General features: G+C 66.9%; 51 protein-coding genes and 1 pseudogene (2 of these 52 cut by a window edge). 36 read left to right on the top strand and 16 right to left on the bottom strand.

Annotated features, from left to right (window positions below; genetic code table 11):
• Positions 1-1,876, top strand: the 3' portion of a protein-coding gene (locus tag C7H84_RS32625; RefSeq protein ID WP_121862670.1) for a hypothetical protein. 203 nt of this gene lie to the left of the window's left edge; the window shows 1,876 of its 2,079 coding nt (coding positions 204-2,079); the start codon falls outside the window, past its left edge; it ends in the stop codon at positions 1,874-1,876.
• A gap of 150 nt (positions 1,877-2,026) precedes the next feature.
• Here C7H84_RS32625 and C7H84_RS32620 read toward each other — a convergent pair whose 3' ends face one another.
• Positions 2,027-2,806: an alpha/beta fold hydrolase gene (locus C7H84_RS32620; protein WP_121862669.1), complete on the bottom strand. Its 780-nt coding sequence runs from the start codon at positions 2,804-2,806 to the stop codon at positions 2,027-2,029.
• Positions 2,803-3,852: a DUF3182 family protein gene (locus tag C7H84_RS32615; RefSeq protein ID WP_240462159.1), complete on the bottom strand. Its 1,050-nt coding sequence runs from the start codon at positions 3,850-3,852 to the stop codon at positions 2,803-2,805. The genes C7H84_RS32620 and C7H84_RS32615 overlap by 4 nt, the downstream gene beginning before the upstream one ends.
• Here C7H84_RS32615 and C7H84_RS37330 point away from each other — a divergent pair.
• A complete protein-coding gene (locus C7H84_RS37330; protein WP_240462160.1) occupies positions 3,781-4,077 on the top strand; it encodes a hypothetical protein in 297 nt (98 codons plus the stop codon). The two genes, C7H84_RS32615 and C7H84_RS37330, sit on opposite strands and share 72 nt — an antisense overlap.
• Positions 4,078-4,121: 44 nt before the next feature.
• On the opposite strand, the gene C7H84_RS32610 is transcribed toward C7H84_RS37330, so the two are convergent.
• Both C7H84_RS32610 and C7H84_RS32605 read right to left on the bottom strand, forming a co-directional pair.
• Positions 4,122-5,195, bottom strand: a complete 1,074-nt coding sequence (locus tag C7H84_RS32610) for a TIGR03118 family protein (RefSeq protein WP_121862667.1) — start codon at positions 5,193-5,195, stop codon at positions 4,122-4,124.
• 164 nt (positions 5,196-5,359) lie between these two features.
• Positions 5,360-5,770, bottom strand: a complete 411-nt coding sequence (locus C7H84_RS32605; RefSeq protein WP_121862666.1) for a plastocyanin/azurin family copper-binding protein — start codon at positions 5,768-5,770, stop codon at positions 5,360-5,362.
• Between the two features lie 312 nt (positions 5,771-6,082).
• Here C7H84_RS32605 and C7H84_RS32600 point away from each other — a divergent pair, with 312 nt between their 5' ends.
• The 8 genes from C7H84_RS32600 to C7H84_RS32570 all read left to right on the top strand — a co-directional run bounded on the left by C7H84_RS32600 (position 6,083) and on the right by C7H84_RS32570 (position 16,193).
• A complete protein-coding gene (locus C7H84_RS32600; RefSeq protein ID WP_121862665.1) occupies positions 6,083-6,355 on the top strand; it encodes a metal/formaldehyde-sensitive transcriptional repressor in 273 nt (90 codons plus the stop codon).
• Positions 6,356-6,366: 11 nt separating this feature from the next.
• Positions 6,367-7,668, top strand: a complete 1,302-nt coding sequence (gene dmeF / locus C7H84_RS32595; protein WP_121862664.1) for a CDF family Co(II)/Ni(II) efflux transporter DmeF — start codon at positions 6,367-6,369, stop codon at positions 7,666-7,668.
• 2 nt (positions 7,669-7,670) lie between these two features.
• A complete protein-coding gene (locus C7H84_RS32590) occupies positions 7,671-7,856 on the top strand; it encodes a DUF1289 domain-containing protein (RefSeq protein WP_121862663.1) in 186 nt (61 codons plus the stop codon).
• A gap of 7 nt (positions 7,857-7,863) precedes the next feature.
• Positions 7,864-9,069, top strand: a complete 1,206-nt coding sequence (locus C7H84_RS32585; protein ID WP_121862662.1) for an MFS transporter — start codon at positions 7,864-7,866, stop codon at positions 9,067-9,069.
• Between the two features lie 285 nt (positions 9,070-9,354).
• Positions 9,355-10,662, top strand: a complete 1,308-nt coding sequence (locus tag C7H84_RS32580; RefSeq protein WP_121862661.1) for a dicarboxylate/amino acid:cation symporter — start codon at positions 9,355-9,357, stop codon at positions 10,660-10,662.
• A gap of 19 nt (positions 10,663-10,681) precedes the next feature.
• Positions 10,682-10,879, top strand: a complete 198-nt coding sequence (locus tag C7H84_RS36685; protein ID WP_162999434.1) for a hypothetical protein — start codon at positions 10,682-10,684, stop codon at positions 10,877-10,879.
• 226 nt (positions 10,880-11,105) lie between these two features.
• Positions 11,106-13,040, top strand: a complete 1,935-nt coding sequence (locus C7H84_RS32575) for an SMP-30/gluconolactonase/LRE family protein (protein ID WP_121862660.1) — start codon at positions 11,106-11,108, stop codon at positions 13,038-13,040.
• 267 nt (positions 13,041-13,307) lie between these two features.
• The gene (locus C7H84_RS32570) at positions 13,308-16,193 is read left to right on the top strand and encodes a bifunctional YncE family protein/alkaline phosphatase family protein (protein WP_121862659.1); all 2,886 of its coding nucleotides are present in this window, start codon (positions 13,308-13,310) and stop codon (positions 16,191-16,193) included.
• Positions 16,194-16,304: 111 nt separating this feature from the next.
• Here the strand turns inward: C7H84_RS32570 and C7H84_RS37325 are convergent.
• The 8 genes and pseudogenes from C7H84_RS37325 to C7H84_RS32530 form a co-directional block, all read right to left on the bottom strand.
• Positions 16,305-16,421: pseudogene (locus C7H84_RS37325) on the bottom strand (GNAT family N-acetyltransferase); the annotation flags it as partial.
• Between the two features lie 21 nt (positions 16,422-16,442).
• Positions 16,443-17,465 (bottom strand): MerR family transcriptional regulator, encoded by a 1,023-nt coding sequence (locus tag C7H84_RS32560; protein WP_121862658.1) that lies wholly within the window; start codon positions 17,463-17,465, stop codon positions 16,443-16,445.
• A gap of 72 nt (positions 17,466-17,537) precedes the next feature.
• Positions 17,538-18,497 (bottom strand): amidohydrolase family protein, encoded by a 960-nt coding sequence (locus C7H84_RS32555; protein ID WP_121862657.1) that lies wholly within the window; start codon positions 18,495-18,497, stop codon positions 17,538-17,540.
• Entirely contained in the window at positions 18,475-19,422 is a 948-nt protein-coding gene (locus tag C7H84_RS32550) for a YncE family protein (protein WP_121862656.1), read from the bottom strand. The genes C7H84_RS32555 and C7H84_RS32550 overlap by 23 nt, the downstream gene beginning before the upstream one ends.
• Positions 19,423-19,473: 51 nt before the next feature.
• Positions 19,474-20,766, bottom strand: a complete 1,293-nt coding sequence (locus C7H84_RS32545) for an MFS transporter (RefSeq protein WP_121862655.1) — start codon at positions 20,764-20,766, stop codon at positions 19,474-19,476.
• Between the two features lie 99 nt (positions 20,767-20,865).
• Positions 20,866-21,783: a dihydrodipicolinate synthase family protein gene (locus C7H84_RS32540; RefSeq protein WP_121862654.1), complete on the bottom strand. Its 918-nt coding sequence runs from the start codon at positions 21,781-21,783 to the stop codon at positions 20,866-20,868.
• 8 nt (positions 21,784-21,791) lie between these two features.
• Positions 21,792-22,964, bottom strand: coding sequence for an L-rhamnonate dehydratase (locus C7H84_RS32535; protein ID WP_121862653.1), 1,173 nt, complete (start codon positions 22,962-22,964; stop codon positions 21,792-21,794).
• 49 nt (positions 22,965-23,013) lie between these two features.
• Entirely contained in the window at positions 23,014-24,060 is a 1,047-nt protein-coding gene (locus C7H84_RS32530) for a 4-hydroxythreonine-4-phosphate dehydrogenase PdxA (protein ID WP_121862652.1), read from the bottom strand.
• Between the two features lie 155 nt (positions 24,061-24,215).
• Here C7H84_RS32530 and C7H84_RS32525 point away from each other — a divergent pair, with 155 nt between their 5' ends.
• Positions 24,216-25,163 carry a LysR family transcriptional regulator gene (locus C7H84_RS32525; protein ID WP_121862651.1) on the top strand — a complete coding sequence of 316 codons (948 nt, stop codon included), beginning with the start codon at positions 24,216-24,218 and terminating at the stop codon, positions 25,161-25,163.
• A 238-nt stretch (positions 25,164-25,401) separates the two neighbouring features.
• Here C7H84_RS32525 and C7H84_RS32515 read toward each other — a convergent pair whose 3' ends face one another.
• On the bottom strand, positions 25,402-26,703 hold the full coding sequence (locus C7H84_RS32515; protein WP_121862650.1) for an MFS transporter: 1,302 nt from the start codon (positions 26,701-26,703) through the stop codon (positions 25,402-25,404).
• A gap of 320 nt (positions 26,704-27,023) precedes the next feature.
• On the opposite strand from C7H84_RS32515, the gene C7H84_RS32510 reads away from it, so the two are divergent.
• Entirely contained in the window at positions 27,024-27,704 is a 681-nt protein-coding gene (locus C7H84_RS32510; RefSeq protein WP_121862649.1) for a hypothetical protein, read from the top strand.
• Between the two features lie 67 nt (positions 27,705-27,771).
• Here the strand turns inward: C7H84_RS32510 and C7H84_RS32505 are convergent, their stop codons facing one another.
• Both C7H84_RS32505 and C7H84_RS32500 read right to left on the bottom strand, forming a co-directional pair.
• Positions 27,772-28,920 carry an ATP-binding protein gene (locus C7H84_RS32505; RefSeq protein ID WP_121862648.1) on the bottom strand — a complete coding sequence of 383 codons (1,149 nt, stop codon included), beginning with the start codon at positions 28,918-28,920 and terminating at the stop codon, positions 27,772-27,774.
• Positions 28,917-29,645 carry a response regulator gene (locus tag C7H84_RS32500; protein WP_121862647.1) on the bottom strand — a complete coding sequence of 243 codons (729 nt, stop codon included), beginning with the start codon at positions 29,643-29,645 and terminating at the stop codon, positions 28,917-28,919. The genes C7H84_RS32505 and C7H84_RS32500 overlap by 4 nt, the downstream gene beginning before the upstream one ends.
• Positions 29,646-30,035: 390 nt before the next feature.
• Here C7H84_RS32500 and C7H84_RS32495 point away from each other — a divergent pair, with 390 nt between their 5' ends.
• From C7H84_RS32495 to C7H84_RS32405, 19 genes are all read left to right on the top strand, one after another.
• Positions 30,036-31,520 (top strand): FAD-dependent oxidoreductase, encoded by a 1,485-nt coding sequence (locus tag C7H84_RS32495; RefSeq protein ID WP_121862750.1) that lies wholly within the window; start codon positions 30,036-30,038, stop codon positions 31,518-31,520.
• Positions 31,521-31,530: 10 nt separating this feature from the next.
• Positions 31,531-32,190: a c-type cytochrome gene (locus tag C7H84_RS32490; RefSeq protein ID WP_121862646.1), complete on the top strand. Its 660-nt coding sequence runs from the start codon at positions 31,531-31,533 to the stop codon at positions 32,188-32,190.
• A gap of 35 nt (positions 32,191-32,225) precedes the next feature.
• Positions 32,226-32,900 carry a hypothetical protein gene (locus tag C7H84_RS32485; protein ID WP_121862645.1) on the top strand — a complete coding sequence of 225 codons (675 nt, stop codon included), beginning with the start codon at positions 32,226-32,228 and terminating at the stop codon, positions 32,898-32,900.
• A gap of 73 nt (positions 32,901-32,973) precedes the next feature.
• A complete protein-coding gene (locus C7H84_RS32480; RefSeq protein WP_121862644.1) occupies positions 32,974-33,597 on the top strand; it encodes a TetR family transcriptional regulator in 624 nt (207 codons plus the stop codon).
• Positions 33,598-33,841: 244 nt separating this feature from the next.
• Complete coding sequence (locus C7H84_RS32475; RefSeq protein WP_121862643.1) at positions 33,842-34,675, top strand: phytanoyl-CoA dioxygenase family protein; 834 nt, start codon at positions 33,842-33,844, stop codon at positions 34,673-34,675.
• Positions 34,676-34,692: 17 nt separating this feature from the next.
• Positions 34,693-35,106, top strand: a complete 414-nt coding sequence (locus tag C7H84_RS32470; RefSeq protein ID WP_121862642.1) for a RidA family protein — start codon at positions 34,693-34,695, stop codon at positions 35,104-35,106.
• Positions 35,107-35,320: 214 nt separating this feature from the next.
• Positions 35,321-36,688: a DUF1329 domain-containing protein gene (locus C7H84_RS32465; protein WP_121862641.1), complete on the top strand. Its 1,368-nt coding sequence runs from the start codon at positions 35,321-35,323 to the stop codon at positions 36,686-36,688.
• A 77-nt stretch (positions 36,689-36,765) separates the two neighbouring features.
• Positions 36,766-38,610, top strand: coding sequence for a DUF1302 domain-containing protein (locus C7H84_RS32460; protein WP_121862640.1), 1,845 nt, complete (start codon positions 36,766-36,768; stop codon positions 38,608-38,610).
• A gap of 62 nt (positions 38,611-38,672) precedes the next feature.
• Positions 38,673-41,033, top strand: coding sequence for an efflux RND transporter permease subunit (locus C7H84_RS32455; protein WP_121862639.1), 2,361 nt, complete (start codon positions 38,673-38,675; stop codon positions 41,031-41,033).
• 31 nt (positions 41,034-41,064) lie between these two features.
• Positions 41,065-41,361 (top strand): hypothetical protein, encoded by a 297-nt coding sequence (locus tag C7H84_RS32450; protein ID WP_121862638.1) that lies wholly within the window; start codon positions 41,065-41,067, stop codon positions 41,359-41,361.
• Between the two features lie 30 nt (positions 41,362-41,391).
• On the top strand, positions 41,392-42,360 hold the full coding sequence (locus C7H84_RS32445) for a YCF48-related protein (RefSeq protein ID WP_121862637.1): 969 nt from the start codon (positions 41,392-41,394) through the stop codon (positions 42,358-42,360).
• A 45-nt stretch (positions 42,361-42,405) separates the two neighbouring features.
• A complete protein-coding gene (locus C7H84_RS32440) occupies positions 42,406-43,884 on the top strand; it encodes an FAD-dependent oxidoreductase (protein ID WP_121862636.1) in 1,479 nt (492 codons plus the stop codon).
• Positions 43,885-44,574 (top strand): c-type cytochrome, encoded by a 690-nt coding sequence (locus C7H84_RS32435; RefSeq protein WP_121862635.1) that lies wholly within the window; start codon positions 43,885-43,887, stop codon positions 44,572-44,574.
• Positions 44,575-44,764: 190 nt separating this feature from the next.
• The gene (locus C7H84_RS32430; protein ID WP_121862634.1) at positions 44,765-45,895 is read left to right on the top strand and encodes a DUF5938 domain-containing protein; all 1,131 of its coding nucleotides are present in this window, start codon (positions 44,765-44,767) and stop codon (positions 45,893-45,895) included.
• 42 nt (positions 45,896-45,937) lie between these two features.
• On the top strand, positions 45,938-47,491 hold the full coding sequence (locus C7H84_RS32425) for an AMP-binding protein (protein WP_121862633.1): 1,554 nt from the start codon (positions 45,938-45,940) through the stop codon (positions 47,489-47,491).
• 25 nt (positions 47,492-47,516) lie between these two features.
• A complete protein-coding gene (locus C7H84_RS32420) occupies positions 47,517-48,758 on the top strand; it encodes a thiolase family protein (protein ID WP_121862632.1) in 1,242 nt (413 codons plus the stop codon).
• A gap of 11 nt (positions 48,759-48,769) precedes the next feature.
• On the top strand, positions 48,770-50,254 hold the full coding sequence (locus C7H84_RS32415) for an FAD-dependent oxidoreductase (protein WP_121862631.1): 1,485 nt from the start codon (positions 48,770-48,772) through the stop codon (positions 50,252-50,254).
• A gap of 166 nt (positions 50,255-50,420) precedes the next feature.
• Positions 50,421-51,095, top strand: a complete 675-nt coding sequence (locus tag C7H84_RS32410) for a TetR/AcrR family transcriptional regulator (RefSeq protein WP_240462157.1) — start codon at positions 50,421-50,423, stop codon at positions 51,093-51,095.
• Between the two features lie 172 nt (positions 51,096-51,267).
• A complete protein-coding gene (locus C7H84_RS32405) occupies positions 51,268-52,557 on the top strand; it encodes an acyl-CoA dehydrogenase family protein (protein WP_121862629.1) in 1,290 nt (429 codons plus the stop codon).
• A 166-nt stretch (positions 52,558-52,723) separates the two neighbouring features.
• Here C7H84_RS32405 and C7H84_RS32400 read toward each other — a convergent pair whose 3' ends face one another.
• Complete coding sequence (locus C7H84_RS32400) at positions 52,724-52,879, bottom strand: DUF3309 family protein (protein WP_121862628.1); 156 nt, start codon at positions 52,877-52,879, stop codon at positions 52,724-52,726.
• A gap of 207 nt (positions 52,880-53,086) precedes the next feature.
• Here C7H84_RS32400 and C7H84_RS32395 point away from each other — a divergent pair, with 207 nt between their 5' ends.
• The 5 genes from C7H84_RS32395 to C7H84_RS32375 form a co-directional block, all read left to right on the top strand.
• The gene (locus C7H84_RS32395) at positions 53,087-53,761 is read left to right on the top strand and encodes a histidine phosphatase family protein (RefSeq protein ID WP_121862627.1); all 675 of its coding nucleotides are present in this window, start codon (positions 53,087-53,089) and stop codon (positions 53,759-53,761) included.
• A 20-nt stretch (positions 53,762-53,781) separates the two neighbouring features.
• Positions 53,782-54,813 carry a phosphotransferase gene (locus C7H84_RS32390; RefSeq protein WP_121862626.1) on the top strand — a complete coding sequence of 344 codons (1,032 nt, stop codon included), beginning with the start codon at positions 53,782-53,784 and terminating at the stop codon, positions 54,811-54,813.
• A gap of 73 nt (positions 54,814-54,886) precedes the next feature.
• Complete coding sequence (locus C7H84_RS32385; RefSeq protein WP_121862625.1) at positions 54,887-55,651, top strand: SDR family oxidoreductase; 765 nt, start codon at positions 54,887-54,889, stop codon at positions 55,649-55,651.
• A 7-nt stretch (positions 55,652-55,658) separates the two neighbouring features.
• A complete protein-coding gene (locus tag C7H84_RS32380; protein WP_121862624.1) occupies positions 55,659-56,417 on the top strand; it encodes a glucose 1-dehydrogenase in 759 nt (252 codons plus the stop codon).
• Between the two features lie 39 nt (positions 56,418-56,456).
• Positions 56,457-57,671 carry the 5' portion of an acyl-CoA dehydrogenase family protein gene (locus C7H84_RS32375; protein ID WP_121862623.1) on the top strand. Its footprint extends 30 nt past the window's final position, so the window shows 1,215 of its 1,245 coding nt (coding positions 1-1,215); its start codon is at positions 56,457-56,459; its stop codon lies off the right edge, out of view.

The following is a 57,671-nucleotide window of genomic DNA, read 5'->3' as shown; positions in this document are numbered from 1 at the left end:
AACGGGCGCGTTTCATTGCACGGTAACCGGCCTGACCGCGCCTTTCGCGTTATCCGCATACGGCAACGTCGCCGATTCGCAGGTCACGCTGATCGCACTCAGCGCGACCGCCGGCACGCAGACGATCAACATCACGCCGATCACGAACGCGATTGCCGCCACGATCGTCGGCGACAATCCCACCAAGCTGCTGGCCGACACCGGCTTGCTGCAAAGCAAGGTCACGGCCCAGGCCGTCGCCGGCACGATGCAAGCCTATTCGTCGGTGCTGGCCGACCTGCTGGCCGCAACCGGCAATACGGGCGTCGACCTGATTTCCGGCCCGTTGACCGCGGGTGCACCGGGTCTCGACCGTTTGCTCGATCAAGTGAAGATCAACGTCCTGCCGGACGGCGGCGTCCAGATCAGCTCGGTGGCGGGCGCGTCCAGCGATACGCCGGTGCAGCTTCAGCTCGCGCCCGGCGTCGCGCCGCAGGCGGGCGACAAGGCCAGCCTGCCGGCCGCGGCGACCATCAATGGCGCGGTGGTATCGAACCTGCCTAGCGCCAGCGACCTGGCGGCCTTGCAGAGCGCGCTCAACCGGTGTTTCGCGGGTTCGACCGGGGCTGCGCGCACGGGCGGCAGCGTATCGGCGTGCGGCCAGATCTTCGTCGACGACGTTGCGTCCGGCGCGCTGAATGCAGGCGTACCTGCCGCGTACCTCAACAACGGGATGTCGGTCGACCAGGAGTTCGGGGCGCCGGTCGGCGGCACGCCGGGCATCGTGGCCGACGATGCGATGAACAACGCCAGCTTCAGCTTGCCTGAGGTCATTCGTGTCGTCGCCAGCGACACGATGTGGGTCAAGCTCGCGTGGACGCGCAGCGACGGCATTCGCGACGGCATGCAGCAGCATGTGCAGCTTGCGGTGCGGGCGGGGAGCCTCGCAAACGGCGATACCGGCTGGCGCGTGGTGGGCAATCAGCGAGCGGTACTGACGAAGGTCAATGCGAACGCGCAGAAGTGGGACTGGCTGAATCCGGCCAATCCGTCGACGGGGACCAACGCGTTCGTCGATTCGCTGAACCTGCAGGTGGGCACCGTCGACGCGGCCGGCACCGCGGTGGACTTCGCGATCGTCAACGGCCCCGGCTTGCGCAACGGCGTGTTCCTCCAGCCGTCGAGCGGTACCTGCGACACGCTGAATGTCCGTGCGCAGATCGCAAGCCAGACGCCGGCGCAACTCGCCGCCCTGCCGAAGAATGCACAGTGCCGCAACAACTACCGACTGGCCGGCGTCGCGCAGGACCCGGCCAATCAGGGCCTCTTCACGTGGCCCGGCGACGCGCCGCGCAACAATACCGCTTGGGCGAAGCCGCAGCTGAGCGCCGCCGAGCTGGCCGACATCAAGCCGTTCAGTGCCTATACGATCGACGTCTACCAGAACGGCAACACGTCGACGCCGGCCCGGCACTATACGGTGCGGCTGCGTACGCCATCGCCGTCGCCCGACGCACTGCGCCAGTACGCGTGGCACGATCTGGCGCAATCCACGCGCGATGAGCTGACGCCGGGCACGGCCGGCACGTTCGCGGGCGGCGCGACCTTCGCGTTGGGCTGGACGTCGAAACCGGGGCTGCCGTTCGTCAAGCGCGGCAACGTGCAGATTCGCGCCACCGCGGCCGGGCAGACAGTGGCGACGTTCGTCAACGGTTCGGCATCGGCGTCGCCGGTTCGGCCGGGCGCCTCGGTGACGCTCAACGTGCCGGGCGATCAGGGCGTCGCATTCCCGTCGGTGGCCGGCTGGACGGGCAGCGCGGACTTCTCGTTCGTGAACCTGAGCTGGTCCGATCCGGTCGACACGCTCTTCACCGAGTCCTTCGAGTACGACCGCTAACACGCAGCCGGGCGAATTGCGCCGGGCGTTCGCATGGCCGACGGGACGATTCACCGTCCCGTCGGCTCGTTCGCATGTCGATATGCCGAGGCTCGTGAGCGGTGTGCTGGCCGGGCCGGCAAGCACGCTCGGCGAGCCGGCGGAAGCGCGCTACACACTCGGCGGGCCAGACTCGGCCGCACCGCGGACGCCCGCGCGCAGCCCCCCGACCATCTCCGCCAGCCACTTCTCGACGAGTGCCGAATACGCTTGCTGGCTGGCTACGTCCGACAGCCCGTGATCGGCGCCTTCGATGATCCGGTACGTCATCGAGCGTGCAGACAGGCACGCCTGCAGATAGCTGGCGATTGCCGTGTGCGGCACGATCTGGTCGTGCTCCGATTCGACGATCAGGACGTCGCCGCCAAATCGGGCCGCCGCGCGCAGCGCGCGGTTCTCGGACGCCGGCACGATGCGTTTGCGATACGCGACGAGATCGTGTTCGGCGTGCAGCGCCCGCTTCGGCGTATCCCAGCCGTCGTCGAGATAGAGCGCCGGTACGCGCAGGCCGAGCCAGCGCACGGGGCGCAGCTCCGTCAGGATGGTCGCGAGGTAACCGCCGTAGCTGCTGCCGACCACGGCGACGGCATCGCGATCGACCAACGGATGGTCAACGAGCGTGTCGTAAGCAGCGATCAGATCGCGAAGATGGGTTTCGCGCGTCACGCGCTGCTGCTCCTCCTGCGTCCGTCCATGCCCGGTCAGATCGAACGTCAGACAGACGCAGCCGAGCGCCGCCGCCTGCCGCGCCCGCTCGAGATACTGCTCCTGGTTGCCCCCCCAGCCGTGCACGAACAGGACGCCGGCGACGGTGGTCTTGGGCGCGAGCACGGTACCGTCCAGGTAGCCGTTCCCGACCTTGATCTGCACACGATAATGCTGCGCTGTCATGTCTCGCTGCTCCTTCGCAAGGGATGGCGATCGACCGTGTAGTACTTGGTGATGGCGCCCGCCTGGGGATCGACGCCGCGATAGACGACGTGCGCGCCAGCCGGTATCGCCGGGTCGTCGCCGTAGATCTCGTGTGTCGACGCAGCCACCGCGTCGACCTGCGGGTCTGCCCTGAACATGCGCAACGCACCGATTTCCGCACCGGTTGCGCCGCCGATCCGCCACGACTGCTCCAGCACGCCGCAGTGGCGCACGCCTTGTGCATCCGTGCCGAACGCGACGTCGTAGTTGCGCCGTGATGCGAAGAAGCCCGCGTAATCGCGGTGCACCGCGGCGTCGAACGCGCATGCCTTCGCGATCGCGTCACGGACGTCGGGCGTCACGTCGAGCTGCGCCAGCACGTCGAAGCCGCCGCGCACGACGACGAGATCGGTGCCGCCATATACGTGATGACCGTGGTTGTTGACGGTCAGGTGCTGCACGCCCCAGTAGCTCGCCACCAGATCGTCCAGCATGACCTGCCCGACGCTCAGCGTCTCGATCGCATCGAGATTGCGCTCGACGACGATGCCGCCCGTGCGCAATGCGTCGTCGTCGAGCGCGGCAAGCTCTCGTTCCGCTTCGGCCATATCGGCCACGAGCGCCTGGCCCGTTCCGCCGATGCCATCGGGCCGCTTGATCCGCACGCCGCCGTCCTGCAACAGCAGCTGCGCGGCGGTGCACGCATCCTCCCGCGAAAACGCCGAGTAGCCTGGCAGGGTCAGCGGCGCAGCGCTTTCGGCGAATGCGGCCGACCAGCCTGGCGGCTTGGCGTGGGCGCCCTCGACGAGACGATGCGCGATCACCTTGGTCGCGACAAACGGAAACGGGACGACGCCGCCGAACAGATCGCGTAACGATCTGACCCCGAGCTGGTGCGCTTGGGACAGTGTGAGCGTATCGTCCGGGATCATGTATCGGTGTGCAGGGTAACGTTGCGTCGGACGAAACTCCCCCGCAAGCCGCGTGCCCTTCAGTTCGGCGATTTGCGCGCCGAGTTGCCGCAGCGTGTCGGTGACGTGGCCGACATGGTCCGTACGATCGTCGCGGAAATGAATGAGGACGACCGGGAGTGCCGGCCTGATCTGTGCAAGATGGCGCAGTCGCTTCAAATTGCCCCCTTTCGCGCCGAGGGCGCACTCGTCACGGGCGCATGCGGCGTGCGATATCGCTCGCCGAAGCGGTCCGTGGCGGTGACGGAGCAAGATTCGTTCGCGCACGGTGCCGGATAACGCATGCTGCCGCGGGTGCAGGTGCGGTCATCCGGCAATCGCGATCACTGCTCCACGTCGATGCGGCCGTAGAGGCCGTCCTTTTCGTCGTTCGGGCCGGCCGCAAAGAACAGCGTATTCGTGGGCTGGTTGTTCAGCCCATTCCCGAATGCGATGCCCCACAGTCCCGGCTCGACGATTGCGTTGCCGTCGCCTTGCTCGAGGGTCCCGAGCATCACCCCGGTAGTCGCATCGAACGCGTGGATCATGCCGTCGCCAAAGTTGCCGACCAGCACCGCGTTGTTGAAGCGCCCGAAATTCGCGGGCGCCTGTGCCATGCCCCACGGCGCATTCAGCGGCCCGCCGGTGACGAAGCGCTGCAGGAATTGTCCCGACGGACTGAACACATCGATCACGCCCAGGCCCGCGCCCTTGACGTCATCATGTGCTGCCGCATCCTGCTTCGCGTAGGCGACGAACAGTTTCGAGCCGATCGCCTGGATGCCGAATGGCGCAAATCCCGCAGGTAACGCGGGATCCTGAAACGCGCCGGCGAGCGTGACTTTGGCGAAGGTCCGGTCGAACACGTCGATCCGGTTGTTGTGGAAGTCCGTCGCGTACAGGAAATTCGCCCCGTTGTTGCTCGCCATCGCGAGCCCCTTGTAAACGGCGGCGCCGCCGCTGTCGAACACCGTGATTGCCGACGTCGGGTTGACCGCCGGCGACCATGCGGTGATGGTCCCGCCCTCGCCAACGAAAATGAACGCGGCAGGCCCCGATTTGGTGCCCTGGGCCACCATGAAGTCATTCGTGCCATTGAACACGATCCCGGTCGGGTCGGGGTCGCCGCTCGTGCCGGGCGGGATCGTCACGACGAGCGATTGCGGCACGCCGTTGCCATCGTAGAGCGTCGCGTGCTGTGTGCCGTTATCGGCGACCCATACGAAGCCCTTGGGATTGAAGGCAATGCCCCATGGATTCTTCAGATTGGCATCGACGTGAGCAGCCGCAACAGCGCCGTCGGAAACCAACGCACTGACCACGTACTGTCTGTCGTGAGATGAACCGCCACACGCCACGACGCTCGCCAGTACGACAGCCGACAACGCCGCACCGAACGCCGTATGGACCTGTTTCATGATGGAACTCCGAATGTGGAAGAGCCGTTAGTAAACGGATCGGAAACCGCGCTTATTCCGCCCGTCTCGGCGTGCAGCATCAATTTTCGGAGCATGGTCACCGAAGCGAGCGAACTCGCTCCGATCGATGTCGATTCGCGGTTCGGCCAGGCCCGCCTTGTGATTCACGGTGCCACGACAAGCGCCGCGTGCATGCCGGCTTCATAGTGACCCGGCTTGTTGCAAATCAGCACGTAGTGGCCGGGCGAGAGCTTGAATGACGCGCGCTTGCTCTGGCCTGGCGCGATGTCTTCGACTTCTCCGACTTTTCTCAGCTTGTGCTCCATGACCAGTCCTTTGCCGACAGGGAGCGCATCGTCAGAGAGATCCGTCTTGATCACGACGAGTTCGTGCTCCATGTTGTCGTCCGCGGCATTCTTGACTTCAAATGTGACGCGACCCGACTTCACGTCGTGCGTCTTGAGCTGGATCGCGTTCGGTAGCAATGTCGCGTCGATTGTTTGCTGCGCCCAACCGGGATGTGATGCAATCCCCAGCGCGATCGCGGCGACGACGATTCTGTGAATGGCCTGCATGGTTGCCTCCATGTGCATCGAAGCATCGCGTCTGCCGTGCGCCATTCATCGAGCATACAAACGCCCCTGCCTGTGTGACGGCATGAACGTTAGCTGCGGCGCGCGAGACGTACTGTAAACGTACGCATCGGGACACTTATTCCAGGAGCCATGCGGTTGCCAACCGTCACTTCAGTGTCCTGGGCAGGGAGCGTCGCGAAGATTCGAACTGCCGGTGCCATTGCTCGCGTTTCGTTGGCGTGTATATACCCCTCCCCCTATATGGAAACGGAATTCGGTGTATAGTCCCCCCCGCTATATGAAGGGACCACCATGAGCCACACCATCAAGGAAAAGCAGAAGCTGCTGAACCGTGTCCGCCGCATCAAGGGACAGGTCGAAGCGATCGAACGCGCGCTGGAAGACGAGCGCGGTTGCAATGAAATTCTCCGTCTCATCGCGAGCGGCCGCGGCGCGATGAACGGCCTGCTCGCGGTCGTGCTGGAAGATCACATCCGCAGCCATCTGGTCGATGCCGAACCTCACGAAGACGAAGGCAGTGCGACCGAGCAGCTGATCGAAGTCGTTCACAGCTACTTCAAGTAATCGGGCGCGCAATGAACGGATTCACGAACGACGCCTTCGGCGCAGGGCACGACCACATCTTTCTCGGCGCCGCGCACGAGCAGAACGAACGCCGGACCTGGATGGTCATCGCGCTGTGCGCGGCGATGATGGTGGTCGAGATCGTCGGCGGGTCGATTTTCGGCTCTCTCGCGCTGATCGCCGACGGCCTTCACATGTCGACCCATGCCGGCGCGATGCTGATCGCCGCGATGGCGTACACCTATGCGCGCAAGTATGCGAACGACCCGCGCTTCGTGTTCGGCACGGGCAAGCTCGGCGATCTGGCGGGGTTCACGAGCGCGATCGTGCTCGCGATGATCGCGTTGCTGATCGGCTACGAGGCGATTGCGCGCTTGCTCGCGCCGGTGCCGATCCATTTCGGCGAGGCGATTCCGATCGCGGTTGCCGGGCTGCTCGTCAACGTCGCGAGCGTCTGGCTGCTGAGCGGCGATCATCATGGTCACAGCCACGGGCATGGTCACAGCCACGGCCATCATCACGGGCATGCGCATCACGATCACCACGATCACGACCATGAAGAGGAAGCGCACCGGATCTTCGATCAGCGGGGCGCGTTCTTCGTGTCGGTGTTCGAGGATGGCGTGCCGCCGGTTTTTCGCGTAACGCCTGCGACGAACGAAACTGAGCCCGTCGACGCGAGCGCCGTATCGGTGACGACGATCCGTCCGGACGGCACGCGGCAGACGTTTGCGATGCAGGATCGCGGCGGCTACCTCGAATCGACCGAAGCCATTCCCGAACCGCATGCATTCAACGCGATCGTCCGTGTGGACGGCCGCGAGCACGAACTGGCGTTCGAGGAACACGAGCACGACCACGGCGCGTCCGCGGCGGCGGCGCGCGATCACAACATCCGCTCCGCGTACATCCACGTGATCGCCGATGCGGCCGTCTCCGTGCTGACGATCGTCGGGCTGCTGCTCGCGCGTGCGTTCGGCTGGGTGTGGATGGATCCGCTGGCCGGCATCATCGGCGCGCTGGTGATCGCGAACTGGTCGTACGGCCTGATGCGCGACACGGGGGGTATCCTGCTCGACATGAATTCGGATCGTCGTCTGACGGAGAACGTGCGCGGCGCGATCGAAGGCAATGGCGACCGCGTCGGCGACCTGCATGTGTGGCGGCTCGGGCCGGGACACATGAGCGCGGTCGTGTCGGTGGTGACGAACGATCCCACGCGCGATGCGCGCTTCTATCACGGCGTGCTGCGGCGGTTCAGGAATCTGTCGCACGTGACGGTCGAAGTCGTGCCCGTGACGCGGGGACAATAAGCATGGCAGTGAAATCGCCGTGCACCGAAGTGTGCGCATTCGACGGAAAGACCGGCTACTGCGTAGCGTGCCTGCGCACACGCGAAGAAGCGCGCGGCTGGAAGAAGATGACGGATCACAAGCGTCATCAGATCGTGAACGACCGCGCGCGGCGGCACGCGAAGCTGGCGCGCGACACGACGGACTGACCCAGTCATGAGTACGCCATCGCCGATTGCCGGAAAGCCCGCGATTCCACGGACCGTATGGGCGTTGGGCCTCGTGAGCCTGTTCATGGATCTGTCGTCCGAGCTGATCCATGCGCTGTTGCCGATCTATCTGGTGACGACGATGGGGATGAGCGTCGTCGCGCTGGGCGTGCTCGAAGGGGCGGCCGAGGCCACTGCGATGATCGTCAAGGTGTTCTCCGGCGCGATCAGCGACTGGCTCGGGCGCCGCAAGGGGTTGCTGCTGCTCGGCTACGGGCTCGCGGCGTTGACGAAGCCGTTGTTTCCGCTGGCGTCCACGCCGGCCATCGTCGTGACGGCTCGCCTGCTCGATCGCGTCGGCAAGGGCATTCGCGGCGCGCCGCGCGACGCGCTGGTGGCCGACGTCGCGCCGCCTGAAATCCGCGGTGCGTGCTTCGGCCTGCGCCAGTCGATGGATACCGTCGGCGCGTTTCTCGGCCCGCTGCTCGCGATCGGGCTGATGCTGTGGTTCGGCGACCGCATCCGGACGGTGCTGTGGTTCGCCGTGGTGCCGGCGTTCATCGCGATCGCGTTGATCGTCTTCGGCGTGCGGGAGCCCGATCACGCAACACCGCGCCGCGGCTTTCGCTCGCCGCTGCACTGGCGCGCGCTGCGTGAGTTTCCGCGCAGCTACTGGTACGTCGTCGCGGCCGGCGCGACCTTTACGCTCGCGCGCTTCAGCGAGGCGTTCCTGGTGCTGCGCGCGCAGCAGACCGGGCTCGATGCCGCGTGGATCCCGGCCGTGATGGTCGCGATGAGCGTCGCGTATTCGCTGTCCGCGTGGCCGGTCGGCATCCTGTCGGACCGGCTCGATCGCCGCGTGCTGCTCGCGGCCGGCATGGTGCTGCTGATCGCGGCCGACCTGCTGCTCGGCATCGGCACGTCGACGCTGTCGATGTTCGTGGGCGTGGCCGTGTGGGGGCTGCACATGGGCTTTACGCAGGGCATCCTCGCCGCGATGGTGTCGGAGACCTCGCCGGCCGCGCTGCGCGGCACCGCATTCGGCGTATTCAATCTGGTGAGCGGGGTCTGCATGCTGCTCGCGAGCAGCATCGCCGGCGCGCTGTGGGTGCACTACGGCGCGTCGACCACGTTCGTGACCGGGGCCGCGCTGGTCGTGGTACCGCTGTGCCTGTGCCGGTTCATGCCGCGACCCGGTGCGTCGCAGGTGTGACGGGCCGGGTCGCGGCCGATGTCGCGGACATCGCGCGCGGGTGGGCTGACGGCGGGGCGCGACGGTTCCCCCGCCACCTTACCGCGCGCCCCCACCGACCGCTTTCAGATTTGAAAGATGGCCAGGCGTTTGCGATAGAATGCCCCGCCTGTTCGCCGTGGCCATACCCACGGCCGGGCTCCGGCACCTGACAAGTGCGCACCGCGCTCGCGGATTTCCGTCCCCATTTTGAATGTCGGCAATTGATCTGCCGTTGGAAACACCGTTCTGTAATCTGGATTGCTAATGAAGAAGAAGCACAACATCACCAAGTACATCGTCATCGCGATGGTGCTTGGCATTGCCGTGGGCTACGCCTGTCATAGCGCGTTTCCCGACCCGAAAATGGCCAAGGAAGTCGCCGGCTACGTGTCGCTGCTGTCCGACGTGTTCCTGCGCCTGATCAAGATGATCATCGCACCGCTGGTGTTCGCGACGCTGACGGTCGGCATCGCGCAGATGGGCGACAGCGGCGCGGTGGGCCGCATCGGCGTGAAGGCGTTCGGCTGGTTCTTCATCGCGTCGGCAACGTCGCTGGTGCTCGGCCTCATCACCGCGACGATCCTGCAACCGGGCAGCCATCTGAGCCTGCCGCTGCCGGCCGCCGATGCCGCACTGGGCCTGAAGACGGGCGCGTTCACGCTGAAGGACTTCGTCGTCCACCTGGTGCCGAAATCGATCGCCGAGGCGATGGCGAACAACGAGATCCTGCAGATCGTCGTGTTCTCGATCTTCTTCGGCACCGCGCTGTCCGCGCTTGGTGATGCCGGCAAGCGCCTGACCGCCGTGATCGACGATCTCGCGCAGGTCATGCTCAAGGTGACGGGCGCGGTGATGGGGTTCGCACCGGTCGCGGTGTTTGCCGCGCTGGCGTCGACGATCACGACCGAAGGCCTCGGCATCCTGCTCACGTTCGCGAAGTTCATGGCGAGCTTCTATCTGGCGCTGGCGCTGTTGTGGGGCGTGCTGACGCTCGCGGGCGTCGCGTTCCTCGGCAAGCGCGCGTTCACGCTGATTCGCCTGATTCGCGAGCCGTTCCTGCTGTCGTTCGCGACGGCGAGCTCCGAAGCCGCGTATCCGAAGCTGCTCGACGCGCTCGACCGTTTCGGCGTGAATCGCAAGATCTCGAGCTTCGTGCTGCCGATCGGGTATTCGTTCAACCTCGACGGCTCGATGATGTACTGCACGTTCGCGGTGCTGTTCATCTCGCAGGTGTACGGGATCGACCTGCCGCTCGGCACACAGATCACGATGCTGCTGATGCTGATGGTCACGTCGAAGGGGATGGCCGGCGTGCCGCGCGCGTCGCTGGTCGTGATCGCGGCCACGCTCAATCAGTTCCATCTGCCGGAAGCCGGACTGCTGCTGATCATGGGCGTCGACATGTTCCTCGACATGGGTCGCTCGGCGACCAACGCGGTCGGCAACTCGATCGCGGCGGCGGTGGTCGCGAAGTGGGAAGGCCAGCTCGGCGACACGCGCGACGATGCGGATTCGGATGGCGGCGACGAGATCAAGCAGGTGGAAGTGCGGGAGAGTACGACGTCCGCGTGATGTCTCCGCTGCAAATCAATTGAAGTTCGCCGGCCTGGATTCGACAGCGATTCAGGCCGGCGCGAGACCGGTCAACGGTCCCGCTGTTATCCGCATCCGGCGATTTTCCCGCTTCGCCGAAAACCCCTCCGCCATTTCAATACGCCGCATTCGAACCCGCGGCGATATTCCCGCCGGCGAAAACCGCATTCCCCCGATATCGAACGTGTTCGCGTAAGTGGTCATTCACTCACGCGCAATCGCACGCGCGGTCCATGCGAGCGGCCCGCAATTTTTTTCCATTTATATGAAGTTATGCTCGGCCGTGCCGATTATCGAAAGCGCGCCCGATGTAATTCCGACTGCACCGGGTGATTCAGGGGACGAATTTACACATTGCCGATTTTCAAACCTTCCGGCCGCCCCTCATGTGAATGAAAAAACCATTCAGGAGAGCCTCAGCCATGGTCGCCAGAAAACCGCTTCAGGCCGTGCTGCTCGCTGCCGCGATTGCCGCGGTCGCGCCGGCCGGATATGCGGGTAATACGACCGACTGGATCGCGAACACCTACGGCACGCTCGCCGCGCACGTCGGCAACGTCGCGCGTTCGATGTGGGTCGCGCCCGAAGGCGTGATCTACACCGCGTCGATGTGGGACGAGGATGAGGGCGGCGTCGCGATCTACCAGAACGGCAAGAGCGCCGGCTCGATCGGCACGCATTCCGAATTCCAGGGCAGCGCGATCACGGGCAACGCGACGTCGCTGTTCGTCGCGCTGCAGCCGGGCAGCGGCTACGGCAGCGGCGCGGTCGGGCGCTACAACCGCGCGACCCACTACCGCGACAAGCTCATTCAGGTCACCGCGGCGACGAATCAGCCGCGCATCGACGTCGTCACCGGGCTCGCGACGGCCGGCTCGCTGCTCTATGCGAGCGACTTCTACGGCAATCGCGTGCGGGTGTTCACGACGGATGGCGTGTGGCAGCGCGACATCGGTGTGTCCGCGCCGGGCGCGTTGGCGGTCGATGCGGCGGGCAACGTATGGGTCGCGCAGAAGAGCGCGGGTTCGATCGTCGAATTCAGCCCGACCGGTGCGCTGTTGAACACGATCCGGCTGGCTGCCGGGTCGCAGCCGTCGGCGCTCTATTTCGATGCGGCGGCGGGGCAGTTGCTGGTGGGCGACGAAGGCCCCGACATGAACATCAAGCGCTATACGGTGTCGGGCCGGCCCGCGCTCGCCGGCACGTTCGGCGTGCGCGGCGGCTATCTCGACACGACGACGGGCACCAAGGGGCAGGTCGGCGCGCAGCGCTTCACGCGCATTGCCGCGATCGGCAAGGACACGGGCGGCAACCTGTACGTGCTGAACAACCCGTGGGGCGGCAGCTGGGATCTCGGCCGCAACGGCGCGACCGACATTCATGCGTACAGCAGCACCGGCAGCCTGCGATGGACGCTGCAGTCGCTCAACTTCGAAGGCATCGCCGCACCGGATCCGGTGACCGACGGCGCGCTGTTCTACAGCGCGACGCACGTGTACGGCGGCACCGCGGGCGGCACGTTCGTCGCGAACACCGTCGACCCGTTCACGTATCCGTCGGACCCGCGCATCAACATGAGCGACACGCAGCGCGACGAGCACTTCGGGCTGCTGACGTCCGTTGGCGCGAACCGGATTCTCGTCGCGGTCGGGCAGAATCCGCCGGTCTACTACTTCTTCCACTTCAACGCGGCCAATGGCTACGTCGCGATTCCGGATGGATCGATCCCGGGGCCCGCGTTCAACACGACGCGGCGCGTGTCGGCCGGCTTCAGCGTCGACAGCCACGGCGGCGTGTGGGCCGGCCTCGACAAGACCGGCGCCATTCATCACTATCCGCTGACCGGTTTCGATGCGAGCGGCAAGCCGTCGTGGGGGCCGGGCGTGCCGACGCCGATCCCGGCGAGCATCCAGCCGCTCACGCGGATCGTCTATCTCGCCGACAGCGACACGATGGTGCTCGCGCAGGGTGTGGTGGGCAGTACCGACTGGACGTCGATCGGCACGCGCGTCGAGGTGTATCACGGCTGGCTCGCGGGCAACACGACGAAGCCGAATCCGGTGATCACGCTGCCGCACAGCGGCGCGAAATCGATCGACGCGGCCGGCAATCATCTGTTCGTCGGCTACTGGTTCAGCAGCAGCGGGCCGCTGTGGCCGAACATCGACGCGTTCAACCTCGACACCGGCAATCTCGACACGACGCTCGTGAACGCGAGCCCCGCGACGGTGGATACCAGCAGTGCGATCGATGCGATGTACAGCGTGCGCGCTTACCGCCGCACGAACGGCGAATACGTGGTGACGAAGAACAACGTGAAGGGGAACAGCATCACCGTTTATCGGTGGACGCCGTGACGGCGGACGCGTCGATCGCCACGATGACAGCACGATGGCTGTCATCGAAACGCCTTCGCTGTAACGATGTGTAATTAGCCATTCCGCAATGGAGCCGGTCACGCGCTTGACATTGGGCGGCGATGTAATGCCGGCACGTCGGCGATAGTCGACGCAGCATTTCGATCGATTGGCGCGCCCTCGCCGCCGCGCGATACGGGCAGACCACGCCACGACCATACCGGACACGTCAGACGATACTCGCCCCCACTAGTACAGAGGATTCCTATGAAAAATGCCAAGGTCAAGCGCGCGCTCCGGCTGGGCGCCATCATGTCGGCTGTGCTGCTTGCATCGCAGGCGCACGCGGACAGTTTCGGCACCGCCGATGCCGCCCGCGTGCCGAGCGGCCAGTTCGTCACGCCGCTCGCGGTGCGCGGCGCAGTCCAGCAGTTCCTGAATCCCGGGCTGCCGGCCTATCCGCATTTCGTCGCGGGGGAAGCCGTGCGCTCGCAATTGAGCCCGGACGGCAAGACGCTGGCGATCATCACCGCCGGCCAGAACTCGCTGTACAAGCCGGACGGTTCGGTCGACACGGCGGCCTCGACGCAATTCATCTTCCTGTACGACGTGGCGGGCGCGAACAAGACCCGCCCGGTGCTCCGGCAGGTACTCCAGCAGACCAACGCGTTCGTCGGCCTGGCGTTCTCGCATGACGGCGGCAAGCTCTATGCGACGGGCGGCAGCGACGATGCGGTCTACGTCTACGCGCAGCAAGGCGGCGCGTGGGCGCTGTCGACCACGATCGCGCTCGGCCACGCCGGCAAGGGTGTCGGCATCCGCGTGCAGCCGAACGCGGCCGGGCTCGCGTTGTCGGCGGACGGCAAGACGCTCGTCGTCGCGAACAACTACAACGATTCGATCAGCGTGATCGATACCGCGACCAACAACGTGCGCTACGAGCACGACCTGCGTCCGTTCTTCGCCGGCAACGAAGGCCGCAGCGGCGACGCCGGCGGCACGTTCCCGTTCGCGGTCGCGATGAAGGGCAACGGCATCGCGTACGTGTCGTCGGATCGCGATCGCGAAATCGTCGCGATCGATGTTTCGTCGCCGTCTCGCGGCCGTCTGGTCAAGCGCATCAAGCTGGACGGCAACGCGCTCGGCATGACGCTCGACGCATCGCAATCGAGGCTGTTCGTCGCGCAGGACAACGCCGACCAGGTCGCGGTGATCGACACGAATATCAACGCGGTCGTGACGCGGATCGATGCACGCGCGCCGGCCGGCGTGCTGGCGCGTGGCCAGGCGCACACGGGCGCGGCGACGTACGCGGTCACGCTGTCGCGCGATGGCCGCACGCTGTATGCGACCAATGCCGGCGCGAACGAAATCGCCGTCATCCCGCTCGTGGGCGAGCGCGCGTATCGCGTCACCGGCTTGATTCCGACCGCCTTCGAGCCGCACGACGTGACGTTCAGTGCCGACGGCACGTGGATGTACGTGGTGAACGGCAAGAGCACGACCGGCCCAAACCCGGATCACCTGTTCGGCGCGACTCCGCCACAGGGCGCTGCCTCGCGCGCATCGAACGAATACCAGTTCCAGCTCGAGCGCGCGTCACTCGTGAGCGCGCCGGTGCCGGCGGCCAACGAGCTGCCGGCGCTGACGCAGCAGGCCGCGCGCAACAACTTCTATCGCCCGGAAGACAGCGACAGGGATAACGAGGTGATGGGCTTCCTGCGCCGTCACATCAAGCACGTGATCTACGTCGTCAAGGAAAACCGCACGTTCGACCAGGTGCTCGGCGACATCGGCAACGGCGCGAACGGCGATCCGCGGATCGCCCAGTTCGGACGAAACATCACGCCGAACTTCCACCGCCTGGCGAGCCAGTTCGTGACGCTCGACAACTTCATGAACCCGGGCGACGGCAGCATGGACGGCTGGTCGTGGGCGCTGCAGGGGCGCGTCACCAACACGGAGACGATCACCCAGCAGATCAACTACGCGGCGGTCAATCGCGGCCTGTCGTACGAGAGCGAGGGCACGAACCGCAGCGTGCCGGTCAACTGGGAAACGGTGCAGCAGCGCGATGCGGCGGCCGGCCCGGCCGGGACGACCAACTACAGCAACGCGGCCGCCAGCCTGCCGGGCGGCGCGGCGAACCTGCTGCCCGGCACCGGCAACCACGCGTCGTCCGATGCGCCGTTCGGCCGCCAGCGCGGCTACATCTTCGACGCGGTGCTGGCCGGCGGCGGCACGGTCCGCAACTACGGTTTCCTCGTGAACAACATCGGCAGCATCGGCACGGCCGCGAATCCGGTCGTCGATCCGCGCGCGGCCGGCGTCGTTCAGGTCGCCGCGCTCGACCCGCGGCTCGCGTCGATGACCGACGTGTACTTCCGCGGTTTCGACCAGAACTACCCGGACCAGTGGCGCCTCAACGAGTGGAAACGCGAGTTCGACCAGTACGTCGCGAGCGGCAACCTGCCGACGCTGTCGCTGGTGCGCCTGTCGCACGATCACATGGGCGCGTTCGGCACGGCGTTCGCCGGCGTGAACACCCCGGAGACGCAGCAGGCGGACAACGATCTGGCGGTCGGCCGGCTGGTCGAAGCCGTCGCGAAGAGCCCGTATGCGAACGACACGCTGATCGTCGTGACCGAGGACGACGTGCAGGACGGCCCCGATCACGTGGATTCGCATCGCGGGCCCGCTTACATCGTCGGGCCGTACGTGAAGCAGGGCGCGGTGATCCGGACGCGCTACAGCCAGGTCAATGCGCTGCGCACCATCGAGGACGTGCTCGGCACGCAGCACATGAACCTGAATACCGCGTACCAGCGGCCGATGACCGACGTGTTCGACGTGCACGGCCCGGCGTCGTGGACCTACACGGCCGTCGCGTCGACGGCGCTGAAGGGCACCGGGCTGCGGCTGGCCGAAGGGGCGGGCGAGAACCTGCTGCACTACGCGGCCGGGCCGGACGTCACGCCGAAGCATGACGCGGCGTACTGGGCGAAGGTGACGGCGAAGTTCGACTTCGACGATGCCGACGAGGTGCCGGCCGATCAGTTCAACCGCGTGTTGTGGAAGGGCATGATGGGCACGCAGCCGTACCCGAAGCTCAGGGGCGTGACGCAGAAGGTCGCGAGCCGCGACGACGATTGATTGTCGGGCCGGACGGTCTGCAAGCGGGCCCTCCCGGCGGGAGGGCTCATGTGGTTTGCAGCCCCTGTGACAATGGCTGGTGTCACCGACCGCCGGCGGGGCCGCGCAACGTCACGCGCGCCATATCAGCGTCGCACTGCTTTCCGTTTCCGCCACGAGCCGGAACCCGAGCCGCTCGTAGAGCCGCCGCGCCGGGTTGCCACGCAGTACGCCGAGCGAGACCGGCACGTGCGCGCGCCCACCGCCGGCCTATGCGCTTTCCCGCCGACAGGCGATCCGCTCGCGAACCGCGGGCGGCGCGAGACACGTTTCCACGGCCTCGTAGCCGGGTGCACCGCGATAAGGTGCGACACGGGAAGGCGGGCTGTGATTCGCCGGACACAGGATGATCGCTTCATCGGGCCCGACCGCCGACAGATCGAGGATCGCCGTCGAACGCGTCATCAGGAACAGCGGCCGTGCGCCTGCCTCGGCGCGTTCTCGCAGCCACGCGATCAACGCCTGTTGCGTGGCCTCGTCGAGATCCTGTTCGATCAGGTCGACCACCAGTGTGCTCGGGCCATGCGTTTCGAGAGAGGCAAGCAGCGCGATCAGTGCGGGCGATCGGGTCGCGCCTGCGTCGGTGAGCGACGCCAACGCGAGTTCGACACGCACATTCAACGCCGGGTCGGCAGCCAGTGTGTCCAATGCCGCAGAAGCACCATTCTTCAGTCGATCAAGTCCCACGAACACCGCGCCGGGCAGCGCCTCGGCCAGCCGCATCGCGAGCCGCGTCTTGCCACTGCCGAGCGAGCCGATGATGTAGTTCAGCGGGCGGATGTCGCGGAACTCGAACCACTCGCCACCCCACGGCCACGGCAGATTGAACGCGACACCCGCGCCATCATCGTCGAGGAGCCGCAGCAGTTCGCCGTCCGCCGGCATCCGGCCGCGCGCAAGGCCAGCGCGGATCGCGCGCACCCGGTCGAGTTTGGCGACGTGATCCTGAATCCCTCGGTCGAGCGCAGCTTCGTGCGCGGCCAGCACCTCATCGAGACTGCGTGCGTCGCCGTCGAGCACGCGGGCGACTCGTGCCAGGCTCAGGCCGAGCGCCCGGAGCGCAACGATGTCGGCGGCGCGGGCGAGGTCGTCAGCGGCGTAGATGCGGTAACCCGCCGGCGTTCGCTCCGGCGCGACGAGACCGTGCTGCTCGTAGAGCCGCAACGTCTTGACCGATACGCCGAGTTGCTCCGCCGCGGCGGAGGCAGTCAAGCCGTGCGTGGACGTGCTCATTCGTCACCCCTGTCTGCTGTCGATTCGTGACGCCCAGCATAAAGGCGACCCCAAGGGCCGGGTCAAGCCCGTTCACGCAATCCGATACACACGCATTGCGTTGTCATGCCAGATCGCGCGGCGGGCGACTTCATCGAGGTCCGCCATCGCACCGGCAAACGTCCGCAGCAGCGCCGGATACGACACCCGCAGCCCGGCCACCGGAAAATTGCTCGCGAACAGGCAGCGATCCCAGCCGAATATCGCGATCGTGTCGCGGATGATGCGCGCGTTGTCCGAGTCGTTCCACACCGCGTCGCGCAAGCCGAGTTCCGAGATCTTCACGCTCACGCGCGGCAATGCGGCCAGCGCTTCCATCCCGCCGCGCCAGCGCGCAAGCCCCGCTTCCGAGCGATCCCAAGGCAACCCCGCGTGTTCGAGCACGACGTCGACGCCAGGCGCCTCGGCGAGCATCCCGGCCGCATCGCCGAGATGCCAGAACGGCACGCGCAGATCCCAGCTGAGCCCACGCGCGGCCAGGCGCTCCAGCGCGGCCGGCCAGCGCGGATCGCGCAGCGTGCCGCGCACGCCTTCGATAACCGCATCCGGCGCCGCCGCAGTGCGCGGCTTGAACCGCACGCCGCGCACGCGCGGCCATGCGGCCTGTTCCGCGAGCCGCTCGTCCGCATCGTCAGCCAGCAGGTCGACCCACGCGACGATCGCCGATGGCAGCCCGTGCACGGCTGCGACCTCATGCAGCCAGCGCGTTTCCGCGAGCGCTTCGTCGCGCGCGCGTTCGGCCTCGACGTGCACGCTCGCGACGATCGGCGCACCCTGCGCCGCATGCCGCAGATTGTCCACGCCGAAATCGCGGCACAGCGCCGCGTAGTCGCCGAACATGAAGTGCGCGGGATCGTACCGGTCCTGCAGCCACGGATAGTGTGCACCCGCACCGAGCTGCCACAAGTGATGATGCGCATCGACGAGCGCCGCCGGCATCCCGTCGACCGGCGTTGCGCCGTCGTGCCGCTCAGCGCGCGCCTGCGAGCACATACGACGCATCCGGTTCGCGCAGCGTCGGCAATGCGCTGACGAATCGCCACGCATCGAGATCGAGTTCGCGCACGTAGTCGTCCTGGAACGACACGTACGCGACGCGCCGCGACGGATGGAACGACAGCGCGGTCGGGTTCGCGGGCAGCGCGACGCGTTCGATCTCCTCGAGCTGCCGCGCATCGAACACCGAGATCGACCGTTCGCCGGAATTGGTCAGCAGCAGCAGATCGCGGCCGTCCGGCGCGGTGGTGCGGTAGATGCGGTTCGGATCGCTGCGCGTCTTCACGCGGCGGCCGCAGGTCATCGTGTCGGTGTCGATCTCGACGAGCGTATCGTCGCCGCGATTCGCGACGAACAGCGTGCGCTCGTCGCTCGACAGCGCATTGCCTTCGGGGCGCGGGCCGGGCATCACCGCGCGCGGCGCGACGGTCGCATCGCGCGGATGAAACTGCGTGACCGTGTTCGACAGCAGGTGCACGCCGTATGCGCGGCTCGCATCGCGCGTGAGCGTCACGAGATGGGTCTTCACGCCGCCGGACGGCACGGCCATGTTCGGCACGGCCTGGCGCGTCGGGTCGTCGAACACGAGCAGCATGTCGTGCGCCTCGCTCATCGCATACAGCCGGCCGTCGCGATCGGCCGCCATCCCGTGCGGCCGGTAGTACGGCCACAGGTCGAGCATTCGCGTGTGCGTCCGCTCGACGAGATCGATCTCGGCGATCCGGTGATCGCCTTCATGGCCGCGCGACCACGCGGTCTCGATCCCGAAGATGCCGACGTACGCGAAGCGCTCGTTCACGTCGACGGTGAACTCGTGCGGAAAGCTCGGCAGCACGATGTGCTTGAGTGCGGCTTTCGTCTCGAGGTCGTAGAAGCTGAAGGTGTGGGCGCATTTCTGCACCAGCAACAGGATGTCGTTCATGGGGTGTCTCCGTTGTTTCGTTCGCGTGCCCGGGTGTCGGCGCGCGGTAAATCAGTCTTCGCAGCGCTTGGGCAGCGTCAGCGCAAGCAGGCCGGCCACCGCGAGCGTGATGGCGAGGCTGTACACGCCGGCCGCCGCGCTCACGTGCTGGGTCAGCACGCCGACCGCATACGGGCCGCAGAAGCCGCCGAGGTTGCCGAGCGCGTTGATCAGGCCGCGCGCGCTGCCGGCCGTCTCGACGCTGCACAGCTTCGGCGGAATCGCCCAGAACACGCCGGCCGCCGCCTGCAGGAAGAAGCCGCAACCGATCAGGAACGCGAACGACACCATCATCGACGCATGCGTGAGCACCGACAGCGCGAGGCACGCGGCGAACCCGACGAGCGGCAGCAGCACGAACAGGCGGCGCTTGCCGGTTCGATCCGACAAATACGACGTGCCGAACATCCCGATCATCATCGCGACATATGGCAGCATCGCGAGCAGGCCGACCTTGCCCATCCCGCCGTGCGTGAGGTTCTTCAGCAGCGTCGGCAACCACATCGTATAGCCGTAGATACCAACCTGATAGCAGAAGTTGATCGCGATCAGCAGCCAGATGGTCGGATTGCGCAGCATCGCGCCGAATGAAGCGGCGGCCGGCGTGCCGGCGGCCTGCTTGCGCGCCTGTTCGTCGCGCAGCGCATCAAGGATGTACGCCTTCTCGCGCGGCGACACCCAGCGGGCGGTTTCGGGGCCGTCGTCGGCGAACATCAGCCACGCGACGAGGCACAGCAGCGACAGCGCGCCGGCGCTGAAGAACAGGTGACGCCAGTCGTACGCGGCGAGGATGAAGCCGGACAGCGGCGCGGTGATCATGCCGGCGAGCGGCACGAACATGATGACCATCGCGTTCGCGCGGCCGCGTTCGCGGTCGGGGAACCAGTGGCTGACCATCGTCAGCACGACGGGCAGCATCCCGCCCTCGGCCACGCCGAGCATGAAGCGCAGCGTCAGGAGTTGCCACGTATGGGTGACGAGTCCGGTCAGCACCGACAGCACGGCCCAGCTCACGAGCGACCATGCGATGAACTTCTTGCCGCTGCCGAGCGCCGCGCGCCGGCCGCCCGGAATCTGCAGGAACAGGTAGCCGAAGAAGAAGATGCCGCCGGCGAGGCCGGCCATCGTCGCGTCCATGCCGAGCTCGGCGTTCATTCCGCCCGGCATCGCGAACGCGATGTTCACGCGGTCCATGTACGAAATGATGCACGCGAGCAGCAGCGGCGGAATCACGCGCAGCCAGCGGCGGCGCGGAATGGCTTCGCCGGCTTCGTATGCCGGGTTGGCGGGGTTCAGCAGGTTCATGGTGTCTCCGAGTCCATGTGACGGGCGGCGGCGGCCTTCTGTCGGACCGCCGTCACGCCGATGCGCAACGCACGCGCGTTGCGGATGCAAAACGATGTTCTAGCGTCCCCAGCGCAGCACGAGCGGATCGAGCCGCCGCGCCGCGTCGAGCAGGCCCGCACGCACCTGCGGGTGCAGTTCGGGCCACGGCGCGCGCGGCCGGTCGCACGCGATCACGCCGCCTTCCTTCATCAGCGCCTTCGCGGTCAGGAAGCCCGACTGGCGATTCTCGTAGTTGATCAGCGGCAGCCAGCGCGCGTACTGCTCGCACGCTTCGTCGCGACGGCCGGCGAAATACGCGTCGGTGATCCGGCGGATGCCGTCCGGATAGCCGCCGCCCGTCATCGCGCCGGTCGCGCCGGCATCGAGGTCGGCGAGCAGCGTGATGCCTTCCTCGCCGTCCCACGGCCCTTCGATCGCGTCGCCGCCGAGCGCGATCAGCTCGCGCAGCTTCGATGCGGCGCCGGGCGTCTCGATCTTGAAGTACGACACGGCGTCGATCTCGCGCGCGAGCGTCGCGAGCAACGGAGCCGGCAGCGCGACGCCGCTCGCGGGCGCGTCCTGGATCATCAGCGGAATGTCGAGGCCGTCGGCGACTTCGCGGAAGAAGGCGCGCACCTGCTCTTCGGGCACGCGGAACGTCGCGCCGTGATACGGCGGCATCACCATCACCATCGCGGCGCCGAGTGCTTGTGCGTGGCGGTTGCGTTCCGCACAGATCCGCGCACTGAAATGCGACGTCGTGACGATCACCGGTACGCGGCCGGCGACGTGTTCGAGCGTGGTGCGCGTGATGAGATCGCGTTCGTCGTCGCCGAGCGAGAACTGCTCCGAGTAGTTCGCGTGGATGCAGATGCCCTGCGAACCGGCATCGATCATGAAGTCGAGGCAGCGGCGCTGGCCGTCGAGGTCGAGCGCGCCGTGCGCATCGAAGATCGTCGGCGCGACCGGAAAGACGCCCTGGTAGCGTGCGTTCATGGTTGGCCTCACTCGACGATGTCGAACTGGTCGAGGAATTCGGTCTTCAGTGTGAGACCGAGGCCCGGCACGTCGTCGCGCAGCTGCAGGAAGCCGTTCTCGGCCACCGGCTCGCCGTCGAAGATGTAATAGAACAGCTCGTTGCCGACTTCCACGTCGAACATCGGGAAGTATTCGCTCATCGGCGACGCGAGCGTGCTCATCGTCAGGTGATAGTTATGCATCTGGCCCGCGTGCGGAATCACCGGCACGCTGTACGCCTCGCACAGCGCGTTGATCTTGTGAGCCATCGTGATCCCGCCGACGCGGTTGGTGTCGTACTGCACGACCGACACGGCCTTGCGGTCGAGCAGCTGCTTGAAGCCATACAGCGAGAACTCGTGCTCGCCGCCGGAGATCGGGATACTCGTGAGCTGGTTCAGCTCCGCATAGCCGTCGATGTCGTCGGCGATCACCGGCTCCTCGAGCCAGCGCGGCTGGTATTTCTCGAGCTTCGGCAGGATGCGCTTCGCGTACTCGAGGTTCCAGCCCATGTAGCACTCGAGCATCAGGTCGTTGTCGTAGCCGATCACCTCGCGGATCGCCGCGACCGATTTCAGGTTCTCCATCACGCCCTGCTGCCCGTGCGCGGGCCCATAGCCGAAGCGCATCTTGAACGCGCGGAAACCCTCCTTCAGGTATTGCTCCGCCTCCTGCTGCATCGCCTTCAGGTCGGTGCGATAGAGCTTCGAGTAGTAGCAGGGAATCTTTTCCTTGGTGCGGCCGCCGAGCAGCTTGAACACGGGCTTGCCGACGCTCTTGCCGAGGATGTCCCAGATCGCGATGTCCACCGCCGAGATCGCCGCCATGCCGATGCCCTTGCGGCCCCAGGCGTGGGTGGCGCGATACATCCGCTGGTTCAGGTATTCGTAGTCCCACGGGTCCTGGCCGATCACGAGCGGCGCGAGGTACTGGTCGATGATGACTTTCGCGACGTGCGGCGCGAGCGCGACGTTGCCGAGGCCGACGATGCCGTCGTCGGTCTCGACCTCGACGACCGTCCACGAATGGAAGCGGAACGTGCTCATGCTTTCCTGCGGCGCGTACAGCAGGTCCATCGCGTTCGAGCAGAAATTGCCTTGCGGCGGGACGGTCTTGCCTTTCCACTGGAATACGCGGGCGCGCACGGAGCGGATCTTCATGATGGTGTCTCCAGAATCGATGTTGTCGTGTTTGGAAGGCGTGCGAGCGTCACGCCGAAACGGTGCGGGTGCGGCGCGCGGCGCCCATCCGGCAGGCGATCTGCAGTGCCTGCCAGGTCGCGCCGACGTCGGCGCTGCCGCGGCCCGCGATGTCGTACGCGGTGCCGTGCGCGGGCGTCGTGATCGGCACGGGCAGGCCGCCCTGCACGGTCACGCCGCGCGAGAAGCCGAGCAGCTTGATCGCGATCTGCCCCTGGTCGTGGTACATCGTGACGATCGCCTGGTAGTCGCCGGCCTGTGCCTTCAGGAAGATCGTGTCGGCGGGGAACGGGCCGTGGAACGGCGCGTCGGTCGGCCAGTCGCGCGCCTGCAGCTTGCGCACGGCCGGCTCGATGATGTCGACTTCCTCGCGGCCGCAGCTGCCGCCGTCGCCGCCGTGCGGGTTGAACGCGGCGATCGCGACTTTCGGCGCCGCGACGCCGTTCGCGAGCAGCGACCGGTAGATCAGTTCGGATGCCTGTTCGATCCGCTCGACGCTCAGCTGGGCCGCCGCATCCTTCAGCGGAATATGCGACGAGATCCGCGCGGTCCACAGTTCGCCGAGCGTGTTGAACTCGCAGAAGTAGCCGGTCACGCCGAGCGCGGCCGCGAAGTGGTGCAGCTCGTCGTCGTGCTGAAGACCGCCGAGCTTCATCGCGTACTTGTTCAGCGGCGCGAAGCAGATCGCGTCGATGTCGCCGGCGAGCGACGCGTCGAGGCACTGGTCGAGCACCGTGAGCGTCGAGCGGCCGCCGGCCGCGCCGGGCTGGCCGACGGTGACCTGCGCGGGATCGATCGTGTCGACGGCGACGAACGCGGCGCGCGCGGTGGACGGCCGGTCGCGCACGGCGGCGAGCGACGCGACGGGCTCGACGTCGACCGTCACGCCGGCCACCCGCTGGCCGGCTTCCCACAGCCAGCGGTCGCCGATCAGCACGAGGTTCGCGCGAGAGGTGGCGTCGGGCCGCGCAAGCAGTTTCGCGATCAGTTCGGCGCCGATGCCGGCGGGGTCGCCGAGCGTCAGCGCGACGACGGGCAGGGAGGCGGCGGCGGTCATGCTGCGTCTCCGTGACGGACGGCGGTCAGTTGGGTGTTCATGCGGTGTCTCCTGTGGCGGCGCGAAGCCGTTGCTGTATGGGGTTCATGCTAGGTAGACGGAATGAGTCGGTAAATTGAAACTTCTTGATGAATCGATAACCTGGAGTAATCGGAATGGGCTCGATCGATCGACGAGACTCGACCCCCCAATTGCTGAACCGGCTGCGAATGCGGCAGATCGCGCTACTGCTCGCGGTGGATGAATGCTCGACGCTGCGCGGGGCGGCCGGGCAGCTTGGCCTCACGCAGCCGGCCGCGACGAAGATGCTGGCCGAACTCGAAAGCGCGCTCGGCCAGCGGCTGTTCGATCGCGTCGGGCGCGGGCTCGTGGTGAACCCGGCCGGCGAGCGCGTGCTCGGCTATTTCCGTGGCATTCGCGGCAGCGTGGAGGCGCTCAATCGCGAGCTGGCCGAGCTGCAGCTCGGCAGCGCGGGGCGGCTCGCGATCGGCAGCATCATGGCGGCGGCGCCCGGGCGGCTCACCGAGGCGCTGGTGCAGCTGAAGGCGCGCTATCCGCTGCTCGCGATCGACATCGCGGTCGATACCAGCGACCGGCTGATGCCGCAGTTGCGCGAAGGCGTGCTCGAGGTCGTGATCGGCCGCAACGCCGGCACCGATTGCGACTTCCGCGTGGTGGACGACGAGGCGCTCGCGATCATTGCGGGCCGCGACCATCCGCTCGCGGGCGCCGGGCCGGTCGAATTCGACGCGCTGCTCGACTACACATGGATCCTGCAGCCGGCCGGTAGCCCGGCGCGCGAGGTGGTCGAGCGCGAGTTCCGCGCGCGTCACCAGCCGATGCCGCGCGGGTTGGTCGAAACGGGCTCGATCCTGACGACGATGAACCTCGTCGACCGATCGCAGATGCTCGGCGTGATCCCGCTGACGGTGGCGCAGCGCAATGCGGAGCACGGGCTGGTGGCGATCCTCGATTACACGCTCGACCAGAAGCTGCCGTCGTACGGGAGCCTCGTGCGGCGCGATCGGCCGTTGAGCATTCCGGCGCAGCACTTTCTCGCGCTGTTCCACGGGGACGGGGCGGGGGATGGCGGCGATGCGTAATGGCGCGGTTTGCCAGCCGAGGCGGCCGAGCCAGCCGCGCCAACCGCGCCGGCCGAACAAGCCGATCAAGCCGATCAAGCCGATCAAGCCGAATCAGCCGATCAAGCCGAATCAGCCGATCAAGCCGAACCAGCCGAACCAGCCAAGCACGCCAAGCCGCCACCATCACGGAACGCGGTGAAGCGTGATGGCGACGCCGGTGACGCGGCCGAGGCAGGCGAACCCGACGCGAACCGCTTCAGCGCGCCGACGGAGCAGCCGGCGCTTCGGCGAGCGACGGCATCGACTCCGACAGCGCACGATCGGGCCGAATCCGCAGCGCGGCGACGATGCCGATCAGCAGCATCGCGACCGACCCGACGAACGGCACCGTCCAGCTGCCGGTGTGGTCGACGAGATAGCCGAACAGGATCGGCGACAGGATCCCCGCGATCGCCGAGCCTGCGTTCATCATCCCGCTCGCGATGCCCGCATGCGTCGGCGCGATGTCGCTCGGCACGGCCCAGATCGGCCCGATCGTCAGTTCGAGGCACAGGAACGCGCCGGAGAGGCACAGCGCGATGCCGGCCGTCGATTGCACGAACGCGAGCGGCAGCATGCAGACGAGCGCACCGGTGAAGCTCGCGACGATCACGCTCTGGCGCGACAGCGCGAGGTTGCCGGTCTTGCGGTAGATGCGGTCGCACAGCCAGCCGCCGAGCGTGTCGCCCACCACGCCCGCGAAGAACACGCCGGATGCGAACAGCGCGGTCGACTTCAGGTCGAGGCCCTTGCCGTTCAGGAAGAACGTCGGCAGCCATGTGAAGAACAGCCACGCGGTCCAGCCGTAGCAGAAGTACACGAAGATCGTCGGGGCCATCCGCCGGAACAGCGCGCCCCATGGCGTCGGGCCGGAGGCCGTTGCCGGTCGGGAGGCAGCGGCAGTAGCGGTGGCAGTGCCGCGTGCACGGTCGTTGTCGCCGCCGTCGCCGAGCGGATGCTCGCGGAAGCCCACGATCCACCACACGAGCCACACCAGCGTGACCGCACCGATCACGAAGAACGCCGCGCGCCACGACAGCCACGTCATCAGTGCGGCGACGATCGGCGGCGTGACCGCGTTGCCGAGCCGCGAGAATGAATGCGTGAAGCCCTGCACGACGCCGCGCCGTTCGCGCGAGAACCAATGCGTGATCGCGCGGGCCTGCGCGGGCAGCGTCGCGCCTTCGCCGATCCCGAGCAGCAGGCGCGCGGCGAACAGCAGCGCGAGGCTGTGCACGAAGCCCGTCATGAACGTGGAAGCGACCCAGATCAACCCGCAGCCGATCAGCGTGATGCGGGCGCCGAAGCGGTCGGCGATCCAGCCGCCGAAGATCTGGCAGATCGCGTACGAATACGCGAACGCGGAGAAGGCGATGCCGAGCTCGGTGTTCGATAGCCCGAGTTCGGCCTTGATCGCGCCGGCCGCGGTCGCGAGGTTCACGCGGTCGACGTAGAGGATGAACGAAAGCGCGCACAGCAGCCACAGCGTGTGGCGCCGTTGACGATGATCGGTGGGCATCTGTCTCACTCCATGTTCGTGCGCGGCGTTGCAGTGACGCCGCGTTCACTGGCCGGGCCAGCATCGCGCGCCGGAGGAGGCATCGTCTATTGAATCTTTTGGATCATTTGATAACCGCAGGTGTTCGGTTTCGTCGCGCTCGGGCACTGGGTGGGGCGAGGTGCGGGTTTTCCATGGGCGGTTGCGGCATGATGTGGGATGGCCGCACATCGCACACGGCACACGGCACACGGAATACGGCACACGGTGATCTCGCATCGACACCGGTGCCGCCATGATGAAGTGACGCGGCGCAATCGCATAGTCGGGAATGGACGGACATGGAACAACAACTTGCACGCCACCGGGACAGCCGCTTCTGGCAATGGCCGCCGGTGAAATGGTGGATCCAGGGGCACGGCCGCGACGGCTATTCGTTCCCGCTGCTGCTGATTCCGCTGGTCGCGGTGTTCGTGCTCGAATCTCTGTGCGTGATGGTCGGCGCGCTGTACAGCGCGCTCATCGTAAGCGGCGCGATGACGCTGTTGCTCGGGATCGCCGGGTTTTACGGCGCGAAGCGCGAATGGCTCGTGCCGGCCGCGACGGCGCGCTCACTCGTGAAGGCGCGCACCAAGAAGGCGGCCGAGCGCTTCTCGTCGCTCGGCGCCGGCGCGACGGTGCTCGCGATCTTCGTCAGCGCGACGTCGCTGTCGCTCGTGCTGTCGGGACAGCCGATGCTGGACAGCGTGTCGAAGGACACGGTGTCGATCTTCATCGCGCTGGTGTTCCTGCCGGTGTACGTGTCGGGCGCGGTGCGCAAGCTGGCGATCGCACGGGTCGAGGAACTGGAGGCGCTGCGTCAGGCGGCTGTCGGCACGCGGTTGAAATTCGATCGGGCGGGCGCAGTGCGTGCGGTCGTCGTGCAGGGGCCGGCGGGGACATCGTCCGTATCGGTCGCGGAGTACACGGTGCTCGGTTTCGAGCCGCCGCTCGAACGTGTGGGGCGCGACACGCATGCATGAGAAAGGCCGCGTGCGAACGCGGCCTTGAGCGGAGATGCGATGACCCGGAAGACGGGCGTGGGCCGCATCAGTCGCTCGTGCTCGGACGCGAGTTCGACGGCACGGCCGACCGAGCCACCGCTTGCGCCGCCTGCGCCGGAAAGCGCCGCTCGTCCGGCGTCGGCTCCAGATCGTCGGGCCAGACCACCTCGAACCGCGTGCCGCCGCCGGCCGCCGGCGTGCACACGGCTTCGCCGCGATGCGCGTGCGCGATCGCCGCGACGACCGCGAGCCCGAGGCCGCTGCCGCCGGGTTGCGTATCGTCGACACGCCGGAATGCCTTGAACACGTGCGGCGCGAACTCGGCGGGAACGCCGGGCCCGTCATCCTCGACACGCAATCGGCACTTGCCGCCTTCGATCCGCGTCTCGATCCGGATCGCACCGGGCACCGCATGGCGGCGCGCGTTCTCCAGCAGCGCGAGCAGCGCCTGACGAATCCGCACCGGATCGCAGCGCATCGGTCGCGCGTCGAGATCGAGCACCGGATGCTGGCCGGCGGCTTGCAATGCATGCGCGAACACGTCGACGACCGCCCGGATGTCGGCCGCGACATCCGTTTCGCGGATCTCGATGCTGAGGTGGCCGCTATCGGCGAGACTGACCACGCGCAGATCTTCGATCAGCCGCGTCAATCCTTCCACTTGCGTGAGCAGGCTGCGGAACTGCGCTTCGCTCGGCGTGAACACGCCTTCGGCGAGACCCTGCAGGCGGCCGCGCAGCACGGTCACCGGCGTGCGCAGTTCGTGCGCGATCGCGGCGTTCCAGAACGTCTGTTCGTCGGTCACGCGCTGCAGCTCGCTCGCGAGTGCGTTGAAGTTGTCCGCGAGCCGTGCCGCTTCGTGCAGCGAGCGATCGCCGGCCACCGCCCGTGCGCCGAGATCGCCGCGCGCGACGCGGCGGATGCTGTCGGTCACCGAGTTCAGCGGCACGAGGATGCGGCGCGACAGGTTGATCGCGGCGACGATCGACAGCAGGAGCCCGACCGCCGTGGTGGCGATCAGCCACACCCATTCCGGCCCGGTGGGGAACCAGTTCGTCTGGTTGAACGACGCGGGCTGGTACAGGTACAGCAGGTAGTAGAACCCGTAAGCCGTCACCACGACAAGCAGCGTCACCACGAACGCCATCGCGCCCATCGTGAGCGCGATCTGCCGGCTGAGTCCTTCGAGCTTCACTCGCCGCTCCACAGCTTGTAGCCGACGCCGCGCACGCTGACCGGCACGCCGCCGACGCCGAGGTCTTCGAGTTTCTTGCGCAGCTTGCTGACGTGGCTGTCCACCGTGCGCTCGAGCGTGTCGCCTTCCGGCAGGCAGGTGGCCATCAATTCGGCGCGACTGAACACGCGTCGCGGTGCGCGCGCAAGCTGCGCGAGCAGCTTGAATTCGGTGAGCGTCAGCACGAGCGTGTGCCGCGTGCCGTCGACTTCGACCGTCGCTTCGTGATGCTCGAGATCGATCTCGAACGGCGCCGCGCGCAGCACGCGCTGTTCTTCGTGACGCGAGCCGGCCATCGAGCGGCGCAGCACGGCCTGGGCGCGCGCGACGACTTCGGCGGGATTGAACGGCTTGACCACGTAGTCGTCGGCACCGATGCGCAGGCCGGTCAGCTTGTCGATGTCCTGGTCGAGCGCGGTCAGCATGATGACCGGCGTGTCGCCGCGATGGCGAATCTCGGCGAGGACTTTCCAGCCGTCCACATGCGGCATCTGCACGTCGAGCAGCACGAGGTCGGGCTTCAGCGACAGGTGCAGCTCGAGCGCGCGGCGGCCGTCGGCCGCATGCACGGTGCGCAGCCCGCTGCGCGCGAAATACGCGGTGAGAATCTCGGCGATCTCGGGTTCGTCCTCGGCGATCAGGACGAGCGCCTGGCCGGCGCCGGGCGATGAGGAAATGTCGGACATGGCCGCTTGTTCAGGTGCATCGGGGTTCCATCGAATCGCAATACTACCGTACCGCGCAGCCCGTCGACCGGAGGCGGGAGGCAGGGCTCGGCTCGGGCAGGCGATGCCGGCTTTCCGATGCCTTTCAGCACGGCCGTCATCGCGAATGACAGGGGAATACCCTGTCTTTTTTTTCCGATTCGATTTTATGTATGATGACCTATCTTTTGCAACATGTACTAATTAAGAGCGCCGACAGATCCATTGCATGACACGGACTATCGGCAAGCGGCGGGGCCGGCGGAGGAAGCGGTCGCGTCGCGTATCCAGTCGTCGGATTTCGCGCGAACGAAGCGCGTGCCACCGCGCACGCCGTCGCTCGCGCCCTTTGCAGGTGGGAACCCAACCATCATGTCCAGCAAGTCATCCTCCCGCGGGTCGGCCGACCTGCAGCGCAGGCAGTGGCTCAAGATCGCCGGCGCGTCCGTCGCCGCCGGCGGCCTGGCGCTCGGCGCGGCACGCGCCGATGCCGATACCGCGCCGGGCGCCGGCAAGGACGGCGACGTGCTTGACGTCGCGATCGTCGGCGCCGGGCTCGCCGGCCTCACGACCGCGCGCGACCTGCGCTACGCGGGCTGCGAATCGTTCGTCGTGCTCGAGGCGCGCGACCGGGTCGGCGGCCGCACGCTCAACTTCGACGTCGGCGGCGGCTACGTGTCGGAAGTCGGCGGCCAGTGGATCGGCCCGGGCCAGACGGCCGTCGCGGATCTCGCCCGCGAACTCGAAATCGGCACGTTCCCGAGCTACTACGCGGGCAAGACGGTCATCCTGGGCGGCAACGGCCGCGCCGAGATCGACCTGGAAGGCACATTCGGTACCGATGAGGCCGTCGCCGCGAAGCTGAGCCGGATGTCGCACGACGTGCCGTCGGGTGCGCCGTGGACGTCGCCGAAGGCGGCCGAACTCGACCGGCTGTCGGTCGGCGACTGGCTCGCGCAGCAGGGGATCAAGCCCGAGGACCGGATGGGCTGGAACGCGTCGATCTCGCTGTCGGGCGGTGCCGCGCCGGCGAAGATGGGCTTGCTGCATTTCCTGTCGATGATCAACTCCGCCGATTGCGATTACGCGCAGCTCGACTCGATCAAGCACAGCGCGCAGGAAACCCGCTTCGTCGGCGGCTCGCAGCTTCTCAGCATCCGGATGGCGCAGCAGCTCGGCGACAAGGTGCGGCTCGCATCGCCGGTGCGCCGCATCGTCGGCTGGGATCGCGACATCGTCACGCTGCAGACCGATCGCGGCACGGTGCGCGCGCGCAAGGTCGTGATGGCGCTGCATCCGGCGCTGTGCCATCAGGTGCAGTTCGATCCGCCGCTGCCGGACCGGCGCCATGCGCTGCAGCGCGCGTGGCCCGCGCATTCGCCGGCGCGCAAGACGGCGATGGTCTATCGCCGCCCGTTCTGGCGCGACAAGGGACTGAACGGCCACATCTTCCAGACCGACGGGCCGATCTTCTGGGCTTACGACAATTCGCCGCCGGGCGGCGAGATCGGCGTGATCAACGCGTTCGTGCGCAATGCGCTGGTGCCGTCCGACCCGCAGGCCGCGAAGCAGGTGCACATGGACCTCTATGCGCAGGCCTGGGGCGACGACGCGCGCGCGCCGGTGTCGTACCACGATCGCGACTGGGGGCTGGCCGACCCGTGGACGATCACGTGCGTGTCGGCGATTCCGCCCGGCTTCTGGACCGCGCACGGCGATGCGCTGCGCGCGCCGTGCGGCAACCTGATCTGGTCGGGCACTGAGACCGCCAACATCTGGGCCGGCTACATGGACGGTGCCGTTCGCTCGGGTCACCAGGCCGCGCTTCAGGCGCTCAATGCACTGCGTCGCGCGTAGGAGACACGAGATGAAGAAACGCATGCTGCTGCTCGCCGCGCTCGTGATCGCCGGCGCGCTCCTGGCCATCTACGGCCCCACCGTCCTCGGCTTCTATCGCCTGCAACGCCATATCGATGCGACGACGCAGGCCGACGACGCCGACGGCGGCCGGTGGCCGCGCGCGACCGACGTGTGCATGGGCTGCCACGGTGTGAAGGGCACGTCGCTGAGCGACGCGTATCCGAGCCTCGCCGGCCAGCCGGCGTCCTATGTGGTTGCCCAGCTTCACGCATTCGCGAGCGGGCAACGCGCCAACCCGACGATGGGCCCGCTCGCGATGACGATGAGCGACGCCGAAATCGCGCGCGTGGCCGACTACTACGCGAAGCAGGCGCCGCTCGACAACCGCTATTTCAAGCCGGACGCGCAACTGCGCGCGAAGGGCGAGCAACTCGTGACGGGCGGCGCGTGCGTCGCTTGCCACGGTGCGCGGCTGATGGGGCAGGCGCAGTTTCCGCGGCTCGCCGGCCAAGGCTACGGCTACTTGCGCGCGCAGCTCGACGCGTTCGCGAACGGCAGCCGCAGCGAGGCCACCGGCACGATGCAGCGCGTCGCGCAGGCGATGTCGGCGGACGATCGGGCAGCGGTCTCGACCTATCTCGCGAGCCTCGGCCCCGCCAAACAGTGAATCAACGGCAGCACTCGACCTCGGGAGTTCGAACCATGGATCACAGATCACTTGCACTTTGCCTTGCCAGCGCGACGCTGGCGGCGACCACCGGCATATACGGCTTCAAGTTCGTCCGCAAGCGCAACTTCCTGCTCGGCTTCGAGTGGTGGATCGTGACGATCTCGGCATCCAATGCCGTGCTCTTCTTCGCGACGGAATCGCCGGTCTCGTACGCCATTTCGCACTTCCTCGACGCGTTCTCGCGCGGGTTCGGGATGCCGGTGATCGCGGTGGCCGGCCTGATGGCCATCACGCACGGCTACCGGCCGACGCTGCGGCAGGACGTGACGCTGTTCGTGCTCGCGACGCTCGGAACGATCGCGCTCGTGGCCGGCCTGTTGCAGCACGCGCTGCCGTATTTCTACGTGGCGATGTGGACGCTGATGTCGATCTATCTCGCCAGCTTCGTGTTGCGGCTCGTGCGTGCCGGTCACGCGTTCCATGCGTTGACGACGACGATCGCGCTCGTCGCTGCGCAGGCGATCGCGTGCATCTACGACTTCTACAAGATCCCGGGCGAGGAAACCAACGTGGTGTTCAATTTCTACGTACTGGCGCTGCTGACCTGGTCGTACCTGACAGTCGCGCTTTATTACGCCTATTGCGCACTCGAGCGCGACACCGGACGCGGTACGGTGAACGCGAACGTTCTGTCGTATCCGAAATGAGTAGAAGTACTGAGGAGGTGACGGAGAGCCGCACCGCGCGTCAGGTCGAGTGCGGCGGTCGCGGAGCGCACGGATGGCCCGGGGCGGACTGACCCGCGCACAGCGGCGCGAGACGACGCGCGAACGCCTGCTCGACGCCGGGCGCGCGATCTTCGCGGAGAAAGGCTACGCAGCCGCGAGCGTCGAGGACATCGCGTCGGCGGCCGGCCATACGCGCGGCGCGTTCTATTCGAACTTCCGCGGCAAGACGGAAATGCTGTTCGAGCTGTTGCGGCGCGATCGCGACGATGCGACGGCTGCGCTGCAGCGGATCACCGACGTGCCGACCGGCTCGGCCGACGACGCGCAGCGCGCGCTGCTCGCGTACTGGCGGCGGCGTGCAGCGCGCCACGCGTCGCGGCTGATATGGCTCGAAGCGCAACTGCAGGCGGCGCGCGACCCGATATTCCGCGCGCAGTTCGGCGCACTCCTGCACGAGCGGCAGGCGCTCGCGACCGCGTGCATCGAGGCGTTCGCGGCGCGTGCAGGCGTGTCGCTGCCGCTGCCCGCGCAGGTGCTGGCGCTCGGCCTGACCGCGCTGTGCGACGGCGTGCAGTCGTCCTGCGCGGCCGACGCGCGCAGCGCCGTCGACTCGCAGGCCGATGCCGTGCTGGTCGGTTTCCTCACGCATACGGTGTTCGACCGCATGCGCGATTGACGGAACGACGACGCGCCGGCCGCGTGTTGTCGTCCGGTTGTATGAAGGCTGAAAGCAGGTTGTCATCGCGGGCGGCAAACCGGCGCGACGCCCCCTTCGAACATGCAGACGAAACAGGGAATACCCCGTCTTTTTCTTTTCTCAATTTTTGTCATGATGACCTAACATTGTCACCATGTTCTACTGAAAGCCCGGCAGTGAGCGATCGCGGTCGGCAGTGGTTGGACGAATCAGGAGATCTACGATGGATGCACTGAAGCGCAAGGCTTTCTTCGAGGACGGTGCGGTTCTCGTCGAAGGCGTACTCGACGCGGCGCAGCTCGAACAATGCCGCGCGGTGTTCGACTGGGGGATGGAGAACCCGGGCCCGATGGCGACGACGCTGCTCGACGGCACCGAGTACCGGTCGCACAACGACAACGCAAACCCGTACGCGAAGGCGCGGCTCGACGAACTGGTCGCCACGCTGCCGTTCGGCAAGCTGTTCGCCGACCTGTGGGGCTCGAAGCACGTGTGGTACTTCGCGGAGGAGCTGTTCATGAAGGCCGGCGGCAAGAGCGCACGCTCGCCGTGGCACCAGGACACGTCGTATCTGCCCTGGCAAGGCATGCACTTCGGCAATGCGTGGATCAGCTTCGAGCACGTGCCGAAGCGCAACGCGCTCGAGATCGTGCGCGGCTCGCATCGCGGCGTGCGCCACGACGGCACCACGTTCCAGAACGCCGAGGATCCGACCGACCCGCTGCATGGCGGCGACGTGTGGCCGCGGCTGCCGAACATCGAAGCGGAGCGCCGCGCGGCGCCCGATGCGTACGACATCGTGTCGTGGGAAACGAAGCCGGGCGACGTGCTGCTGCTCCATCCGGGCGTGCTGCACGGCGGCGGCGCGGTTGATGCCGCATTTCCCGATCGCCACACGCTCGTGCTGCGCTTCTTCGGCGACGACGCGGTGTTCAGCCCGCTGCCTGATGAAAGCCGCTCGGGTTTCACACCGGCCGGCGTGCTGTTCGTCGAGGAACTCGCCGGGCTGAAGGCCGGGGACCCGTTCCGTGCACCGTGTTTCCGTCAACTCGTCTGAGCAAGGAGTTTTTCATCATGTCAGCTACCCCGAAGCGGCAGTCGATCGTTCCGCCGCCGTTCCAGCCGTGGTACGACGCGTATCACTTCTCGCCGGCCACGCGCGTCGGCGACACGATCTGGGTGTCGGGCCAGGTCGGCCTCGATGCGCAGATGCAGCCTGCGGACGGCGTCGAGGCGCAGGCGCGAATCGCGTTCGAGAGCCTGAAGATGATCCTCGAAGCGGCCGGCGCGAGCCTCGCCGATGTCGTCGAACTGACGACCTTCCACACGAACCTTCAGCAGGAAACCCAGGGCTTCGCGGCGGTCAAGGACGTGTATTTCCCGAACCGCTATCCGTCGTGGACGGCGGTCGGCGTGTCGCAACTGGCGCTGCCGGGGCTGTGCGTCGAAGTGCGTGCGGTAGCGGTGGCCGGGTCGGGCAAGGACTAAGGCGGTCGGCAGTACGTCATGCGTTCCGGACGAGCGTGTTTCATCAATCGTAGTCCTGACGAAATGACGAGGTGTATCGAAACAGGCAGGCGGCCGGCCGTCGTCGCGGACGGCCGCCATCACGGAGCAACGCGATCGTCGGGTGGCGAGAGCGGGCGGACTGAATGCGCGGCGCCCGAGACGGGCAAGCGAACGCGCGGTGGGAAGGAGAACCATGATGAGCAAGCATCGAATCTTGGCCGTGTCCGCGCTTGCGGCCGCTGCATGTCTCGCGATCGGCACGGCCGTCGCGGCGGACGACCTGACGCCGGCCGGCGCTGACCGCTCGGCCAGCAAGGATGGCGCGGTGCCGGCCTACACGGGCAAGCAGTCGCCCGACGCCGGTTGGGAATGGGGCAAGGTGCGCGCCGATTTCTGGAAGCACCGCAACGAGAAGCCGCTGTATTCGATCGATGCCGCGAACGTCGACAAGTACGCGGACAAGCTGTCGCCCGGGCAGGTCGCGCTGATCAAGCAGAAGAAGGGCTACCGGATGGACGTCTATCCGTCCCACCGCGAATGCCAGTTGCCCGATGCCGCCGAGCAGAACTCGAAGACGAACCTGACGGCCGCAAAGCTCGGCTCGTCCGGCGACACGCTTGCATCGGCCGCGCTGCCGGGCGTGCCGTTCCCGCAGCCGAAGAACGGGACCGAGGCGATTCTCAACTACGAGATGCGCTATCGCGGCGAAGGCGTCGAATGGGCGCAGATGGCGACGACCATATCGCCGCGTCCGGGCAGCAGCGAGTGGATCGACGCGGTCGGCCCGCAGACGTTCTACTTCCCGTCCGGCAAGCTCGGCAAGAGCTCGCCGCAAGATGTCGACCAGCTCAGCGCGGCCGTGTACTTCCAGATGAATTCGCCGGCCGCGCTGGCCGGCCAGGCGTTCGTGCAGCGCCAGTACTTCGACAAGGCATCGGAGACGTACTACTACTTCCCGGGCCAGCGCCGTGTGCGGCGCATGCCGGCCTATACGCACGACGCGCCGCTGATCGGCTTCGAGAACCAGTACCTGATCGACGAAGCGAACATGATCAACGGCTCGCTCGACCGCTTCAGCTGGAAGCTGGTCGGCAAGAAGGAACTGATCGTCCCGTACAACGCGTTCGGCATGTACAAGTTCAAGAGCAAGCTGCACGACGTCGCGACGCCGGACGGCGTCGCAGCCGGCAACCGCCGCTACGAGACGCACCGCGTGTGGGTCGTCGAGGCGACGCTGAAGCCGAGCGCGCGGCATGTCGCGTCGAAGAAGGTGTTCTATCTCGACGAAGACAGCTGGCTCGCGCTGGTCGGCGAGGACTACGACGCGCAGGGCAAGCTGTGGAAGGTGCGGGAGAGCTATCCGATTCCGGTGTGGGAGCTGGGCGGCACCTGCGACAACGAGCCGCTCGCGCAGTACGACATGAACAACGGCCGCTACGTGCTCGATGCGACGTCGATCGGACAGGGCAAGGATGCGCGCTGGCTCGAGCAGGCCGACGATCCGCGCTTCAAGTCGGACTTCTACACGGCGGAATCGCTGCGCTCGGTCAGCGAACGGTGACCGTCATCGGCTGAAGCAGTACGGACCGGCGCGCGCAACGATCGCGCGCCGGCGACGAACAGGGGCGGAGGTGGATCATGGAACCGGCAAGATTGGTAAGGAATGCTACGGTATCGATTGCAATGGCGGGCGCTGCGACGTCGAGCGCGTACGCGTATGACTTCACGTTGAACGGCGGGGCCCTGCAGGGATCGTGGGTGTCGAACCTGACGGCCGGCGCGGGTATCCGCACCAAAAACCCGAGCTGCTCGCTCACCGGCGATCCGAATGCATTCGGCTGCGGCGCGGGCGCGAACACCAACCAGTGGGGCTACGCGGACAACGGTGACTTGAACTACCGCAAGGGCCAGCCGTTCAGCACCTACATCAGCGCGACCAGCGAGTTGCTGCTGAAGATGCCGAGCGAAGGGTTGAAGTTCATGGTGCGCGGCACGGGCATGTACGACTTCCTCGCCGGCAATACGAACCGCACGCCGTTGTCGAGCACCGCGGCCGCGCAGGTCGTCTACAACGCGCAACTGCTCGACCTGTGGGCGCAGAAGGATTTCACGATCGGCGGGCGCAACGCGCACGTGCGGCTCGGCAACCAGGTGATCAACTGGGGCGAGAGCATGTTCGCGCAGAGCGGCATCAACGCGACCAACTCGATCGACGTGCAGAAGCTGCTGATTCCTGGTTCTCAGCTCAAGCAGGCACTGCTGCCGGCGCCGATGGTCAGCCTGGCGGCCGACCTGTCGCACGGGTTCAGCACCGAGGCCTACTACCAGTTCCAGTGGAACGGCAACCGCTATCCGCCGGTCGGCTCGTACTGGTCGGTGACGAACGGGTTCGGCCGCGGCGCCGAGCCGTTCACGATCAACACGAACAACCTGAACGTGATCGGCCCGAGCGCGGGCACGATCGCCAACGCGATCGGTGGACCCGGCACGGCCGGCAACCAGGACACACTCAACGCGATCAAGAACGGGCTCGTGAACGGCGCCTACGCCGGGCCGCCGTTCAACGACATCGGGCTGCCGTCGGTCACGAACCTGCCGGCGAAATACCGGCCGCAGTTCGGCGTGAAATTCAACTACTCGCCGCGCTCGTTCGACGCGAACTTCGCGTTCTACTACCTGAACTACACCGACAAGTCACCGGTGCTCGCGTCGCTCGCGAACGGCAACGTGCAATGGTCGTATCCCGGCCGGCGCCAGCTGTTCGGCGTCAGCGCGAACTTCGGGCTCGGTCCTTGGGCGATCGGCACCGAACTGTCTTATCGGCCGCGCGATGCGGTCGCGCTGTCGAGCTGCTACGGCGGGGGCGGCCCGCTCGACCTGAACACGAACGGCGTGGCGGGCGTCAATTGCTCGCAATGGGTCGACAAGAAGAAGTTCCAGTACGACATCAACGGGCTGCTGGCGCTCACGCGCAGCGAATACCCGTTCCTGAAACTGCTCGGCGCCGATTCGGCCGCGATGACCTGGGAACTGACGTGGATCTACTACCCGGGGCTGAGGTCGAGCGGCGTGACGCGCACGATCGACGGGCAGACCGTCACGCAGGTGCCGCAGGCCGGCTACCTGCCGTGGCTGAACAACGGCTCGTCGCTCGGCTATCCGATCGGGATGGGTCAGGGCACCGCGAGCTCGGTCGGCGCGACGATCGATTTCAACTGGACCTATGACGGCACGCTGATTCCGGGCTGGCAGGTCACGCCGGGCGTCACGTTCTCGGATGGCCTGTACGGCTACACGCCCACCTTCACCGCGAATTACATGCAGGGCGCGAAGTCGGTGAACGTCTACGTGCTGTTCAACCAGAACCCGCCGAACTGGCAGGCAGGCATCAACTTCACCGCGTTCTTCGGCGGCCACAACACGGTGGGGCAGCCGTACGCGGACCGGAATTTCGTCGGGCTGTTCGTCACGCGAAATTTCTGACGCCGATGCGCTTACGGGCGGCGCGTGTCGTACGCCGCCGCCAATCATCAAGGGGTAATGTCGTGCTCAATCGTTTGGTCAGCCGCCTCGAACGGCTCTTCTTCGGTCATCGCGCGATCGTGCTCGCGGCGATCGCGTTGTTCACCGTCGCGATGGCCGTGTTCGCCGTGCAGTTGCGCATGGATGCCGGCTTCGAAAAGCAGATGCCGATCGGGCACGAGTACATCCGCACGTTCCAGCAGTATCGCAACGACCTGCTCGGTGCGAACCGCATCACGGTGGTGGTGCGCGCCAAGCATGGGTCGATCTGGTCGAAGGAAGGGCTCACGCGGTTGTACGACGTGACGCAGGCGGTCACCTACCTGCCGAACGTCGACCGCATCGGCGTGCGCTCGCTGTGGACGCCGAACGCGTTCGTCAACGAAGTGACCGACGAGGGCTTTCGCGCGGAGCCGATCATTCCCGGCACCATCACGCCCGACCAGCTGACGCCGGATCGCGTGCAGGGTATTCGCCGCGCGACGACGCTCGGCGGCTACGTCGGCACGCTCGTGTCGCATGGCGAGGACAGCGCGATGATCACGGCCGAGCTGAACGAGCGCGACAGCGCCGGCAAGGTGCTCGACTACGTCGCGTTCAATCACCTGCTCGAAGAGAAGATCCGCAAGCCGTTCGAGGACGCCGGCTACGAGATCCAGATCATCGGCTTCGCGAAGCAGATCGGCGACATCGCCGACGGCGCGACCGCCGTGCTCGGCTTCTGCGCGGTCGCGCTGCTGCTGACCACGCTCGCGGTGTACTGGTACTGCCATTCGGTGCGCTTCACGGTGCTGCTGGTCGCGTGTTCGCTGACGTCGCTCGTGTGGCAGTTCGGCACGCTGAAGTTGCTCGGCTTCGGCCTCGATCCGCTCGCGGTGCTGGTGCCGTTCCTCGTGTTCGCGATCGGCGTGTCGCATGGCGTGCAGCAGGTGAACTTCATCGTCCGCGAGATCGCGCACGGGCAGAGTTCGTTCGATGCGGCGCGCCACAGCTTCAGCGGTCTGTTGATTCCCGGCGTACTTGCGTTGATTACGGCGTTCGTGTCGTTCATCACGCTGCTGCTGATTCCGATTCCGATGGTTCGCGAGCTGGCGATCACCGCGTCGCTCGGCGTGGCCTACAAGATCGTGACGAACCTGATCCTGCTGCCGGTGGCGGCTTCGTGTTTCAACTTCACGAAGACCTATGCTGACAACTCGCTGAAGCGCGCGCAGCAGCGTGCGAAGCCGCTGCGTCTGCTCGCACGCGTGGCGGAGCCGAAGTATGCCGGCATCACTGTCGCGTTGACGGTGGCAATTTTCGCGCTCGCCGCATGGCAAAGCCGCGACCGCGTGATCGGCACGCTGCAGCCGGGCGCGCCGGAGCTGCGCGCGGACGCGCGCTTCAACCGCGATGCGACGTCGATCGCCGGCAACTACGACATGGGCCTCGACTGGCTGACGGTGGCGATCGAATCGACCGGCAAGGCGTGCGACAACCCGGCGGTCGGCCTGTACGAGGACGACTTCTCGGCCGCGATGAGGACCGAGCCTGGCGTCGTGTCGGTGCAGTCGTACTCGGCGATGCTGCGCACCTACAACCAGGGCTACAACGAGGACTACCCGAAGATGAACGTCGTGCCGATCGCTGGCGAGAACTACGGCGCGGTGTCGGTGGACGTATCGCGCGTGAAGGGCTTCATGAGCCGCGATTGCGGGATGACGGCCGTGCACCTGTTCCTGACCGATCACAAGGCGACGACGATCAACCGCATCCTCGACGACGTGAAGCAGTACCGCGCCGCGCATCCGTTCCCTGGCATCACGGTGCGGCTCGCCGCGGGCAACGCGGGCGTGCTCGCCGCGACGAACGACGAAGTCGAGAAGAGCGAGCTGCCGATGATGCTCTACGTGTACGCGGCGATCCTGGTGCTCGTATTCCTCGCCTACCGCGACTGGCGCGCGATGCTCGCCTGTTGCGTGCCGCTGTCGGTCGCGACCTTCATCGGCTACTGGTTCATGAAGGAGCTGCAGATCGGGCTGACCGTCGCAACGTTGCCGGTGATGGTGCTCGCGGTCGGGATCGGCGTCGATTACGCGTTCTACATCTACAACCGGCTGCAGGTGCATCTCGCGGGCGGGCAGGACATCGTGAAGGCCGTGCAGCACGCGATGCTCGAAGTGGGTGTGGCCACGATCTTCACCGCGATCACGCTGGCGATCGGCGTCGCGACGTGGAGCTTCTCCGCACTCAAGTTCCAGGCCGACATGGGCAAGCTGCTCGCGTTCATGTTCATCGTGAACCTCGTGATGGCGATGACCGCGCTGCCCGCGCTCGCGTCGCTGCTCGAACGCTGGTTCCCGCGGCGCAAGCCGGCACGCGCGCCGGGCCTGTTCAGCCACTGACGCGCACGAACATTCCGACGGAGATCCAGCCATGGTCAAGACGCTAGCCGTTTGCGCCGCCCTTTCCATCGCGGCGGTTGCCTTCCCGCGATTTCATGAAGCAAGCGCGGACGGGAACGCGCCGGCGCATGCGCTCGCGACCGATGCCGGGCGGGTCGATACGCGTCACGCCACGGTCGCCGAACCGGTCGCCGTACCGGGACTCGCTCCGTCATCGAACGACGGCAACGCCGGGCTGCGGGCAGCGGCCGCGCAGGGCGCCGACAAGCCGCCCATCGCCGCGCTCGGCGTAGCGCATGCCGGCTGGTCGGATCTGTTCAACCACTGACGCTCGCGCACACCACGACAGAGACTCACCATGATCAAGACGCTCATCGCCTGTACCGCCCTTTGCGCCGCCGCGGCGGCCTTCGCACAACAGCAGGACGGCACGGTCACGGCCTGGGCCGCGAAGCCCGCCCATGCGTGGGCCGCGCCGACCCACATGATGCTCACCGACGCGACGCGCGCCGGCTCACGGATCGTCGCGGTCGGCGAGCACGGGATCGTGCTGCTGTCTGACGACGACGGCAAGACGTGGCGTCAGGCGCGACGCGTGCCGGTGTCGGCGACGCTGTCGGCCGTGTCGTTCGCCGATGCGAAGCGCGGCTGGGCCGTCGGCCAGTGGGGCGCGATTCTCGCGACCGACGACGGTGGCGACACGTGGGTCACGCAACGGCTCGATGCGTCGGTCGACCAGCCGCTGTTCTCGGTGCTGTTCACGAATGCGCGGGACGGCATCGCCGTCGGCCTGTGGTCTCTGATGCTGCAGACGCACGACGGCGGCAAGACGTGGACGCGCACGACGTTGCCGAAGCCGCCCGGCGGCGGCAAGGCCGACCGCAACCTGTATCACGTGTTCGCCGATGCCGCGCATGCGCTCTACATCGTGTCGGAGCAGGGAATGGTGCTCAAGTCGACCGATGCCGGCACGAACTGGAGCTACCTGCCGACCGGCGGCAAAGGCACGTTGTGGTCGGGCGTCGCGATGCCCGACGGCCGGATCGTGGTCGGCGGGCTGCTCGGCAGCCTGTTCGAGAGCCGCGACGGCGGCGCGACATGGGCCGCGTTGAACACCGGTACGCGCAGCTCGATCACCGATCTCGTGGCGACCGGCGGCGGGCTCGTCGGCGTCGGGCTCGACGGGCTGACGCTCGCGCAGCGCGTCGCGAATGGCCCGTTCGATGTCGCGCAGCGCGCGGATCGCGCGACGCTCACCGCCGCGCTGGTCGATGCGCGCGGCAAACCGATCCTGTTTTCGCAGGATGGCGTGCTGGCCGCGCCGTGACTTGAGTTCGCAGACATACAAGCAAGGAAGGATGGAGCACAGAAGATGAAGTCCAAGCACAAGCCGGATGTGCAGGCCCGGCGCCAGATTTTGCGGGTCGCGGCAGCCGGGGCCGCGTCGCTCGCGGCAGGACCGGTGTCGTTTGCGGCAGACATGCCACGGGCGTCGACCGAGAACGGCGTGTTCGACGTCGTGATCATCGGCGCGGGGCTCGCGGGGCTCACCGCCGCGCGCGACCTGAAGCGCGCCGGATGCGAATCGTTCGTCGTCGTCGAAGCGCGCGATCGCGTCGGCGGGCGGACCTACAACCACGATCTCGGGCACGGCGTCGTGTCCGAAGCGGGCGGCCAGTGGATCGGCCCCGGCCAGACGGCGATCGCCGATCTCGCACGCGAACTCGGCGTCGACACGTTTCCGACGTTCTACGCGGGCAAGACGGTCGTGCTCGCCGGCGACACGCGCGTCGCGCAGGATTTCCACGGCGGCTCGGGCGGCGACGACGCGATCGGCGCGAAGCTCGGCGCGCTCGCTCGCGGCGTGCCGTCGCGCGAGCCATGGACCGCGCAGCATGCGGCCGAACTCGACAAGCTGACGTATGGAGACTGGTTGCTGCGGCAAGGCGTGACTTACGAGGAAGGCTACTTCCTCGGGCTCGCGGCGAAGCTGTCGCTCGGCGGCGCTCCGGCGCAGCTCGGGCTGCTGCACTACCTGTCGATGATCAACAGCGCGGACTCCGACTACGCGAAGCTCGAATCGACCAAGGGCGGCGCACAGGAAACGCGCTTCGTCGGCGGTTCGCAGGTGCTGAGCCTGCGGATGGCGAGCGAACTCGGCGCGAAGGTGCAGCTGTCCTGCCCGGTGCGCAGGATTTCAGGCTGGGACCGCGACGTCGTCGACGTGCAGACCGATCGCGGCGTGCTGCGCGCGCGGCGCGTGATCGTCGCGTTGAATCCGGCGCTTTGCGAGCAGATCGTGTTCGATCCGGCGCTGCCGGCCGGCCGCGCGCAGCTGCAGCACAACTGGCCCGCGAATGCGCCGATGCGCAAGACGGTGCACGTGTACGACCGGCCGTTCTGGCGTGACGACGGTTACAACGGGCAGATCTTCGAGGTCGGCGGCCCGGTTTTCATGGCGTACGACAACTCGCCGCCGGACGGCTCGATCGGCGTGCTCGCCGCGTTCGTCGCGCCGGGCGCGTTGCCCACGGAGCCGAAGGCCGCCGAACGGACGCTGTCGGCCGTGTTCGCACGCGCGCTCGGTGACAAGGCGCTGCATCCGACCCAGTTTCACGACTACGACTGGGGCCGCGTCGATCCATGGACGCTGCAGTGCATCCATCCGCTACCGCCCGGCTTCTGGACGAAATGGGGCAAGTACCTGCGCCCGGAGGCCGGCCGGCTGATCTGGTCGGGCACGGAGACGGCCGACCTGTGGGCCGGCGCGATGGACGGCGCGGTGCGCTCCGGGCACCGCGCGGCATTGCAGGCACTCGGCAAGCTGGCTGGCCGCGGCAAGGAGGCTTGAATGAAACGAACCTGGATGATCGGCGCCGTGCTCGTGATCGCGGGCGTCGCGACGGCGGGCACGCTGTACGGCCCCGACTTGGTCGACGGCATGCGCTACGAGAAGTCGATGGCGGCGCTCGGCGCTGCCGACAAGGCGAACGGCGGCGCGTGGCCGCAGGCGCAGGAGACCTGCTTCTTCTGTCACGGCACGCACGGGCAGTCGCAGAACGCGTGGTATCCGTCGCTGTCGGGGCAGCCCGCGAGCTACATCGCCGCGCAATTGCGCGCATTCGCGACCGATCAGCGCCGCAATGCGTACATGGGGCCGCTGTCGCGCGAACTCGACGAAGCCTTGATCGACGCACTGGCAACCTACTTCGCGCGGCAGACGCCGGCGCGCAATGAAGCGGTGCCGGACGACGCGGCGCTTGGGCAGCGCGGGATGGCGCTGGTCGCGGCGCGAAGCTGCCAGGCGTGCCATGGCGCGGCATTGACGGGCAAGGACCACATGCCGCGCCTCGCGGGCCAGGGGCAGCTTTACCTGGAGACGCAGCTTGCCGCATTCCGGTCGGGCGAGCGGCGCGATCCGAGCGGCGCGATGAACGGCGTGGCCGCGTCGCTGTCCGGCGATGACACGCGGGCCATTGCGCACTATCTGGCCAGCCTGTCGCCGGACGGCGCGGGCGGCCCTGGCGCTGCGGCCCGATGATGCCCACGGCGCGTCAGGCTCGGGAATACCCTGCCTTTTTCTTCGTCGTTTACTTTGTCATAGTGACCTAAGATTGGTAATGTGTTCTAGAAATAAGCACCCGAATTCGAAGCGGTAGTAACGGTAACAACGGTAGTAACGGCCGTTCGGCCGAACCGGTTTTCAACAACTCACGTTTCAGGAGACAACCATGGCTAAGCACCCCGTCGTCGTTTATGGCGCAAGCGGTTACACCGGCATGTTGATCATGGACTGGCTGATCGACCAGAACATCCCGTTCACCGCGGTCGCACGCAACGCGGGCCGCGCGAAGGAAATGATGGCGCAGCGCGTCGTGCGCCTCGAATCCGCGCAATACGAAATCATCGAGGCCGAGCACGACGTCGACGCGCTGGTGAAGGCATTTCGCGGCGCGAAGGTGGTCTGCAATACCGTCGGGCCGTTCTCGAGCTTCGGGCTCGTCGGCGTCGAGGCCGCGCTGAAGGCCGGCTGCCACCACCTCGATACGACCGGCGAGCAGTCGTATATCCGCCAGGTGCGCGACGAGTTCGGCGAGCTGTATCGCCAGGCCGGGCTGCTGGTGTCGTCGTCGAACGCGTACATGTACACGTTCGCCGAGATCGCCGCCGAGCTCGCGCTCGAAACGCCGGGCATCGATGCGCTGGAAACGGCCACGCTGACGCGCGGCCCGCGCGGCGCGGCGGGCGTGAGCATCGGCTCGACCGCGACGATCTTCGACGGCGCGCGCCACGAGTCCTGCTACCTGTGGGAGAAGGCGCTCGTGCCGCACGCGGCGGACGCGTCGTTCACCGTGGCCACGCCCGAGCTCATGCAGCCGGTGTTCTGCCTGCCGTGGGGCGGCACGTCGCTGCCGGTCTACTTCGAGCGCGATTCGCGCGTGCGCAGCTGCATCTCTTGCGTGGGCTTCTACGACAACAACGTGATGAAGCTGGTGCACCAGTTCGGGCAGAAGTGGGAAGCCGAATACAAGCACCTGCCGCGCGAGCAGCAGGACGAGGTGCTGAAACAGGTGGTCGCATCGACCACGCCGACGATGCCGCCGCGCGAGCGCACGACGATCCAGCGCAGCGTCGACTTCGCGATCGGCCGCGGCCAGCTCGCGTCGGTGCGCGCGACCGTGCACGGTGTCACGCCGTACATTTCGACGGGCGCGATTCACGCGGCCGGCGTGCACAAGCTGCTCGACGGCGATACCGCGCGCACGGGCTTCGCGTCGGGCTCGAAGGCATTCGGCCATCGCTACCTGCTCGGCTTCCTCGAGCAGCGCGGGCTCGCGCGCGCCACGGTCACTCAACTGTGAGCGCCGCCGCCGCGCCGATCTTCATTCAACGGAACACGTGACATGGCCATTATCGATTTCTACGACCGCGGGTGGCGCATCAATCCCGACGGCATCGCGTACATCCAGGACGAGCGCAGCTACACGTTCCAGGAAATCGGCGAGCTGTCGTGCCGCATCGCCAACGGGCTGCTCGCCGCCGGCTTCGCGAAGGAAGCGAAGGCGGCGGTGTGGGCGGACAACGACGTGATCGGCTGGAGCTGCGCGCTCGGCATGTGGCGCGCGGGGCTCGCGTATATCCCGGTCAACGGCCGCAATGCGGCCACCGAGAATCAGTACGTGCTCGACGCGTTCGACTGCGAGGTGCTGTTCTTCCACCACGCGTTCGCGGACGCGATCGACGCGCTGCGGCCGAGCCTGCCGAAGGTTCGGCTGTGGGTGTGCATCGACGCCGAACTGCCGTGGGCGCCGTCGCTCGCCGCGTGGAGCGACGGGCAGCCGGCCACGCCGCCGGTCGTCGACTACGCGATGGACGACGTCGTCACGCTGTCGGCCACCGGCGGCACGACGGGCTTGCCGAAGGGCGTGATGAACACGCACCGCTCGTTCCAGACGTATTTCGCGAATTTCATGATCGCGATGTCGTATGGCGACGCGCGGCCGGTGAACCTTGCGGCCGCGCCGATGACGCATACCGCCGGGATGATGTCGCTGCCGTGCACCGCACGCGGCGGTACGGTGGTCGTGTTGCCGAAGCCCGACCCCGCGCTGCTGCTCGGTGCGATCGTCAAGCATCGCGTGACCGAGTTCTTCCTGCCGCCGACCGTGATCTACCGTCTGCTCGATATCCCGGGCATCGAAAAGGTCGACTTCTCGTCGCTGCGCTACTTCCTGTACGGCGCCGCGCCGATGTCGATCGAGAAGCTCAAGCGCGCGATCGAGGTGTTCGGCCCGGTGATGACGGGCGGCTACGGGCAGACCGAAGCGCCCGCGTCGATCTCGTACCTGACGCCGGCCGAGCATTTCGTCGACGGAAAGCTGGCGCCGGACGAGCGGCTGGCATCGGTTGGCCGCCCGAATCCGCTGGTCGGTGTCGCGATCGTCGGCGAGCGCGGCGCGGTGCTGAAGCAGGGCGAGACCGGCGAGATCTGCGTGCGCGGCGACCTCGTGATGAAGGGCTACTACCGCGCGCCGGACAAGACGGCCGAGACGATCGTCGACGGCTGGCTGCACACCGGCGATATCGGCCATCTCGATCGGGAAGGCTACCTGCACATCACCGACCGCAAGAAGGACATGATCATCAGCGGCGGCTTCAACGTCTATCCGAGCGAAGTGGAGCAGGTGATCTGGGCGCATCCGGCGGTGCAGGACTGCGCGGTGATCGGCGTGCCCGACGACAAGTGGGGCGAGGCCGTGAAGGCCGTCGTCGAGCTCAATGCGGGCCAGCAGGTGAGTGCCGACGAGCTGATCGCGCTGTGCAAGGCGCAGCTCGGCTCGGTGAAGGCGCCGAAGAGCGTGGACTTCATCGCCGCGCTGCCGCGCAGCACGGCCGGCAAGGTGCTGAAGAAAGACTTGCGCGAACAGTACTGGCAAGGCCAGCAACGCAGGATCTGAACCCGATCGATATGGACACCAGACGATGAGCAACATCTATATCGCCGGCATCGCAATGACCGTGTTCGGCAAGCATCCCGACCGCAGCATCGACGACCTCGCGCGCGAGGCACTGCAGCGCGCGTTGCGCGACGCCGGTTGCCATGCCGACGCGATCCGCACGGCGTTCTATTCGGGCATCACCAACGGCTCGTTGCAGGGGCAGCTGTCGATTCCCGGCCAGGTCGTGTTCAGCAAGATCGGCCTCGAAGGCATCCCGATGTTCAACGTCGAGAATGCATGCGCGTCCGGCAGCACGGCTGTGCACCTCGCCGTGCGCGAGCTGCAGTCGGGCGCATGCGACGTCGCGCTCGCGCTCGGCGCGGAAAAGATGAACATCCCGGACAAGGCGAAATCGTTCTCGTTGTTCGAGGCCGGCTGGGACGTCGCGCGCGTCGACGAGAACTTCGCGACGCTCGCGCGGCTCGGCGAGGGGATCGAGCCGCCGCCCGGCTCGGAATCAGAGCGGCCGTACAGCCGCTTCATGAAGATCTACGCGGCGATGTGCCGGCATCACATGCACACCTACGGCACGACGCAGCGGCAGATCGCGGCCGTATCCGCGAAGAACCACGCGCATTCGGTGCACAACCCGTACTCGCAGTTCCGCCAGCCGTTCACGATCGACGAGGTGCTGGCGGCGCCGCCGATCACGTACCCGATCACGCTGCCGATGTGCGCGCCGCTGTCGGACGGCGCGGCCGCGGCGATCATCTGCACCGAGGAAGGCCTTGAGCGCATCGGCGCCGATCGCAGCCGCTGCATCCGGATCGCCGCAAGCGTGATTCGAAGCTTCACGCGTCGGCGCATCGACGAGCCGCACAAGCACATCGGCCGGCTTGCCGCGCTTCAGGCATACGAGCAGGCCGGCCTCGGTCCGGAGGACATGGACGTCGCCGAAGTGCACGACGCGTCGGCGATGGGCGAAATCATCCAGGCCGAGAACCTCGGCTTCGTGCCGCTCGGCGAAGGCGGCCCGGCGGCCGAGCGCGGCGAATTCACGCTCGGCGGACGGATTCCGATCAACACGTCGGGCGGGCTCGAATCGAAGGGCCACCCGCTCGGCGCGACCGGCATCGGACAGCTGTACGAACTGGTCACGCAATTGCGCGACGAGGCCGGTGCGCGTCAGGTGAAGGGCGCGCGCCATGCGATCCAGGAGAACGGCGGCGGCCTTCAGGGGATCGAGGAAGCGGCGCTGGCGATTCACATTCTCAGCAGGGATTGACGGAGGCGAACATGAGCGACGCATACGGCGTGATGGCGACGGGACAGGCAGGACGGACCGGGCAGGCGACAGGGCGCGCAACGGGCGGCGTCGGCGCGGCGGCGGCGATACAGGCGGCCGGGACGGATGCGTCCGGCCCGCTCGCGCGCTGGGGCGAGGAACTCCGCGCGGACGCCGCGTTGCAGAAGTACCGGCCGATCGGCGGCTGGATCGACGCACCCGCCGACGCGCAGCCGCCGCTCGAAGGCGACGTGCAGGCCGACGTGGTCGTGGTCGGCGCCGGCTTCGCAGGCCTGTCGACGGCGCTGGAGCTGGCCGCGCGCGGCGCGAGTGTCGTCGTGCTCGAACGCGAGTTCGCGGGTTACGGCGCGAGCGGGCGCAACGCCGGCTATCTCGCCGGCGGCCAGGGGCTCGAATACGAACTGTTCGTCAAGCGCGTCGGGCACGAGCAGGCGAAGCGGATCGTCGGCTTCTACGACGAAGGCGTCGCCTATGTCGAACGCAAGCTCGCCGACTACGCGATCGATTGCGACTACCGCGCATCGGGCATCATCCGCGCGGGCGTGCATCCGTCGCAGGAGAAGCGCCTGCGCGAAAGCATGGAAACCGGCATCGAACTCGGCTCGCCCGCGCAGTTCCTCGACGGCGCGGCGATGCGCGCGCGCGGCATTCCGCCGGCCTTCCTGTTCGGCGCATACGTGCCGGGCGGCGGCACGCTCGATCCCGGCAAGTACGTGACCGGGCTGCGGCGCGCGGCGCTCGCGGCCGGCGTGAAGCTCTACGAGAACACCGCGCTGCTCGGCTTCGACGAAGGGCAGACCGTGCGCGTGCGTACCGCGCGCGGCAGCGCGAGCGCGCCGGTGCTGGTGCTGGCGACCAACGCGTACACGCCGCAACTCGGCCTGCTCGGCGACAAGGTAATGCCGTTGCGCGTGTCGGCGCTCGAAACCGAGCCGCTGTCCGATGCGCAGCTCGACGCACTGGGCTGGCCGAACCGCGAGGGCATCGTGACGCCGCACCTGACGATGGAAAGCCACCGCCTCACCGCGCGCAACACGCTGCTGCTGACGACCAAGCGGCTGCACTACGTGTACGGCTCGCAGACGCCGAACGTGCCCGATGACGTCACGTATCGCGCACTCGCGAAAACGCTGCACGCGCGTTTTCCGCAACTCGGCAACGTGCCGGTGCGCGCGTGCTGGAGCGGCTACATCTCGTTCGCCGGCGACGCACTGCCGGTGGTCGGCGCGGCCGGCGCGCACCGCAACGTGTTCTACACGGCCGGCTGCTCGGGGCATGGCGTCGGCACGCAGTCGCTGATCGGGCGCGTGCTGGCTGAGCGGATCCACGACGGCCAGTCGCCGCTGCTCGACACGCTGACGCACAAGACGCCGTCGGTGCCGCCGGAACCGCTGCGCTGGTGTGCGATGACCGCGATGCTCGGCGTCGCGAACCTGCTCGACGAACGCGTGAACCGCAAGGTGCGCCCGATGTAGCGGCGCACGCGCTCGTCGCGACGCGCGAAGCGGATCCGGCCGAACCGCCCGGCACAGGGGCGGCTCGATGGAAAACGAGGCTCGCATCGGGTATAGTCGTTTGCGCTCCGTAAGGTACGGAGCGTCATTTCGACGAAGCCGAAACGCCATTTTCACGACGAACACAATGACAGTGTCCAACGAGCAGCGCAGCACCCGAAAGCGGCGCACTTCGACTCCCACCGCAGCAGCGAGCAATCCCGACGGTTTGCGGGCGCAAGGGCTGCGCACGCGCAATACGATCATTCGTGTCGCGCGCAAGCTGCTGCTGGACGGCGGCCCGCTGGAATTCTCGCAGCGCGCGGTCGCGGCTGCCGCCGGGATCAGCGTCAGCAATCTGCAGTACTACTTCCCGACCCGGATCGCCGTGTTGCGCGCCGTGATCGAGCCGGTCATCGACACGTATCTGGAGGACATGAAGCGCGCGCTCGGCAGCGATGCGTCGCCGCGCGACGTGTTCGAAGAGATGATCCAGCGCTCGATCGCCGATGCGAAGGATGCGAAGTACAACGCACTGTTCCGGCATTTCCTGTCGTTCGCGGCCACCGATCCCGAATGCTTCAAGCTCTATGACGAGTGGTACGCGACGCTCACGCGCGACCTCGCGCAATTGCTGCGCGCGGTCAATCCGGCGTTCAGCGCGGCCGACAGCCGGCATGCGGCGACGATGCTGATCGCACTGGCGGACGGCTTCGCGATGCAGTACGGGACCGGGCGGCATTCGCAGGCGCTCGACGCGTATTTCACTGCGACCTCGCACGCGATCGCCTACGGCACGCTGACGGAACCCGCGCGCAAGTAACGGCGCGAGCCGCGCAGCGGCGAGTCAGGAACGGACAGGGGAATACCCTGTCTTTTTTTTGCTTCCTGTGTTTGTCATGATGACCTATGTTTGGTATGTGTTACTAGATGTGGGATGGCCGGGTGCGTCTGCTGCCTGGTCGACATGACTGGAGTCCAGGAGGAGAACGGAAATGATTCGTCTGAACAAGTCCGCGGCGCTGCCGCTGGTCGGCCTGACCGGCTTCGAGACGCCGCTGAGCGAAGAGGAAAACGCAATCCAGCACACGGTCCACCGCTTCGCGCGCGACGTGCTGCGGCCGATCGGGCGCGAGCTCGACCGGATGACGCCGGAGGAGGTGATCGCCCCCGGCTCGCCATACTGGGCCGCGATCGTCGAGAGCGCGAAGCTGGGCCTCGATCCGCAACTGATCGCGCAGTTTCCGCCGGAGACGGCCGTGCGTATCGAGTCGCTGATCGGCGAGGAACTCGGCTGGGGCGACTCGGGCCTCGCCGTATCGATCGGTGCCGCTACGATGCCGCTGATGATGGCGCATTCGGTCGGCAGCGCGGAACTGGTCGAGATGTGCACCGGCAAGGTCGGCTGCTGGATGAACACGCAACCCGATCGCGGCTCCGACGCGGCGATCCTGTATCGGCAGGAGCTCGGCGCGAACGGCCGGCAGCCGATCGGCAACGTGACCGCGAAGGTCGGCGCCGACGAGATCGTGATCAACGGGCAGAGCTCCGCGTGGATCTCGAACGGGTCGGTCGCGCAGGTTGCGCTCGCCTACATGGCCGCGGACTACGGCGACGGTTTCTACGGCGAAGGCGAGCGCAGCCAGTTCACCAACGGCATCGCGATGATCCTGCCGCTCGATCTGCCGGGCGTGTCGCGCGGCAAGCCGCTCGACAAGATCGGCCAGCGTTCGCTGCCGCAGGGCGAGATCTATTTCGACAACGTGAAGGTGCCGAAGCGCTTCGCGATCGCGCTGAAGGACGACTATCTCGGCAACCTCGCCTCAACGTGGTCGTATGCGGGCACGCACATGTGTCAGGTATTCGTCGGCGTCGCGCGCGCGGCGTTCGAGCTGGCGCTTGCTTACTGCCACGAGCGCAAGCAGGGCGGCGCGCTCCTGATGGATCACCAGATGACGCACCTGCGGATCGGCGAGATGCTGCGCCGGCTGGAGATGGCGCGCGCGATCGCGCGGCGCAGCCTCGCGTTCTCGCGGATGTCGCCGCAGAGTCATCCGTATGCCACCGCGCAGGCCAAGGTGAGCGTGACCGAGGAAGCGATGAAGGTCACGCACGAGGCGTTTCAGTTGTTCGGCGGCAACGGCACCACGCGCGAGTTTCCGATCGAGAAGCTGTTCCGCGACGTGCGCTCCGCGCTGATCGAGGATGGCGAGAACTACGTGCTCGCGTCGCGTCTCGGCGTGCTCGCCGGCGAGCTTTATCAGAACGGCTGGACGCGGGAGTAAGGGGCGCGCGGCGGCGGCCTCCCGTCCGCAGGTCGGGTAGCGCTCGGGCGGATTCGCATGCGGATTTGCATGCACCCGCCGGGCTGCCGTTCATCACCTACTTTTGTAAAGAAGCGACGACGGCAAGGAAAGGCGCGTGCCGTGCGAGCGGCACGCGCCTTTTTGCCTAAATGTGACCCAACAGCACCAGTATCACGACGATGATGACGACCAGCCCAAGGCCACCCGACGGCCAGTAGCCCCAGTCCCGGCTGTGCGGCCACGCGGGAAATGCCCCGATGAGCAGCAGAATCAGAACGATGATAAGGATCGTACCGAGCATCGCATCCCTCCTGAACGTGGTGACATGACGATGGTTGCGGTCGCAATTCGCGTGCCGCGACGGCGGCAACTCGAAAGCCGGTGCAAGCGCACTGTTTGAATAGCGGCAATTCATACGGTGAATACATGCCGATTCAGAAAATAAATTTCAAAAATGCAGGTCCGCTAGCTATGCTGGACCTTCGGTTTTCCCTCACGCGGGCACGCAATGGCTGAACTCTTTCTGGTACGGCACGGGCAGGCATCGTTCGGCACGGACGACTACGACCGTTTGTCCGCCGCGGGCGAGCAGCAGGGCGCGTGGCTCGGCGAATACTTCGCGCGGCAAGGCCTGGCGTTCGACCGCGTGATCTGCGGCACGATGAACCGGCATGCGCAGACGGTTGCCGCGATCCTGCGCGGAATGGGCCGCGATGGTGTGCAGGTCGATCGCCATCCGGGCCTGAACGAATACGACTTCCACGGCCTGTTCGCGGCGGCGGCCAGCGACTATCCGGAGATCGCGCGGCTCGTGGCCGGCTCGATGAAGGAGCACTTTCGTGCGCTGCGGCAGGTGCTGCACCTGTGGGCCGACGACAAGCTCGGCGATACGGCGCCCGAGACCTGGGCGAACTTCCAGCAGCGCGTCGCCGACGCGCGCGCCGCGATCCGCGCCGGCGGCAGCCAGCGTGTGCTCGCGGTGAGCTCCGGCGGCCCGATCGCGGTGACGGTGCAGCAGGTGCTCGCCGCCCCGCCGTCGAGTGCGATCGCGCTGAACCTGCAGATCCGCAACAGCAGCCTTTCGCAGTTTTTCTTCAACGCCGACGCGTTTCACCTGGCGTCGTTCAACGGCATCCCGCATCTCGAGGATCCCGAACGACACGCGTGGCGCACCTACGGCTGACCCTACGAACGATCGCGACGATGACGAACCCTTCCCAGCCCCTCGACGTAGCCCGCCTCACGCGCTATCTGGAAGCGCACGTGCCGGGCTTCGAAGGCCCGCTCGACATGGAGAAGTTTGCCGGCGGCCAGTCGAACCCGACCTTCCTGCTGCACGCGAAGAGCGGCCGCTACGTGCTGCGCCGCCAGCCGCCCGGCGAGCTGCTGAAATCCGCGCATGCGGTCGATCGCGAATTCCGCGTGCTGAGCGCGTTGTCGGGCAGCGCCGTGCCGGTCGCGCATCCGTATCACCTCTGCGAAGACCGCGACGTGATCGGCAGCCTGTTCTACGTGATGAGCTTCGAGGACGGCCGGATCTTCTGGGATCCGGCACTGCCCGAGTTGCCGAAGGCCGATCGGGCGACCTGCTACGACGCGCTGATTCGCACGATGGCCGCGTTGCACGACGTGGACGTCGATGCAGTGGGCCTCGCCGACTACGGCCGCCCCGGCAACTACTTCGAGCGCCAGATCGGCGTGTGGACCAAGCAGTATCGCGCGGCGGAAACGGAGCGCCTCGACGCGATGGAGACGCTGATCGACTGGCTGCCGAAGGCCTGCCCGGAAGACACGGGCCGGCCCGCGCTGGTGCACGGCGACTTCCGGATCGACAACCTGATCTTCGCGCGCGACGACTATCGCGTGCAGGCCGTGCTCGACTGGGAGCTGTCGACGCTCGGCAATCCGCTCGCCGATCTCGCGTACTTCTGCATGTGCCTGCGGCTGCCGTCGGGCGGCCAGGTGTGCGGGCTCGCGGGCCAGGATCGCGACGAACTCGGCATTCCGGACGAAGCGGCGATCGTCGCGCGCTACTGCGAACTGCGCGCGATCGAGCCGATTCGCGACTGGCATTTCTATCTCGCGTTCAGCTTCTTCCGGCTCGCGGCGATTGCGCAGGGCGTGAAGGCACGCGCGCTGCAAGGCAACGCATCGAGCGAGCAGGCGCTGCGCGTGGGCGCGATGGCCGGCCGGCTGGCCGAGATGGCCGTCGGCGTGATCGACGCGCATCGCTGAAAGCACGGACATCGCCGGGCGTCGCCGAGCCGCGACACGACAACACAAGACATCAATGGAGGAGCACAGCAACATGGCAACGAATCTGTTCGACCTGACGGGCAAGATCGCGCTGGTGACCGGCGCGAGCCGCGGCATCGGCGAGGAAATCGCGAAGCTGCTCGCGCAGCAGGGCGCGCACGTGATCGTGTCGAGCCGCAAGCTGGACGACTGCCAGGCAGTCGCGGACGAGATCGTTGCCGCGGGCGGCCGCGCGGAAGCGCTGGCGTGCCACGTCGGGCGGCTGGAGGACATCGCCGCGACGTTCGAGACGATCCGCGGCAAGCATGGCCGGCTCGACATCCTCGTGAACAACGCGGCCGCGAACCCGTATTTCGGGCACATCCTCGATACCGATCTCGCCGCGTACGACAAGACCGTCGACGTGAACATCCGCGGCTACTTCTTCATGTCGGTCGAAGCCGGCAAGCTGATGAAGGCGCAGGGCGGCGGCGCGATCGTCAATACCGCGTCGGTCAATGCGCTGCAGCCGGGCGACCGTCAGGGCATCTATTCGATCACGAAGGCCGCGGTCGTCAACATGACGAAGGCGTTCGCGAAGGAATGCGGGCCGTTCGGCATCCGCGTGAACGCGCTGCTGCCGGGGCTCACGAAGACGAAGTTCGCGGGCGCGCTGTTCGCCGACAAGGACATCTACGAAACCTGGATGACGAAGATCCCGCTGCGCCGCCACGCGGAGCCGCGCGAGATGGCAGGCACCGTTCTGTATCTCGTGTCGGACGCGGCGAGCTACACGAACGGCGAATGCATCGTCGTCGACGGCGGCCTGACGATCTGAGCGCGCGATGAGACTCGACAGCTACGCCGGGCAAGCGGTGATGATCACCGGCGCCGCGAGCGGCTTCGGCGCGCTGCTCGCGAGCGAGCTGGCCGCGATGGGCGCGCGTCTGGCGCTCGGTGACGTCAACGACGCCGCGCTCGAACGCGTGGCCGCGCAGTTGCGCGCGGGCGGTGCGGACGTGATCGCGCAGCGCTGCGACGTGCGCGTCGAAGCCGACGTCGCGTCGCTGGTCCAGGCGGCGGTCGCGGGCTTCGAACGGCTCGACGTCGGCATCAACAACGCGGGTATCGCCCCGCCGATGAAGGCGTTGATCGATACCGACGAAGCTGATCTCGACCTGAGCTTCTCGGTGAATGCGAAGGGCGTGTTCTTCGGGATGAAGCACCAGATCCGCCAGATGCTCGCGCAGCGTCAAGGCGTGATCCTGAACGTCGCATCGATGGCCGGGCTCGGCGGCGCGCCGAAGCTCGCCGCCTATGCGGCGTCGAAGCACGCGGTGGTCGGGCTCACGAAGACGGCCGCGCTCGAATACGCGCGCCACGGCATTCGCGTGAACGCGGTGTGCCCGTTCTACAGCACGACGCCGATGGTCACCGACAGCGATATCGGCGACCGCCAGGACTTTCTCGCGCAGGGCTCGCCGATGAAGCGGCTCGGCCGGCCCGATGAAGTCGTCGCGGCGATGCTGATGCTGTGCGCGAAGGAAAACACCTATCTGACCGGGCAGGTCGTCGCCGTCGACGGCGGCGTGTCGGCCTTCTGAATCGAACGAACGGAAACACGGAATCTCGAGGAGTCGATCATGGACTTTGGCTACACCCCGAAAGTGGAAGAACTGCGCGAACGCGTGCGCGCGTTCATGGATGCGCACATCGTGCCGCGTATTCGTCAGTGGAACGAGGAAGTGCATGCGGGGCAGTATCCCGTGTCGTTCATGGAAGAACTGAAGGAGCGCGCGAAGGCCGAAGGGCTGTGGAACCTGTTCCTGCCGCACCTGAAGGACGACGAGCCCGGCACGGGCCTGACCAACCTCGAATACGCGCCGCTCGCCGAGATCATGGGGCGCGTGGCCTGGGCGTCGGAGGTGTTCAACTGCAATGCGCCGGACACCGGCAACATGGAGCTGCTGCACATGTTCGCGACGCCCGAGCAGCGCGAACAGTGGCTGCTGCCGCTGCTGCGCGGCGAGATCCGCTCGGCGTTCGCGATGACGGAGCCCGACGTCGCTTCGTCGGACGCGACCAACATCACGACGCGCATCGAGCGCGACGGCGACGACTACGTGATCAACGGCCGCAAGTGGTTCATCACGAACGCCGCGCATCCGAACTGCAAGATCTTCATCGTGATGGGCAAAACCGACCCGCAGGCGGAATCGCACCAGCAGCAGAGCATGATCCTCGTGCCGCGCGACACGCCGGGCGTGACGATCCTGCGCAACATCACGGTGGTCAATCACTACGCGCCGGAAGGGCACTGCGAGATCACGTTCGACAACGTGCGCGTGCCGGCGCGCAACCTGCTCGGCGAGGAAGGCAGCGGTTTCGCGCTTGCGCAGGCACGCCTCGGGCCGGGCCGCATCCACCACTGCATGCGCTCGATCGGTGCGGCCGAACTCGCGCTGGAGCTGATGATCGACCGCGCACAGTCGCGCGAGGCGTTCGGCAAGCCGCTGAACCGGCACGGCACGATCGGCGAATGGATCGCGCGTTCGCGCATCGAGATCGATCAGGCGCGCCTCTTGGTGCTGAAGGCCGCATGGATGATCGACAAGGTCGGCGCGAAGGCCGCGCGCAAGGAAATCTCGATGATCAAGGCGCTCGTGCCGACCGTTTATACCGATGTGTGCGACCGCGCGATGCAGGTGTTCGGTGCGATGGGCCTGAGCCCCGACACGCCGCTTGCCGATTTGTGGACCTGGGGCCGCGCGCTGCGCTTCGCCGACGGTCCGGACGAGGTTCACCTGCAGGCGATCGCGCGCATGGAGATCAAGGACGCGGTGCGCGGGTCGACGGAA

The sequence above is a fragment of the Burkholderia sp. Nafp2/4-1b genome (assembly GCF_003635165.1).
GTDB lineage: Bacteria > Pseudomonadota > Gammaproteobacteria > Burkholderiales > Burkholderiaceae > Burkholderia.
The sequence above is the reverse complement of the archived record's forward strand: the minus strand, read 5'-3'. Positions and strand labels throughout refer to the sequence as shown.

Coding starts and splice junctions, on each gene's coding strand:
- C7H84_RS32460 (WP_121862640.1), top strand. CDS start 36,766: ATGGAACCGGCAAGATTGGTAAGGAATGCTACGGTATCGATTGCAATG.
- C7H84_RS32440 (WP_121862636.1), top strand. CDS start 42,406: ATGAAGTCCAAGCACAAGCCGGATGTGCAGGCCCGGCGCCAGATTTTG.
- C7H84_RS32420 (WP_121862632.1), top strand. CDS start 47,517: ATGAGCAACATCTATATCGCCGGCATCGCAATGACCGTGTTCGGCAAG.
- C7H84_RS32555 (WP_121862657.1), bottom strand. CDS start 18,497: ATGTGCTCGCAGGCGCGCGCTGAGCGGCACGACGGCGCAACGCCGGTC.
- dmeF (WP_121862664.1), top strand. CDS start 6,367: ATGAACGGATTCACGAACGACGCCTTCGGCGCAGGGCACGACCACATC.
- C7H84_RS32390 (WP_121862626.1), top strand. CDS start 53,782: ATGACGAACCCTTCCCAGCCCCTCGACGTAGCCCGCCTCACGCGCTAT.
- C7H84_RS32445 (WP_121862637.1), top strand. CDS start 41,392: ATGATCAAGACGCTCATCGCCTGTACCGCCCTTTGCGCCGCCGCGGCG.
- C7H84_RS32435 (WP_121862635.1), top strand. CDS start 43,885: ATGAAACGAACCTGGATGATCGGCGCCGTGCTCGTGATCGCGGGCGTC.
- C7H84_RS32500 (WP_121862647.1), bottom strand. CDS start 29,645: ATGTCCGACATTTCCTCATCGCCCGGCGCCGGCCAGGCGCTCGTCCTG.
- C7H84_RS32410 (WP_240462157.1), top strand. CDS start 50,421: ATGACAGTGTCCAACGAGCAGCGCAGCACCCGAAAGCGGCGCACTTCG.
- C7H84_RS32525 (WP_121862651.1), top strand. CDS start 24,216: ATGGGCTCGATCGATCGACGAGACTCGACCCCCCAATTGCTGAACCGG.
- C7H84_RS32400 (WP_121862628.1), bottom strand. CDS start 52,879: ATGCTCGGTACGATCCTTATCATCGTTCTGATTCTGCTGCTCATCGGG.
- C7H84_RS32620 (WP_121862669.1), bottom strand. CDS start 2,806: ATGACAGCGCAGCATTATCGTGTGCAGATCAAGGTCGGGAACGGCTAC.
- C7H84_RS32405 (WP_121862629.1), top strand. CDS start 51,268: ATGATTCGTCTGAACAAGTCCGCGGCGCTGCCGCTGGTCGGCCTGACC.
- C7H84_RS32450 (WP_121862638.1), top strand. CDS start 41,065: ATGGTCAAGACGCTAGCCGTTTGCGCCGCCCTTTCCATCGCGGCGGTT.
- C7H84_RS32470 (WP_121862642.1), top strand. CDS start 34,693: ATGTCAGCTACCCCGAAGCGGCAGTCGATCGTTCCGCCGCCGTTCCAG.
- C7H84_RS32560 (WP_121862658.1), bottom strand. CDS start 17,465: ATGAGCACGTCCACGCACGGCTTGACTGCCTCCGCCGCGGCGGAGCAA.
- C7H84_RS32535 (WP_121862653.1), bottom strand. CDS start 22,964: ATGAAGATCCGCTCCGTGCGCGCCCGCGTATTCCAGTGGAAAGGCAAG.
- C7H84_RS32545 (WP_121862655.1), bottom strand. CDS start 20,766: ATGAACCTGCTGAACCCCGCCAACCCGGCATACGAAGCCGGCGAAGCC.
- C7H84_RS32600 (WP_121862665.1), top strand. CDS start 6,083: ATGAGCCACACCATCAAGGAAAAGCAGAAGCTGCTGAACCGTGTCCGC.
- C7H84_RS32570 (WP_121862659.1), top strand. CDS start 13,308: ATGAAAAATGCCAAGGTCAAGCGCGCGCTCCGGCTGGGCGCCATCATG.
- C7H84_RS32540 (WP_121862654.1), bottom strand. CDS start 21,783: ATGAACGCACGCTACCAGGGCGTCTTTCCGGTCGCGCCGACGATCTTC.
- C7H84_RS32395 (WP_121862627.1), top strand. CDS start 53,087: ATGGCTGAACTCTTTCTGGTACGGCACGGGCAGGCATCGTTCGGCACG.
- C7H84_RS32490 (WP_121862646.1), top strand. CDS start 31,531: ATGAAGAAACGCATGCTGCTGCTCGCCGCGCTCGTGATCGCCGGCGCG.
- C7H84_RS32495 (WP_121862750.1), top strand. CDS start 30,036: ATGTCCAGCAAGTCATCCTCCCGCGGGTCGGCCGACCTGCAGCGCAGG.
- C7H84_RS32465 (WP_121862641.1), top strand. CDS start 35,321: ATGATGAGCAAGCATCGAATCTTGGCCGTGTCCGCGCTTGCGGCCGCT.
- C7H84_RS32480 (WP_121862644.1), top strand. CDS start 32,974: ATGGCCCGGGGCGGACTGACCCGCGCACAGCGGCGCGAGACGACGCGC.
- C7H84_RS32475 (WP_121862643.1), top strand. CDS start 33,842: ATGGATGCACTGAAGCGCAAGGCTTTCTTCGAGGACGGTGCGGTTCTC.
- C7H84_RS32605 (WP_121862666.1), bottom strand. CDS start 5,770: ATGCAGGCCATTCACAGAATCGTCGTCGCCGCGATCGCGCTGGGGATT.
- C7H84_RS32590 (WP_121862663.1), top strand. CDS start 7,671: ATGGCAGTGAAATCGCCGTGCACCGAAGTGTGCGCATTCGACGGAAAG.
- C7H84_RS32575 (WP_121862660.1), top strand. CDS start 11,106: ATGGTCGCCAGAAAACCGCTTCAGGCCGTGCTGCTCGCTGCCGCGATT.
- C7H84_RS32485 (WP_121862645.1), top strand. CDS start 32,226: ATGGATCACAGATCACTTGCACTTTGCCTTGCCAGCGCGACGCTGGCG.
- C7H84_RS32515 (WP_121862650.1), bottom strand. CDS start 26,703: ATGCCCACCGATCATCGTCAACGGCGCCACACGCTGTGGCTGCTGTGC.
- C7H84_RS32510 (WP_121862649.1), top strand. CDS start 27,024: ATGGAACAACAACTTGCACGCCACCGGGACAGCCGCTTCTGGCAATGG.
- C7H84_RS32585 (WP_121862662.1), top strand. CDS start 7,864: ATGAGTACGCCATCGCCGATTGCCGGAAAGCCCGCGATTCCACGGACC.
- C7H84_RS32550 (WP_121862656.1), bottom strand. CDS start 19,422: ATGAACGACATCCTGTTGCTGGTGCAGAAATGCGCCCACACCTTCAGC.
- C7H84_RS32415 (WP_121862631.1), top strand. CDS start 48,770: ATGAGCGACGCATACGGCGTGATGGCGACGGGACAGGCAGGACGGACC.
- C7H84_RS32430 (WP_121862634.1), top strand. CDS start 44,765: ATGGCTAAGCACCCCGTCGTCGTTTATGGCGCAAGCGGTTACACCGGC.
- C7H84_RS32530 (WP_121862652.1), bottom strand. CDS start 24,060: ATGACCGCCGCCGCCTCCCTGCCCGTCGTCGCGCTGACGCTCGGCGAC.
- C7H84_RS32610 (WP_121862667.1), bottom strand. CDS start 5,195: ATGAAACAGGTCCATACGGCGTTCGGTGCGGCGTTGTCGGCTGTCGTA.
- C7H84_RS32425 (WP_121862633.1), top strand. CDS start 45,938: ATGGCCATTATCGATTTCTACGACCGCGGGTGGCGCATCAATCCCGAC.
- C7H84_RS32380 (WP_121862624.1), top strand. CDS start 55,659: ATGAGACTCGACAGCTACGCCGGGCAAGCGGTGATGATCACCGGCGCC.
- C7H84_RS32580 (WP_121862661.1), top strand. CDS start 9,355: ATGAAGAAGAAGCACAACATCACCAAGTACATCGTCATCGCGATGGTG.
- C7H84_RS32385 (WP_121862625.1), top strand. CDS start 54,887: ATGGCAACGAATCTGTTCGACCTGACGGGCAAGATCGCGCTGGTGACC.